Genomic DNA, 57,357 nt, shown 5'->3' with positions numbered 1-57,357 from the left:
TAGGGCCAAACCCCGCTCCTCTTGCCCGTCGTGCTGGACGTTATCGTTGGCAATTAATTTTACAAACCCCTAATCGCAAAACCTTGCAACAGATACTCAGTATTGCCAAGCCTGCAATTCAATTACTGCCGTTAGCAAAAAAAGTACGTTGGTCGATTGATGTAGAGCCACAAGATTTAACTTAAGACCAACAATGCGACAAAACTCACATAGTGAATGTAATTTATGCTATTTGAGGCATGTTTAATCCCGTGTATACGCTCTACAATATCAATAGTATTGACTAATATCAGTCATTTACTGCTTCGCTGGTTTCCGTCTCAGTCCTTTTGACCTCGAGCTACCAGCCGCACAATAAGAGAGATTTAGATAAAAGAGGAAAGCAATATGGCGACAATGAAGGATGTTGCCCAGCTAGCCGGAGTTTCGACTGCAACGGTTTCCCGTGCGCTAATGAACCCGGAAAAAGTATCGGCTTCAACTCGTAAAAAAGTTGAGCAGGCTGTCATGGAAGCTGGCTACTCACCTAACTCACTTGCCCGTAATTTACGTCGCAATGAGTCAAAAACGATCGTAACTATCGTCCCTGATATTTGTGATCCTTACTTCACAGAGATTATTCGTGGTATCGAAGAAGCTGCAATGGAGTACGGTTACCTTGTATTGCTGGGCGACAGTGGTCAACAGAAAAAGCGTGAAAACTCATTTGTTAATTTAGTCTTTACTAAACAAGCTGATGGTATGTTATTACTGGGTACAGACTTACCTTTTGATGTCAGTAAACCAGAACAGAAGAACCTACCCCCCTTAGTGATGGCTTGTGAGTACGCACCCGAGTTAGAGTTGCCGACCATCCATATTGATAATCTCACCGCGGCATTTGAAGCAGTTAATTATCTAACACAAATGGGTCATAAGCGTATTGCGCAAATTACCGGCCCCGACCAAGCGCCATTATCCCAGTTCCGAAATCAGGGCTATCAACAAGCACTGCGTCGTGGTGGGATTACATTAAACCCAGCCTATACGGTGAAGGGTGATTTTAGCTTTGCTGCTGGCGCACGCGCAGTTACCGCATTGTTGTCGTTACCTGAGCCACCAACCGCACTGTTCTGTCATTCTGATGTGATGGCGATTGGCGCAATGCAGCAGGCAAAACGTCTTGGTCTTCGTGTTCCTCAAGATATTTCGATTGTTGGCTTTGATGATATTCAATTTGCTGAATATTGTGATCCACCATTAACCACCGTTTCTCAACCACGCTATGAGATTGGTCGTCAAGCAATGCTGATGTTACTTGAACTACTTAAAGGCAAGGAAGTACAAGCAGGATCTCGCTTACTTGATGCGAAACTGGTGATCCGTGAAAGTGCAGCCCCACCATCTCGATAGTCATAAAAAGACTGTGAGCTTATGAAATAATCATAAGTTCACAGTTTTTACATACTATTGACCTTAACCCACACATTAATAGTGATAAAAACTAGTCAGTATCATTCCAACTTTGTAACATAGAGTTCTTTCCTTCTCTCAACATATTTGTCTATCATCGTGGCTACTAAAGATTATGTAAAACGCGGACGCTCGCCGAAACCGGCAAATAAAAAAAGCAGTCCGAGTCGAAAAAAAGCCCCCGCCTCTAGTGGATTTCCAATCAAGTGGGCGGTCACCGCTATTGTTTTAGTATTTGGACTTATTACTGGTTTATTCTTCTTATCTGGTACTGATGTTCCTGAAAAACCAGCACATAAAGATGAACCTTTAATTAGTGCAAAACCTCAATCCACTAATGAGGTTAAAAAAATCGCTAATAAAGAAGTTCTACCGCCAAAACCTGAAGAAAAATGGCGTTACATTCAAGAATTAGAAAATAAAAAAGTCATCGTGCCAGACGACTTGAAAAACCAACGTATGCAGCCAGTGGAAACAGAAACTGCAGCTAAAAAAACAGACACACCTAAACCGAAAGAGAACGCTCAAACTGCTAAGCCTGTGGTTACTGTAGACACAAAACCAAGTCCAGCCAAAAATCAGTCCGAGGCGACATCAAGTGTGCGCTTTGTATTGCAGTGTGGGGCTTACCGTAATAAATCACAAGCCGATGAACGTAAAGCAAAAATTGCATTCCAAGGCATGAATAGCCAACTTAAAATTAGCAGTGATGCAAAAGGAACCTGGTACCGTGTCGTATTAGGCCCTTACTCACAAAAAAGCAGTGCTGAAAAAGATAAAGCTAAACTACAAAATGGCGGTGTTTCACCGTGTGGTATTTGGCATTGGCAATAACTCTCCAAGGTTAGCCAAATAATCAGAAGGACGTACCTATTTACGTCCTTTTTTTATGTTAGATAAACGTAATAATAGCGACCAATTGACAGTTCATACTTGAAAAGCCTTTCTTTCATCCCCAGATCTTTTCACATTAACGTTACCGGCTATGCCGGAGCAGAACCAGAGAGGTTAACCCCGTGACAACTATTGTATCTGTACGTCGAAACGGTAAAGTCGTCATTGCTGGTGACGGCCAAGTATCACTTGGTAACACAGTAATGAAAGGCAACGCACGTAAAGTTCGCCGTCTATATAACAATAAAGTACTGGCAGGTTTTGCTGGCGGTACCGCTGATGCATTCACTCTATTTGAACGTTTTGAGCGTAAGCTTGAGATGCACCAAGGCCACCTTCTAAAATCGGCCGTAGAACTTGCCAAAGATTGGCGTACTGATCGCGCTCTGCGTAAGCTTGAAGCCTTGTTGGCCGTTGCCGATGAAACTGGCTCACTCATCATCACTGGTAATGGTGACGTTGTGCAACCAGAGCACGACTTAATTGCGATTGGCTCTGGCGGTAATTTCGCCCAAGCCGCAGCCACAGCATTGCTAGAAAATACCGATTTAGGTGCGCGAGAAATTGCAGAGAAAGCCCTGAATATTGCTGGTGATATTTGTGTGTTCACTAACCACAATCACACCATTGAAGAATTAGAAACTAAGTAAGGAAGTTGTAATGTCTGAAATGACTCCTCGCGAAATCGTTCATGAACTTAATCGCCATATTATCGGTCAAGACAAAGCGAAACGAGCAGTTGCGATTGCACTACGTAACCGCTGGCGTCGTATGCAACTTCCTGAAGAGTTGCGTGTTGAAGTAACGCCAAAAAATATTTTAATGATCGGCCCAACTGGGGTGGGTAAAACCGAGATTGCACGCCGCTTAGCGAAACTAGCTAACGCGCCTTTCATTAAAGTAGAAGCAACAAAATTCACCGAAGTGGGTTATGTTGGTAAAGAAGTCGAAACAATCATTCGCGATCTAACTGATGTAGCAGTAAAAATGACACATCAACAGGCGACTGAGAAAGTCCGTTTCCGTGCTGAAGAATTAGCAGAAGAGCGTATTTTAGATGCCCTTCTACCACCAGCGCGTGATGCTTGGGGTCAAAATGAAGAAGCCCCTGCAGAGTCGTCGACTCGTCAATCTTTCCGTAAAAAATTACGTGAAGGCAAGCTTGACGATAAAGAAATTGAAATGGACATTGCAGCACCTCAGATGGGTGTAGAGATCATGGCGCCTCCTGGTATGGAAGAAATGACCAACCAGCTACAGGGCATGTTCCAAAACCTTGCTGGCAATACCACTAAAAAGCGCAAGATGAAAATCAAAGACGCGCTAAAAGCTGCAACCGAAGAAGAAGCGGCGAAGTTAGTCAACCAAGAAGAGCTTAAAGAACAAGCCATTCATTCGGTTGAAAACAATGGTATCGTGTTCATCGATGAAATCGATAAAATTTGTAAGCGTGGCGAGTCTTCCGGTCCTGATGTTTCTCGTGAAGGTGTGCAGCGCGACTTACTCCCATTAGTCGAAGGCAGCACAGTATCAACCAAACACGGTATGGTTAAAACAGACCACATCCTGTTTGTTGCATCAGGCGCTTTCCAAGTGGCTAAGCCATCAGATTTGATCCCTGAATTGCAAGGTCGTTTACCTATTCGCGTTGAGCTTGAAGCGCTAACAAGTCACGACTTTAAACGAATTCTGACGGAGCCAAATGCATCGCTAACAGAGCAATACAAAGCATTAATGGCAACAGAATCAGTTGAAATCGAATTCACGGCTGACGGTATCGACAGCCTAGCGGATGCGGCATGGCAAGTGAATGAGCGTACTGAGAATATCGGTGCTCGTCGTCTGCATACCGTTATGGAGCGTCTAATGGAAGAAATTTCCTATGATGCAAGCGAAAAGTCTGGTGAGAAATTCACGATTGATGCCGCATATGTTAGCGAGCGTCTTGGTGAATTCGTACAAGATGAAGATTTAAGCCGCTTTATCCTGTAATAACATTGCCTTTCAGAAATAACGGTGCCTTGCGCACCGTTTTTTTTATTTTAGCAACTATTAATGGGATAAATTTGCGCCAATCCAAATTTTCGCCATAATAGCTATTCCCTCATTATTTAAGTACCTAGATTATGAAATCATCTTCATCACTTGCTATTTGGTTAGATGCAGCAAGACCGAAAACCTTGCCACTAGCCATCGCATCAATTGTATGCGGTAGTGCAGTGGCAGGATGGCATGGAAGTTTTTCTGCTTTAATTGCAGCGCTCGCTTTATTAACCGCCCTTTTGCTGCAAATTCTTTCTAACCTTGCTAATGATTACGGTGACGCTGTCAAAGGCACCGATAATGATGATCGTTTAGGACCTCAACGTGCGATTCAATCAGGATTAGTAACCCCGAAAGCCATGCGTACTGCCATGTTTGTCAACATTATTCTGACAGCAATCAGTGGCTTATCATTGATATTTTTTGCCTGTCATAATCCCCATGACATCATTGGCTTTATACTACTCGGCGCGCTAGCTATTGTTGCATCTATTGCCTATACCGTGGGTAATAAGCCCTACGGTTACCGTGGCTTAGGTGATTTATCAGTATTAATCTTTTTTGGCTGGTTGGGTGTTGCAGGCACTTACTACCTACAAGCTGGCAACATTGATTCAGTGATAATGTTACCGGCAACGGCCTGTGGTTTGCTCGCAGTGGGCGTTCTTAATATTAATAACCTACGTGATATTGATAACGACCGAGCTTATGGTAAGCAAACTTTGGTCGTACGAATGGGACCTGAATGGGGTCGTAAATACCACCTCTTCTTATTAGCAGCCAGTGTTGTATGTTTAACGCTTTTTTCTCTATTTGAAACAAAATCGCTATTCGGATGGCTATTTTTATTGAGTGTGCCACTACTATTTAAACATGGTCGTGCTGTTTATCATTCTAAAAATGGTGAAGAACTCCGCCCAATGATGGCAACCATGGTCAAATGTGCTTTACTGACGAATTTATTGTTTGCTCTTGGGATCATCTTGTCATAATTGCGAATTGCAATGACAGATCAACTGGTTATAATTTCAACAAGGCTTACGATGAGTATCTCCTCGTTATAAGCCTTATTGATTTCCTTTCTTTTCTTTCGCTAAATAAGAAGTCCACTTATGGAATACAATACCTCTGAACTGTGTGATATCTATCTCGAACACGTTGATGTTGTTGAGCCTATGTTCAGCTCTTACGGTGGACGCAGCTCTTTTGGCGGTCAAATAACCACCATAAAATGTTTTGAAGATAACGGTGTTATTCGCCAAGTCTTAGAACAATCAGGCGTAGGGCGAGTGTTATTAATTGACGGTGGTGGTTCACTACGACGTGCATTAATTGATATCGATTTAGCTCATTTAGCGCAAGAAAATCAATGGGAAGGGCTGATTATTTATGGCTGTGTTCGCCATGTTGATGAGCTAGATGAATTAGATCTTGGTATTCAGGCGCTTGCCTCAATCCCAGTGGGCGCTGATCAACGTGATATCGGTGAGGTTGACGTTGCAGTCAATTTTGGTGGGGTGACCTTCTTACCAGAAGATCATATCTATGCTGATAATACAGGGGTTATTTTATCACCTGAGCCTCTTGATATCGATTAGACATACTGCGAGCAATCAATAAAATTACGGCCCGGTATGCTGTCGTTCCTGAAAACAACATACCAAGCCGAAAACCGAAACAGATAAACTGAAATCAGTATTATTCTACGTGTTCCATTTTGCCTAGTAGGTTGCGTACGCGCTCCTGCCATGCATTATGATCTTGACGTAGTTTTTCATTTTCTTCATTTAGACTTTCACGACCAGAGCGTAGTTCTTGCGCTTCCATCGAAAGTTGAGAGTTTTGCTCTTTTAATTCATCAATTTCCATTTGTAGAATAGAAATTGTATCAATTGCCATCTGAACTTTGGCTTCTAGTTGTTCTAACATTTCTAGAGACATATTGTTTACCTGATCTTAGCCCGTATGTTGGCTTAGTCATTAAGCCAATCACCTACGCGCGAGTTAAATTCACATTCACCTCTATTCTAACGAGGCAGCGACTATCTGACATCCACAATTCTAATGCTTTTGGGCAAACGGATGAAAATCACACAAGTCTGATATAATTTTTGCAAAGTGGATCAAATATTCGCCCACTGAGACAACCAAATACAGTGCGAAGTTCATTTTTAATCGAATCTCAGCTTTATTTGCTCTCTTCCCTGTCAAAAAAACATCAACGAATAAGCTTAACTGTCACCTAACTTACGCTTTCTTATTTATATCCTAATTTGTACACAGTGTTTAGACCCAATACCACCAATATTGCTTTTTTGTCACGATTCATTCATTGATATTCTGTCACCAAAAATAACGCTAATCATTAGCATGACCACATGCAGGATATAATAGTGGCTTGTCATCAAAACCAGAATTTATACACAGCGATTAATACGGGTTATGAACATTGCAATACTGCCCTTTATTTTGCGCAATCGTTTCACCATCCCTTATGTTAAAATCGACTCAGTTTATTTCTCTAATCGACTTTATATATCTGGAGTTATCATGAAACGCGATTTAGCAATGGCATTCTCACGGGTTACAGAAGGGGCGGCACTAGCAGGCCATAAATGGCTTGGTCGTGGCGATAAAAATGCTGCTGATAATGCTGCGGTAGAAGTGATGCGTATTCTACTTAATCAAACTGAAATCAATGGCGAAATCGTAATAGGTGAAGGCGAAATTGATGAAGCGCCAATGCTCTACATCGGTGAAAAGGTGGGTTGCGGTGGCGATGCTGTTGATATTGCAGTCGATCCCATTGAAGGAACACGCATGACAGCGATGGGACAAAATAATGCCCTCGCTGTATTAGCCGCGGGTGAAAAAGGAAGCTTTCTAAAGGCGCCTGATATGTACATGGAAAAACTGGTGGTTGGCCCTGCAGCAAAAGGCGTGATTGATCTTGAGAAGCCACTTGTTGATAACTTGACGGCTATTGCTAATGCTCTGGGTAAATCATTGCAAGATTTAGTGGTGATCACCCTTGCCAAGCCTCGCCACGATGAAACGATTAAGCAAATGCAAGCAATCGGTATTCGTGTCTTTGCCGTGCCTGATGGCGATGTGGCGGCGTCTATTCTAACTTGCATGCCAGATAGTGAAGTCGACGTGATGTACTGTATCGGTGGTGCGCCAGAAGGTGTTGTTTCCGCCGCCGCGATCCGTGCATTAGGCGGTGACATGCAGGCGCGTTTACTTCCTCGTCATGAGGTCAAAGGGGATACCGCAGAAAACCGCGAACTCGGTGAAATTGAAATTCGTCGTTGCCACGAAATGGGTATTAAAACCAACACATTATTGCGTATTGAAGATATGGCAAAAAGCGATAACGTGATTTTTGCAGGGACAGGTATAACCAAAGGTGACTTACTAGAAGGCATTCATCGTCAAGGTAATATCGCGACAACGGAAACCTTATTGATCCGTGGTCAATGCCGTACTATTCGTCGTATTAAGTCGACCCATTACCTTGATCGTAAAGATGACATTGTAAAATCGCACATCATCTAATTACGATATTCACATGTAATAAAGCGTACTTCGGTACGCTTTTTTCCCCACCTCTCACTCCTAAGAAGCAAAATCAACGCAACCCGTTAGAATGGTAAAGAGATTGCTTTATTTAATGAGCTGATCCCATAATACCTAGAGAAATGAATATATAGGTAGCTATGAAAACCATCGAGAAAATCCTCTATCACTTAAAAAATGAAGGTCCTGTCACGGCAAAAGTATTGGCTGAAAAGTTCTCCGTTACTACCATGGGAATTCGTCAACACTTACAAAGCTTAGAAGATGAAGGGCTGGTTGATTTTAACGATGTCAAAGTCAAAGTCGGACGTCCTACCCGTCATTGGCAATTAACAGAGCAAGGACATCGTCGTTTTACTGATCGTCATCATGATTTAGCCGTACACATGTTAGAGTCAGTTGAAGATCTGTTCGGAACATCAGGGCTTGAGCAAGTCATCGCAAAACGCGAACAGCAGACTTACGAACAGTATCAACAAACATTACAAACGTGCGAAACACTCAAAGAAAAGCTCGAACACCTCGCTCAATTACGTACACAAGATGGGTATATGGCAGAGCTTATAACAACGCACGATGGTTATACCTTAGTTGAAAATCACTGCCCTATTTGTCGAGCAGCACAACATTGTCCTGCACTATGTCTCTCGGAACTTACGGTATTTAAACGCCTTCTTGGAGAAAACATCCGTATTGAACGTGAAGAACATATCATTTCAGGTCAAAGGCGCTGCACTTATCGAATAACATCATAGAATTAGGAGGCCATAATGGCTGATTGGATTCCTGCTCAAGTTATTGCAAACCGCCACTGGAATAATAATTTATTCAGTTTGTCATTAGCGGCAAACATCGAGCCTTTTAAAGCAGGGCAATTTACCAAGCTCGGCTTAGAGATTGATGGCCAAATGGTCCAACGCGCCTATTCTTTTGTTAACCCTCCCCAGCAGCCAACCATCGATATTTACGCCACAAGGGTTCAAGACGGGTTATTGTCACCACGACTCCACCAACTAGAAGAAGGCGATACAGTCTTGATCTCTGCACGCGCCAATGGCTTTTTTACTCTTGATGAGGTTCCACAAGGCGATCACCTTTGGCTACTTGCAACAGGGACGGCTATCGGTCCTTACCTGTCTATTTTGCAGCAAGGCGATGTCTGGCATCGGTTTAGAAAAATCATCTTAGTTCATGCGGTTCGTTTTGCCGCAGATTTAAGTTATCAAGCAGAAATCACACAATTAAAGCAGCAATATGGCGATCAACTTATCGTCCAGCCTTTTGTCAGCCGAGAACCGTCTCCTCTTTGCCTGACAGGAAGGATCACTCAAGCCCTTGCAGATGGACAACTAGAGCGCCATGTCGGGCTAACATTACATCCAGAGCAAAGCCAAATTATGTTGTGTGGTAACCCTGAAATGGTAAAAGAGACTAAAAGTGTGCTAGAAGCGCGAGGATTTGCTAAAAATTTACGTCGAAAACCGGGACAGATAACTATGGAGCATTACTGGTAGTTATTAACACCCGCTTAGTTGTATCAAATAGGAGATATATGCATAAAGTTGTCACTTTATCTCCTACTAATCTCACCTCTAAGACGCCATACCCGTTATCTTTTCATATACTAAAGGTAGTTGTACGGATGGAGTTGACGATGGATACGCTACCCAATTTTGATGATATGGCAAAAATGGCAAAAGAAGATCCAGAACAATTCGAACAACTACGTCAACAATTAATAGAAGACGCAATAAACCAAGCACATGACAGCATGCAACCACGCCTAAAAGCACAACAAAGTCATATCGATCTGATTATTAGTCGTGGAAAAAACCCACTTCACACCACCATGTTGTTACGAAATGAGTTACAGCGCCAATTAGTTCGCTTTGCCGAAACCCTCCAACACCCCTATAACCAAGAAAATGCTGAGATCACGCCGATTTCATCTCATCCCAAACAATCCGAAAACACAGAGAAAAACTCTTTCTAACGCAGTTTCCTGCAAGAAATTAACTATATTTTGAAATATTTTGAAATTATGAGTTCACTTTTTACCTTGAAAAAGGTACAACCGAGCTCATTAATGATTTTGGACAGTAAAAATGAACCATTCTTGGTATATTTTTACTACATCAAGTTAAGTTAATTACATCATTTAAATTTGGAGAAAAGCTATGCGCCATCCTGTGGTTATGGGTAACTGGAAGCTAAACGGTAGCAAGGAAATGGTCTCTGGCCTTATCAAAGGTCTTGATGCAGCACTTAACGGTGTTGAAGGTGTTGATGTAGCCATCGCTCCACCAGTAATGTACTTGGATCTAGCTGAGCAGCTACTAAGCAAAGCAAACAGCAAAATCATCCTTGGTTCTCAAAACGTTGATCTACACAACAACGGCGCATTCACAGGCGATATCTCTCCTGCAATGCTTAAAGAATTCGGTGCTAGCCATATCATCATCGGTCACTCTGAGCGTCGTGAATACCACAACGAATCAGATGAGTTTGTTGCTCAAAAATTCGCATTCCTAAAAGAAAATGGCCTAACGCCAGTTCTTTGTATTGGTGAGTCAGAAGCACAAAACGAAGCTGGCGAAACAGTAGCTGTATGTGCGCGTCAACTTGACGCAGTTATCAACACTCAAGGTGTTGAAGCACTGAACGGCGCAATCATCGCTTACGAACCAATCTGGGCTATCGGTACAGGTAAAGCAGCAACTGCTGACGATGCACAACGCATCCACGCTGCTATCCGTGCTCACATCGCTGAGAAAAGTGAAGAAGTCGCTAAGAACGTTGTTATCCAATACGGCGGTTCTGTTAAGCCAGAAAACGCAGCTGCATACTTCGCACAACCAGACATCGACGGTGCTCTAGTTGGTGGCGCAGCACTTGATGCTGAAAGCTTTGCAGCTATTGCTAAAGCAGCAGCTGAAGCGAAAAACTAATCATTCTTGTTGATTAGCCTAAGAGGTCACCTACGGGTGGCCTTTTTGTTTTTATCGCAAAAAACCGTCCTTTACCGATTTCAAGGTAATAAAAAAGGCCGATAATAATCGACCTTTTTTCTCTCTTACTGCTCGATAAATCTCTTAAAATAACTTCTCAGCTAACTCATAAAGATCGTTACGAACAGGGCGACGCATATTTTCAATTGCATCGATGATATCGTGGTGAACAAGTTGCTCACACTGAATACCTACACAACGACCACCTTCTCCTTTTTGAAGAAGATCAACTGCATATGCACCCATACGAGAAGCAAGTACACGGTCAAACGCTGTTGGTTGACCGCCACGCTGAATGTGGCCCAATACTGTTGCACGAGTTTCACGACCTGTTTCAGTTTCAATGAACTTAGCCAGTTCATTCACATCAGTCATTAGCTCTGTGATAGCAATAATTGCGTGCTTTTTACCTTTAGCAATACCTTCACGGATATGCGTTAGTAATTTTTCTTTATCTAGACCAGTTTCAGGTGTGATGATGTACTCACAACCACCAGCAATCGCAGACATTAGGGTTAAGTCACCACAATGACGACCCATCACTTCTACAATAGAGATACGTTGGTGTGAAGATGATGTATCACGTAAACGGTCAATTGCATCGATAACCGTATTCATTGCTGTCATGTAACCGATAGTGTAATCAGTACCTGCAACGTCATTATCGATAGTGCCAGGAAGACCGATACATGGGTAACCCATCTCAGTTAACTTCTTCGCGCCCATGTATGAACCGTCACCACCAATAACTACTAATGCATCAATGCCATGCAGTTTTAGGTTCTCAATCGCTTTTTCACGCACTTCCACTTCTCGGAATTCAGGAAAACGCGCAGAGCCTAGGAATGTACCGCCTTTGTTGATCACATCAGATACACTTTTACGATCTAGCTTTTCGATACAGTTGTTATAAAGACCTTGGTAGCCATCATAAATACCGTACACTTCTAGACCTTCAGTTAACGCTGCTCGAACTACGCCGCGAACCGCTGCATTCATACCAGGTGCGTCACCACCACTGGTCAAAACACCAATCTTCTTAATCATGGTTACCCTCTGACTTTGGGAATTGAAAATCAAATCCGACACGATTATACCGAGGTTCCCCTGCTCGATATCACAGCAACAGCCGTGCTGTGCGTGTAAAAACTGAAACTTTTCTACTTACGTGGGAGTATTACAAGTTTGCAAAAATATTTAGTTGATTCATATCACGCAAGGTCGGGATTCAATCAAGCTTCTTTTTACACGAAAATTAGCCTTATCTCTTTCGTTTTAAGCTGACGTTGCTACATAATCAGCCCGATTTTTCGTGTACTTGATGATCCATATGCCTATGGTGTGTTCAATATCACGCAGTATAGCCGTTTTATGATGACAATTAATAACAAAACCTACGAGAAAATACGATCATCGAGGTGATTTTTTTATGAGGGCTCTAACTCCTGAGTAAAAAATCAAAAAAAAGCCACAACAGAAGTTATGGCTTTCTTTTTTTGTCTTTATTACTCAAACACTCAGTGTGTTTTTTTCTCAAGTTTCATAAATCGCTTTTCGGCATGCTGTTGCTTTAATTCCACATATTTTGCTTTTTGCTCTGGGGTCAAAATATTCAACATTTGATGGCGCTGTTTTAATCGCTCAACACGGTGCTCGGCTTGTTTCTCTGACATACGATCGACCAATTGACGTACCGCTTGCTCATCAAAATTATCTGCCAGTACTAATTTATCGAGTGCTTTGTGATCTGTTTGCATTTCAGTGCGATTAGCCTGTCGCTCCGCTTTCATCGCTTCACGATCTTTCTCTCGTAAGGTTTTCATTTCGGCTTTTTGTGTATCAGTCAACTCTAGCTGTTTAAACAGGCCACGCTCACCATGATGCCCTTTCATACCATGTGAGTTCGGAGCAGCCATTACTGACATCGAACCTAATACCATTGGTACTGCAATCGCCATCATCATTGTTTTTTTGAACATTTTCATGCTTGTATCTCCAACTATTTGGGTGCGGCAACCTGTGCCATTGTGCTTGGTAATCATAATAACGGATCACAAGTAAAGCGTTGTCGAGTAAACGTAAAGCTACGTAAATCAATGATAACGAAACTTGGCGTTCACGCTGACATTAGCGATACTAGGCTCAAGACTTCATCACTCTCTTTATCTTTGCATAGGTTTGACCATGGCGAAAATTTTACTTGTCGATGACGACATTGAGCTCACAGCATTATTAAAAGATATTCTAGAGCTAGAAGGCTTTGATGTGATTGAAGCCAATAATGGCCAGCAAGGATTAGAAAAGGTAGATAGCAGTATCGATCTGATTTTACTTGATGTCATGATGCCAGTAATGAACGGCACTGAAATGCTACGTCGCTTACGAGAGTCCCATTCAACACCTGTGATGATGTTAACCGCTAAAGGTGATGAAATTGATCGTGTGCTTGGTCTTGAACTCGGCGCTGATGATTACCTGCCTAAACCTTTTAGCGACCGAGAGTTGTTAGCGCGTATACGCGCAGTATTGCGCCGTACTCAAGCCACGAATGAAAAAACCACTGAAAAATCAGACCTACTCACCTATCAAGACATTACGATTTATCCCGGACGACAAGAGGTGCTTTGTCAGGAAATTCCAATCGAAATGACGGGCACAGAGCTCGCTTTATTAAGCTATTTTATTCAACGTCCAGGTCAGATTATTGCCAAAGAATCCTTAAGCCTAGATGTACTCGGTAAACGTTTAGCTCGTTTTGATCGCGCCATTGATATGCATGTATCCAATATTCGTAAAAAGTTGCCAGAGCGCTTAGATGGTAAGCCAAGGATTAAAACCTTACGCGGTAAAGGTTACTTATTAGTTGAGGAAGCATAATGAAATTTCCGGGGCTCACTAGCCTTTATGGCCGTATTTTTGCCATTTTCTGGTTTACCCTTTTTGTTGTCGTCGTGACAATCGTTTTGTTATTTCAACTCGATCCTCGAACAGGGCAAGCGATCCCAGAGCCTCACCTTAAACGCCTAGAATATACCGCAGAAAATATTAACCAAAAGCTCAACACCCCACGAAACGAAAACGTTAAAAGATTGCAGCTAGAACAAAAACTCAAACGCTTAACAAAACGTAAAAATAATCATGATATCCAGATTTATTTTACGACTCTTGATGGCGACATTATCTCACCACAAAAACACACTAAAGCATTGCGTAACTTTATTACTATTGCTGATAACCCAAGTGCCCCTAAGCAACGTTTATATGGTCGCTGGATGATGGCTGGCCCCTTTACGATCAATACGCCGAAGGGTGATATTTATATGTATAGCGGTCAAATATGGCGTGGCCCTTCCCCGTTTATCATTCAAATTTTGGATAAGCCATTTAAGCTCCTACTCGTGACAATGCTTGTCAGCACCCCCTTTTTGCTCTGGCTCGCTTGGGCAGTCACACGCCCAGCAAGACGTTTACAACAAGCCGCAGAGCGTGTCGCACAAGGTGAGTTTACCGCCGATCCAAATTTAGAAACCGGACCACGAGAATTTAAACAAGCTGGCGCAAGCTTTAACCAAATGGTAGGGGCATTAAATACCATGATCAGTGGACAGCAACGTTTACTGTCAGATATTTCGCATGAGTTACGCTCACCACTCACTCGTTTACGGATGGCTACCGCATTAGCTCAACGCAAACAAGGGGAAAGCCGTGAGCTAACCCGCGTTGATACTGAGGCTGAACGATTAGAAACCATGATTGGCGAATTACTTGAATTATCTAGAATGCAAGTCAATAGTCATCAACAAAATGAAAGGCTTGATAGCCAAACACTATGGTATGAGATGCTTGAAGATGCTCGCTTTGAAGCTGAACAATGCCATAAAACTTTACGTTATAACGCGCTGCAAGATTGGCCGATTAATGGCAATCCTAACCTATTGATCAGCGCACTAGAGAACGTAATACGTAACGCGATTAAATACGGCAATGACGTCATTGAAATACAGTTTACGGTTCAACAGCACCTGCTCACCATCACGATTGATGACAATGGTGACGGTGTGCCTGAGGCGGAATTAGATGATATCTTCCGGCCCTTTTACCGCGTCTCCACCGCACGAGATCGTGACAGCGGAGGCACTGGGCTTGGTTTAGCTATTACAGAAAGTGCGATTCGACAACATAGAGGAACAATTAAAGCGAATAATAGCTCCCTTGGCGGATTGAATATTACTATTACTCTGCCTCTGGCCTGTTAACACCATTAAAGAGATACTCTTGATAAACCAGCGACACTTTTGAGCCGAAAACGTTGCATGTCATTAAAGTAACGAGGCTTTCATACTCTATCTCCATTGGCATGACCATATTGATCATTTATTGACTTAAAATCGTCCAGAACAATATACAAAGCTAAAAACAGACACACTCTTAGTGGAAATAATCTTTATGCTCAGGCCATTTGCTTGTTTATACTGAGCTTGTCACAATGTGTTATCTTTAGCTGCTAATAAAGCGATAAATTATGTTTGATATTGCGTTATATGAACCTGAAATTGCCCCCAATACGGGTAACATTATTCGCCTCAGTGCGAACTGTGGTGCTAACTTGCATTTGATTGAACCATTAGGATTTGATTTAGACGAGAAAAAAGTACGCCGTGCTGGTTTGGATTATCATGATTTAGCGCATGTCCATCGCCATAAAGATTTTGCTGCTTTCATACAAGCAATGGAAGGGCGTCGTATTTTTGCCTGCACCACCAAAACCACTAATTTCCATACTAATGCGAAATTTAAGCAAGGTGATGTGTTACTTTTTGGCCCAGAAACTCGTGGCCTACCGGCTGAATTTATTGCCAGCCAGCCCCTTGAGCAACGCTTACGTATTCCAATGCAACCCGATAGCCGCAGCTTAAACCTTTCCAATGCAGTTGCGATTATTGCGTTTGAAGCATGGCGACAAATGGATTTTAACGGCGCGGTATAAAACAGAAAAAGGCGATCAATGATCGCCTTTTTTTCACATTCAATATGTCTTTTATTGAACATAACGATGGCTAAATACCATCACCTTCAATAAACGTTTGCGAGTTACCATTAAATTGCTGATCCATATCCATCGATGGTTTATCAGAATTTGGTCGCCCAACCACTTTGGCAGGAATACCAGCGACAGTGGTATGGGGAGGTACAGAATTTAACACTACCGAACAAGAGCCTATTTTCGCCCCTTCACCGACTTCGATATTGCCTAACACTTTAGCGCCAGCACCTATCATCACCCCTTCACGGATCTTCGGGTGACGATCGCCACTCTCTTTCCCCGTACCACCTAATGTGACGTCCTGAAGAATTGAAACATCATTTTCAATGACCGCGGTTTCACCAATCACAATACCGGTCGCGTGATCAAACATGATCCCTTGACCGATTTTTGCCGCAGGATGCACATCGACTTGGCAAGCTACCGAGATTTGGTTTTGTAGATAAACCGCTAAGGCTTTTCGATCTTGTTTCCACAACCAGTTAGCCACACGATATCCTTGAAGAGCGTGACAACCTTTAAGATAAAGTAATGGAATAGAATACATCTCAATAGCAGGATCACGTTCAACAACAGCACAAATATCACGTGCTGCCGATTCAACTATCGAACAATCGCTAGCATACGCTTCTTCGATGACCTCACGAACAGCCATCGCTGGCATCGATGGTGTCGCCAATTTATTGGCAAGTATATAACTCAATGCAGCAGCAAGATCATCATGCTTAATAATCGTGGCATGATAAAAACTCGCGAGCATTGGCTCATGCTCTGACTGCTCTCGTGCTTCCTGCTTGATCGCTGGCCAAAGCTGGTGTTGTTGACATTGCTTCACGTCATCCTCTGCTTACTTATCTATTCTTCTTATAACTATACTTAATTAGTCAGGTATTACTTTAACCTGATTGCAAAAAAAAACAACGCGAGCCAAGGCTCGCGTTGTTGAAACAGAAGATAATAAGGTTGATACCCTTATATCTTACTGTTATTCATATTTTTTCTCGCGTGCGAGTAATTCTTTAGCAGCCTCACGAGCATCTTTACCTTGATAAAGTACTTGATAAATTTGCTCAGAGATCGGCATCTCAACACCATAACGTTTAGCTAATTGCCAAACCTCTTTGGTATTACGATAACCTTCAACAACTTGACCAATTTCCTGCTGTGCTTGCTCTACACTTTTACCTGCGCCTAGCGCTAAACCAAAACGACGGTTACGGGATTGGTTATCGGTACATGTGAGTACTAAGTCACCCAATCCAGCCATGCCCATAAAGGTTTCAGGCTGTGCACCTAATGCCGCGCCAAGACGACACATTTCCGCAAGACCGCGGGTGATCAACGCTGTACGTGCATTGGCACCAAAGCCAATACCGTCAGACATACCTGCACCAATCGCAATCACATTTTTTACAGCGCCGCCTAGTTGCATCCCCGTAAAATCATTATTGCTATAAACTCTAAAGGTTTTATCACAATGAATCTTTTCTTGAAGATCAGCAACAAACTCCGCATCCGGTGATGCAACAGAAATAGCCGTCGGTAAACCCGCAGCTAGTTCTTGGGCAAAGGTAGGGCCTGATAATACTGCAAGTGGAATATCACTACCTAAAGCATCGACTGCGACATCTTTTAACAGACGTCCAGTTTCTGGTTCTAACCCTTTGGTCGCCCAACAGACACGTGAATCTGAGCGTAAGAAAGGTTTTACTTGTGATAATACTTGACCAAATACATGACTTGGTACAACAACAAGTAAATCGCGGCTACCTTCAACAGCATCTTGTAAGCTTGAGGTTACAATTAACGATTCTGGAAAGTGCACACCAGGAAGAAACGCTTCATTGGCACGATCAATTTCCAATTGTGCAATATGTTCTGGGTCATGGCCCCATAAAATAACATTGGCACCATTTCTGGATAACGCAATAGCAAGTGCTGTGCCGTAAGAGCCAGCACCTAATACTGCCATTGAAATCGTATTATTTGCGTTCTTAGTCATAATTGTTACTTTGCTTATTAAGCTTCAGCGTTTGCTTCTGCTTGGTTTTGTAAGTAGTTCATGAACAATGCATCAAAGTTTACTGGTGCTAGGTTCAATTGTGGGAATGTACCCTTAACTACTAAGCTTGAAATTGTTTCACGCGCGTACGGGAATAGGATGTTCGGGCAGAATGCACCTAGGCAATGTGCTAGTTGTGGTGCTTCCATACCTGCAACAGAGAAGATACCGCCCTGCTGAACTTCACAAAGGAATGCATTCTCTTCTTCATTCTTAACTGTAACAGTCAGACGAAGTACAACTTCATACACACCTTCAGCTAGTTCACGGCTTTGAGTATCAAGATCCAATTTCACATCTGGGTTCCATTCTTTTTGGAACATATCAGGTGAATTAGGCGCTTCAAAAGAAACGTCTTTTAGGAAGATACGTTGAATTTGAAAGTTTTGTTGTGCTTCTGTATTTGCTGCTTCAGCCATTTCCTGAGTCCTTTTTGATGCTCGCTATTACGAGACTTAATACGCCAGCACAGTGCTAACCACAGGCTGTATTGAATAAATAGACAGCGGTATGACTACGCGTACCGCACATCAAACAATGCGTTATTTTTTACCTTTGCTTTTTACTAGCGGCAGGTTTGCTTCGTTCCAAGCAATCAGACCGTCTTTTAGTACGTTAACATTGGTAAAACCCGCTTTACTCAAATCATTTGCGGTTGTTTGAGCGGTTTGACCTGTCTTACATACCACAATGATTGGGGCTGTTTTATGTTTTTCAAGCTCTGTAATGTTTTGTTCTTTAATTTGGCTTGGCAAAGCGTGAAGTGAGCCCGCAATATGACCTTTACGGTATTCATCACGAGAGCGAATATCAACAAACACTCCTTCTTCACGATTGACTAATGCTGTCGCGTCGTTAATACCAATTGTTTTATACGTTGCAGTTTTCTCTTTGACCATAGAACCGATGATAGCCACAACTAAACCGATCCAAACTAGAGATAAAATAGGGTTACTGGTTAAAAATTCAATATATTGTTGCATTTGCTTCGCTCTGTTTCATGGCTAAATGGCAGCCAAGATTAACGGGATTTTTAAAGGTTTTGAGTATACCGTTGTTACCTATCATGTACAGCAACGGGTATTCATTCCGCGCTTTAACTCACTTGTTGCTATTAATAAGTTATGCGCACCACCCAGTATAAAAGCGAATCTCGCACTTACCTATTAATGAAATAGAGAAAAACTGTGATCTAGGGCTTACACTCAAGACAATAAATGCATATATTTTGTCGAATAGGTCACAATACGCTCGACAGTAAGTTTGAACTTCTCCTACTGCTTTCAATACTTTCTGTAGTAAAATTACATTAATGGATATTACAATTACCTTAAAAATGCTTTTACATTAAGCAGTTAAGGCAATTGATATAGATTTTCATTTATTCGAAGAGGGACAGAACATGTCTGCGAAGAAACCACTTGCACTTGTTATTTTAGATGGTTGGGGCTACCGCGAAGACAATGCGGATAACGCAATTGCTAACGCTCAAACACCAGTAATGGATGGGCTGCTTGCTCAAAACCCTAACACACTAATTTCAGCTTCTGGTATTGATGTTGGTCTACCTGACGGTCAAATGGGTAACTCTGAAGTGGGTCATACTAATATCGGTGCAGGCCGTGTGGTATACCAAGATCTTACTCGTATTACTAAAGCGATCAGCGATGGTGAGTTTTTCGAAAATGAAGCACTTGTAACGGCTATCGACAAAGCAGTAAACGCAGGTAAAGCGGTTCATATTATGGGTCTTCTATCTCCAGGTGGCGTACACAGCCACGAAGATCACATTGCTGCAGCAATTGAGATGGCAGCAAAACGTGGCGCAGAGAAGATCTTCCTGCACGCATTCCTAGATGGTCGTGATACACCACCTCGTAGCGCGAAGAATTCACTGGTTCGTTTTAATGAACTATTTGCCAAGCTAGGTAAAGGACGTACCGCATCACTGATTGGTCGTTACTACGCAATGGATCGCGATAATAACTGGGATCGCGTTGAAAAAGCTTACGATCTTATCACTGCCGCTAAAGCTGAGTTCACAGTCGCTAATGCTGTTGACGGTCTAGCTGCGGCTTACGAGCGTGATGAAAATGACGAATTTGTACAAGCGACTGAAGTACGTGCAGAAGGTCAAGAAGCAGCAATCGTGGCAGATGGCGATAGCGTTATTTTCATGAACTACCGCGCTGACCGTGCGCGTGAAATCACACGTGCATTTGAGCCAGGTTTCACCGATTTTGCGCGTGCACAATTCCCACAATTATCTGACTTTGTAATGCTAACGCAATATGCCGCAGATATTGAACTAACAACAGCATTCAAACCAGCAAGCCTAGACAATACATTAGGCGAATGGCTATCGAAGAAAGGCAAAAAACAGCTACGTATTTCTGAAACAGAAAAATACGCGCACGTAACCTTCTTCTTCAATGGCGGTAAAGAAGATGAGTTTGATGGTGAATCACGTCAACTTGTTGCTTCACCAAAAGTAGCCACTTACGATCTTCAACCTGAAATGAGTGCACCAGAGCTAACTGATAAGCTTGTTGCCGCAATCAAAGGTGGTGAGTTCGATATGATCATCTGTAACTACCCTAACGGTGATATGGTTGGCCATACTGGTGTTTACGACGCTGCAGTGAAAGCGTGTGAAGCACTAGATACTTGCCTAGGTAAAGTCGTTGCAGCGATTAAAGAAATGGACGGTCAGTTACTGATCACTGCCGACCACGGTAATGCCGAGATGATGGTTGACCCATCAACCGGTGGTATCCACACAGCACACACTAATCTACCAGTGCCACTTATCTACGTAGGTAGCAAAGACTTAGAACTTAAGTCAGGTGGTAAGCTGTCAGATCTTGCGCCAACGATGCTTTCACTAACAGATATGGAAATCCCTGCAGAGATGTCTGGTCAGGTGCTATACAATCTGAAATAATTATCTCCATGCGAGATATGATTAGAAAACATCTAAACAAAAAAATCCGCGCCAGTGCATTATGCACTGGCGTTCTTTTATGCATGACATTTGCCGTTCCATGTGCAGCGTCCAGTCAAAACCAGCTCGATGGCGTAAAACAGGAAATCTCACGTCAAAAAAATCAACTGGCAAGCAAGCAAAAGAAATACAACAGCTTGCAACAAGATCTAAAACAACACGAACTGAACATTGCCAAAGCTGCGAATGATATTCATGCGACAAACAATCAATTAGCAACCATTAAACGCGCTATTGATAAGTTAAATACGGAACAAACAGCACTAGAACAAAAACAGAAACAACAGAAAGCCGTTGTTGCTTCACTCTTAAATGCCCAATTTCGCCAAGGCCAAGACAGTGATATCGCCAGTTTATTAAGCGGTGAGGATTCAACACGCCTTGATCGAATGACAACCTATGCTGAGTACATCAGTAAAGCCCGTGTTAATGCCATCGATGCCCTTGATGCCACGCAAACTGAAATTCAAATGAAAGTGCACCAGCTCAACGAGCAAAAAACAGAGCAGCAACAAGCACTCAACACTCTTAAACAGCAAAAACAAACACTCGATCAACAGCAGCAATCACGTCAAAAAACGCTATCTAGCATTAAAAGTCAAATCGATAGCAGCAGTGAAGATTTAGCTGAACTACAAGCCAACGAAAGACAAATGCTCGCTGCCATTGCCAAAGCGAAAGCGGAAGCGGAAAGAAGAGCCCGTGAAGAAGCGGCAAGAATTGCCCGTGAAAAAGCGGCTGCTCAAGCACGCATAAAAGCGGCAAAAGAAGCCAAAGCGCGTGCTGCAGCTGAAGCTGAAGCACGTGAGATTGACAGACAATATGCAAACCAACAGGCACGTGTGCCGATGGACGGCCTTGCTCGCCATAAAGGCAAACTATACTGGCCAGTAAAAGGGACTATTTTGCATAATTACGGCTCGCACCAGCAAGGGCAATTACGCTGGAAAGGCATGGTATTTAGCACGCCAATGGGGAGCCAAGTAAAAGCTATTTATTCTGGTCGCATTATTTTTGCAGACTGGCTACGTGGCTATGGTTTGATGATTGGTATTGATCACGGTAAAGGTGACATGAGTTTCTATGGCTATAACCAAACACTACTGAAGAAAGTCGGTGATACGGTCCAAGCAGGAGAGCCAATAGCCTTAGTCGGTGACAGTGGTGGCCAAACCCAACCCGGACTCTACTTTGAGATCCGCCGTAAAGGCCAGCCAATAGATCCTAAACCTTGGCTTGATTAAGCTCAACTCTAATACTAAAAATAAAAAGGTTGGTGATAGTTATTATCCCAACCTTTTTTAATATCGCTTCTTTCGCAACGGATTTTTAACGCTTTGCTTGCTGTTCCTGTTGCTCGTAATACTGTTTCAATGCTTCTACACGTTCGCAGCCTAACGGTGTTGCCAGCGGCCTTACAATATTAAGTATCTGAATAACACCTTTATAGATAACCGTTGGGGTTATTTTAGCACCAGCGACTTGGGTCGTTTGATAGCTAATCCAACTTGATGCTACCATCAACAACGTCTCAGCCAAGGTTTTCAAATCTTCATCATCGATATCAACCAATCCACCTTCTTTTAAGCTTTGCATCAATATCGCGATATTACTGCGAAGTTGCGCCTGTGCTTCGAGATATTTAAGCTGTAATTCAGGATCACGACGTAAAATATCAGGCAAATTTGCGTAGAAAAAACGATAGCGCCACATCAGCAAAAATACGGCATCGAGGTAACTCAACAGACTTTCTGTCGTTTCCGCTTCACTACGCGGTTGAAAGCTCACTTGTAAGTCAGTGGCATATAAATCAAAAATACTGTGGATGATCTGTTCTTTATTTCTAAAATGATAATAAAGATTACCCGGACTGATCGCGAGATCGGCGGCGATATGGTTCGTCGTTACGTTTGGCTCTCCACGCTCATTAAATAACGCTAAAGCAGCATGAATAATTCTGTCTCGGGTTTTCATTTGATTGACTTCCTTCGCCCTTCTTCTACATATAATGTATCATAAGTTAACGTTTTTTTTGCTCTGTAGCGCCATAGCTACAAGTTGTTATTTCATCAATGAAGGATTTTCTCCCATGATAATTGTTACTGGCGGCGCCGGCATGATCGGCAGCAACATCGTAAAAGCCCTTAACGAGCAAGGTTGTAACGATATTTTAGTGGTGGATAACCTCAAAGACGGGACTAAATTTGCCAACCTTGTCGATTTAGACATTGCCGATTACATGGACAAAGAAGACTTCATCACCCAGATTATGGCGGGAGATGAGTTCGGAAATATTGAAGCCATTTTCCATGAAGGTGCTTGCTCAGCAACCACTGAGTGGGACGGTAAATACATGATGCTCAATAACTATGAGTACTCAAAAGAGCTATTACATTACTGTTTAGAGCGCCAAATCCCGTTCCTTTATGCTTCATCTGCAGCAACCTATGGTGGTCGCGATCATGATTTCATCGAAGAAAAGCCATACGAAGGTGCACTGAACGTTTATGGTTATTCGAAACAACAATTTGATAACTATGTTCGCCGTATTTGGCAAGATGCCGAAGCACATGGTGAGAAACTATCGCAAATCACTGGCTTCCGTTATTTCAATGTGTACGGCCCGCGTGAGCAACATAAAGGCAGTATGGCTTCTGTCGCCTTTCACCTAAACACTCAAATTACTGCAGGTGGCAACCCAAAACTGTTTGAAGGCTCTGAAACCTTTAAGCGTGATTTTGTTTATGTTGGCGATGTATGCAAAATGAACCTATGGTTCTTAGCAAATAGTGTATCCGGTATTTTTAACTGTGGTACAGGCAATGCTGAATCTTTCCAAGCAGTAGCTGATGCTGTCGTTAAATATCATGGCAAAGGTGAAGTTGAGTCAGTTCCCTTCCCTGAGCACCTAAAAGGTCGTTACCAAACTTACACCCAAGCAGATCTGACTAAAGTGCGCGCTGCAGGCTATACAGAAACGTTTAAATCTGTTGCAGAAGGCGTTGCAGAATACATGACAATCCTAAACAAATAATAACGATATGATTGATAACCATTACGATAAACAAGCTTATAACCCACAATTTGAATGGTCTTTTCTAGCACCTAAATATTGGGGGACATGGCTTGCCGTTATCCTCGCTTCTCTATTTTGCTTGCTGCCCCATAAAGCACGCCGAGCAATTGCGAGTACCTTTGCTAAACAAGCTATCAAGTTAAATAGCAAATCAAACCGTCGTGCGCGCGTAAACTTACAGATGTGCTTTCCTGACAAAACCGATGCTGAACGTGAAGATATTCTACTGCAAAGTATCACCACCGCAGGTACATTCTTGCTGGGGTTTGCATCGTTAAGTGTACGTAGCAAATTTTGGTTAGAAGATAATACCGTGATCCGCGGGATGGAGAATCTCACCACTCTCACCGATCAGCAGCAAAGCGTGATTTTGTTAGTCCCTCACACTTGGGCGATTGATATTCCTGCGGTACTGCTTGCATCACGCGGTTTACCTGTTTCTGCAATGGCGAAAAAGCAGAAAAACCCAGTCTCAGACTGGTTGATGCATCGTCAACGTGTGCAATACGGCGGCCGTGTTTATGAACGCAGTGGTGGTATTAAACCGTTTATTAAATCGATTCGCGAAGGGTACTTAGGTTACTACTTACCCGATGAAGATCTTGGCCCTGAGCACAGCGTATTTGTCGATTTCTTTGCTACCACCAAAGCAACAATGTCAGGTCTTGGCCGACTGTCTAAATTAAGTCGAGCAAAGATCGTACCGCTTTTTGCGATGTACAACAGTGAATCAGGTAAATATGAATTAGATTTCTACCCTGCTCTGCCTTTCCCTAGTGAAACTGAAGAGCAAGATGCCCGCATGATGAACGAATGTATCGAGCAATACGTGAGTGAGCGTCCAGAACAATACATGTGGATTCTGCGTTTATTAAAGACACGTCCAAATAATGATGAGAATCCGTATGAATAGTAATAAACTCTTTAATAAATTAGCCGACTTTCTAATTTTACTTCCGATTTTTTGGAGCTTTACCGGTTTATTTCATTTATATAATGGCGATAAGATTCTGGTTGTGTTAACGCTTATTTCAGCATTAGTCTCAGTTATTAAGTATAAAAAATCCGCCATTGTTATCAACATAAAAAGTAAATATGTCTGGTTAATGTACAGCCTTTTATTTATATCAATAACCGCAGATATTCTAAATTTATATAACCCAATAAATATAAGAGCTATCGCAATTCTCTGTGTATTTTTATCCTTTTTACCTTGCCAATTAATCACTAGAAAAGTTTTAATATTCTCATGCTGTATTGGTTGTATTAATGCGTTGCTTTTTGTTTATCACTTTACATATATAGATCCAGTAAGTAGACGTTTCTGGCCTATTAATGCAATCCCATTTGCTACTTATATTTGTTTTATCTCGGCTATTACTTTCATATTATTTCTTACTGGTAGTACACTTAAAGAAAAAGTCGTTCTTAGTTTAACTTTAGTAATTTCTATCATGAGTCTAGCTATAACAGAAACTCGTGGAGCTCTTGTTGCATTATTACCAACACTAATAAGCATTTATTTCTATTATTCATATCAACGAAAAACGTTAAAGAAAAGTTTTGTTATTAGCATAATAAGTATCACTCTAATCTTTTCTGCAATCTATCCAATTATTAAAGAGAGAATAATTCAAACCCAACAAGAGATCACACAAATAGACGATGGTAACACTGATACATCTATAGGATTAAGATTAAACTTTTGGAAAGCAGGATTTAACTTAATTGAACAGTCACCGTTTGTTGGTTATGGTCACAATTACTATTCTCAATTAAACCAGTTAGCAAAAGAAAAAGTTATTACTCAGGATGCAGCTAATTATAAACCAATACACTTTCATAACCAGTTTATAGATATTGCTGTAAAATGTGGTCTTTTCGGCTTAGCTTTTTTATTAGTCATATTATTTATTCCTATTTTCTTTGTTAGAAATAAATCTTCATTAAATGCTATTAGTATCTACTCTTTTATATCTATTTTGATATTAGCGGGATTAACTGATGTACCTTTCTTTCATAAACAGGTATTTATAATCTATTTTTTATGCATTGGAATATTTCTTAACAGAGATCATTTTCATTAAAAAAACAGAGGGGCCTTATAGCCCCTCTTTTTTTACTTTATATATAAAATCAATATATTCTTGAGCAATATTTTCAGCAGAAAATTTATCATAGCTCGATAATAGTATTTCATTATCTACATCTATTAATATTTCATCTATTTTTTTAGCAATAACATCTGGTTCGAATGAATCAACCAAATACTTCAATAAATCCCCTGAAAGGATTTCAGAAGGCCCACTTGGACAATTGACACTGATCGCTGGAGTACCACAAATTAATGATTCAACAAGTACGTTACCGAACCCTTCATGACTTGACGTCAATATTAACATTTTAGCTTGGCGCATAATTGAATAAGGGTTTAAACAGAAAGGATAAATAAAGACTTGATCTTCTACTCCTAATATCTTTGCCTTATTTCTTATATCCTGTTCTAAACTGCCTTCACCTATGATGACAAGGTTGATCTTACTTTTCATCTTAACAAGAGTTTCAAGCAATAAATTTAGATTTTTCTGCTTCTCTAATCGCCCAACAAAAACAATAAAATTTTCTGGCAATTCATAAATAGTATTTTGTAAAGATAGTTTTTTTATTTCTTCTAATGAAAATGGATTATAAATCCTAGATATTGACTTATAACTATTTTTTGACTTTTCTATTAAAAACTCTTTTATTCCATCAGATACACAAACAACATGCTTACCTGAAATCTTTTTAGTTATTTTCTTTTTATATTTCCAACGTTCATATATATTTTTATTATTATAAGTATATTCATCTGAGTTATGAACACAATAAATTAGTCGAGGGTCATTAATATAAGAGATAATATCATTTGTCTCACCATGTTCAGAAAAAATAACATCAAAACTTTTTTCTTTTTCTTCTTTTTTTAACCATTGTAAAAATTTTTCAGCTTGAATATTCGCTTTTTTATATTTAACTTTTTCGGTAATGGATAAAACATGATGTTTTATATTTTCTGATACAGCTAAATCTGTTTCAGAAGTCAGAGTAATAAACTCACATTGATGTCCAAGTTTTGTTAATGTTTCTGCTAAACGAACAGTAACAACCTGAACCCCTTCAACCTTCAGATCTCGTAAAAAAAATCCAATTCTCATTGTATTGCCTTCAATGTATTTGCTCTGGCTTCTTCTAGTTGTTCATATCCGAACTCATATACATATACACTATCATTATCGCAAATAGGCTCTCGATTAAAGATGGTCTGAGAATGTCTACCTAATGGTTTCCACTCTTCGTAATTCATTCTATTTTCACGATATATACCAATTACAGGTTTATCTAATGCCGAAGCCATGTGTACTACTGCGGTATCAGGAGTAAATGTAAAATCAGCCTTATCGATAATAGCTAAAGACATTTCAAGGCTCGCTTTATCTGTCGGTAAGAGCAAATTAGACGAAGAAAATTGGCTGTTCAGCTTCGTTAAAAACTTCTCTTCACCTGGCGTTGGTAATAAAACCAACAAGTCTTCAGGATGCTTCTCCAACCAATATTTCATCAAAGATGCTGCTTTTTCAAAGCTAAATCGTCTATATTTTCCTGAACCAAAAAAGTTAATACCAACTATATTTTTATAATCTTTATCTATTATTAATGAGTCGAGAAATTCAAGCTCTTTATTATAGTTTGGTACAGGAGGTTTTTCAGAAGTCAAACAATCTTTATTCGTTAAAACTTTTGTCGCATTAATATATCGTTGATAAAAATGCGTTTGATTACTGTCAATAGAAACATCAATGATATTAAATCTATCCGCACTGAATCCTAAATAATGTTTAGCATTTATGTATTTCGCAATAAATATCTCTTTGTAAGAAAAACCATTTGAAACATCAACAAATACGTCATATTTATTTTTATAAGGCTGTAATGTTTTACGTAAATTATGCTTGCCTAATAAAATATATTCATCGATAAAAGAAACTTTATTTAACCATAACTTAGTTGTTTGACGACATATAACGGTAATTTTTATGTCTGGGCGATGTAAACGCAGGTTATTGATAAGAATGCCTGCCATAATACAATCACCAAGCTTATCATCCCAACGAAATATAACTATATGCTTCACATCTTCTGCGCAAAAAACATCGGAACAGTCCCGATGATCATAAAGCGCACAAGCCGCTTTAAGTTTTATCGCTTTTTGTGTGTTTCGAACGGTGCGCCACTTTGCTTTTAGTCGCTTAATCAAATTCATCTGATAACCTTTACTAAACATTTTTCATAAATACAATGATGATATTCGATATCTTCATTCTATTAATGCGACAATATTATCAACACCAAACACATCAGTTAATTCAACCGAACACTTACTTTAACTTATTATTTTTTAAAAAAAATTTAGTACGCCTACATAAATTAATCTTCGTTTCAAAATACACAGGAAAGACGTATAAACAACGTTCAAAAAATAGACCAAGCTTTTCTTTTAAAGGGTAGTTTACGTCAAATCTAGCATCACAATATTTTTTATAGAGCTCCTGCCACTCTCTATATTGATAATGAGCACACTTCCCTTTCGGCTTAGAAACTCTCACCTTTTCTTTAAATTTCTTACATAGTCCTAAACCAATATCTTCTGCAGAAGCAACAACTAAATTATTCGCCATGCATAACTCTGATTGATAAATGGTATGTTTGTTATTATCTAGCAGTCCATTTAAATGAATAGTTGGATCAAACTGTTTTAAAGCATTAAGAAAAAGTAATTGTGTGCAATCAACAGGGTAGTCTGGATAGCCATCATTTAACATCCCCGGCTTGGTTAAGGTAAATTCAGGAATTAATTCAAACTGCCACAGCGCCAAAACATCTTCGGTTAAACCAAAATAAAAGAAATCACTAACATGAAAAGCGACTCGATGCCCCTTCGCATATTTGCGTGTAAAAATATTTGGCACAACAACCCGCTCTTTTAAAAACTTAAACGCATCGCAACGACTTTTATATTGCTGTTGAATATTTATAAAATCATTCGATTCGAGGTAATTATCACTTCTCAGCTTTACCACATATTTGGTTTGTACTTTCTTTAATCCAGCTAGCGTCGATACTATTTGACGGTTATTGTTATAATACTGTGGAGTTCCATTTTTCTTGTAATATCGAGTATTGGGGCCAGGATCTTCACTTATGACTAATTGATCATAATCTAAGCCCGCTAAATCTTGATCTTTCCATGTCGACAGTATGATATGAGCGCCAGGTAGCATCTGTCGCACTGACCTTAAACAACGCTGGGTTATGCCATCTTCTTGTTGTCTATCCGCAAATGTCTGAACCGGTCCTTGAACAACGACAGTAATTTCTTCAAACGGTATAGAATTGTTATTAATTTTTAAACCCAAGTCCAAAATAGGGATACCTCGTCATCATTTATGACAAAAAAAGACTTCATTATATTAATCAGATAAACTATTGGGCAAACATTCTACATGAAGATTGACCTAAAATGAAAAGACTGGTTGTTGATTTAGATGGCACCTTAACGCAAGCTGATACATCTGATTATAGAAATGTAAAACCTCGACAAGAAATTATCGACAATTTATATACTTACAAAGAAAAAGGCTTTGAAATCGTTATTTTCACTGCCCGCAATATGCGTACGCATAATGGGAATATCGGTAAAATTAATATCCATACTTTACCACTTATCATCGAATGGCTAGATAGATACAATGTTCCTTACGATGAAATAATTGTTGGTAAGCCTTGGTGTGGTCATGACGGCTTTTATATTGATGATCGCGCAATTCGCCCGTCTGAATTTGCAGCCCTCTCTCACGACGAAATCAATGCATTAATTGCAAAGGAGAAAGTATGTTCTTAATCATGTCAGCGGCCTATGTTGATATGGAATTACAATCTGAGTTTGGTGCTCTTCCCCCAAGTTTTCTTCCGCTTGGTAACCGTCGTTTATTTCAACATCAAAACACTGTTATTCCCCAAGGTATAAAGAAATATATTTCACTTCCTGAATCATATTCAATATCTCCAACGGATGCGACTTGGCTAGAAGAAAATAACTTCACGATATTATCAACGCCTGACGGTTTATCGCTCGGTGCATCGCTCGTTGCTGCCATAAGTCTTATCGAAGATAATTTCGACAGTCCTCTACATGTATTATTTGGCGATACGCTAATTACTCAATTACCACTTGGTAATAATCTCGTTGCAATCACAGAGGTAGAAGACGGTTATAATTGGGCCACAATTAACAATGGCCCGAACTCTCCATGGTTATCAGCAAAAAACACCTTTACATCGAGTAATCAAATGGTCTGTGGCTATTTTAAATTTAATCAGCCTCGACAATTAATTCGACTTATCACCCAAAGTCATTGGGACTTTCTTGAGGCTCTCAATCGTTACCACAACCAAATTGGCTTACAAACAATCAGTACTGATCATTGGCTTGATTTCGGACACGTTAATACGTATTACCGCTCAAAAGCAAAGTTCACGACGCAAAGAGCTTTTAACGAATTGCTCATCACTCCAGACTGGATTGAAAAATCAAGCTCAAAAAATATAAAGATTAAAGCCGAAGCAAAGTGGTTTGAACTATTACCTTTCGAGATGCGCCACTTTATCCCTCAGTTTATGGGATCCCAAGAAAGCCAAGGACGCTATAAATATCGTTTAGAATATTTACACCACACGGCATTAAATGAGCTGTATGTTTTTTCTGAATTACCGACAATTGTTTGGAACAACATCTTTAACAGTTGTATTAACTTTATATCTCAGTGCCAAGAATTTCCCGCTCCGCATGACGTCACTTGTTCTTCGCTAGATGATCTCTTTGGCGAGAAAACAGCAAGTAGACTAATTGAGTTCTGTGCCAGCCGACACATATCACTCGAAGATGCTTGGTTGTTTGATGGAGAAGAAATCACATTAAATGATATTCTCAGCACCTCATCACAATGGCTACCAACAGATAAATCGCAACCATCAGTCATGCATGGCGACTTTTGTTTTAGCAATATTTTATATGATTTTAGAACCAATCGAATAAAGACCATCGATCCACGAGGATTGACACCGAATAATGAGCTCACCATTTATGGGGATACTCGTTACGATATTGCAAAGTTAAGCCACTCGGTACTAGGACTCTATGATTGGATCATCGCTGACTACTATCACGTTGATATAACGAATAAAGATATTACTCTGCACATCCCAAGCACTCAGAGACAACAAGATTTACAACAACTATTCATTGAGATTGTAGGAAAGAAATTTAATCTTACCCCTATGAATTTGTATGCGATGCAAATCCAATTATTTTTATCAATGTTGCCGCTACATAGTGATGATCAGCAGCGCCAAGATGCACTTTTTGCTAACGCATTTAGACTTTACCAAATATTGAAAAGGTATGCCCAATGATAATCATTCCGATGGCAGGCTTAAGCTCTCGCTTTTTTAAGGCTGGATACATGCAGCCTAAATACATGCTAGATGCGCATGGTATGTCTCTTTTTGACCATGCTGTAACCAGCTTCAAAGCCTATTTTTCAACAGAGACTTTTTTATTTATTGTGCGTGATGTTTACCAAACACCCATTTTTGTGGAACAACGTGCGAAAGCTCTAGGGATACAATCTTTCTCCATCGTGACTTTGACACAAGAAACCCGAGGGCAAGCGGAGACCGTCTACCTTGGCTTACAACAAATTGAGCAAGATAAAAGCCAGCCAATCACTATATTTAATATCGATACCTTCAGACCTGATTTCATTTACCCCGATTTATCTTTATTAGGTCAAGGCTATCTCGAAGTATTTAAAGGTAGCGGCGATAACTGGTCTTTTGCCAAGCCTCGTTCAACACACTCAACTGAAGTTGTCGAAACAGCAGAGAAACGAGCAATCTCTGATTTATGCTGTACTGGTCTTTATCATTTTGCCCACCAGCAAGATTTTGAAACGGCCTATCAGCACTATCTTGCTTTGCCACAAGAGGAATGGGAAAAGGGAGAGCTTTATATTGCCCCGATGTACAATTTTCTCATCAAGAACAATCAATCAATTCACTACCACCTAATCGATCGCGAAGATGTTATCTTTTGTGGCATTCCTAGTGAGTATGATGACTTTAAAGCTTGTAGAATATAAACCTACTCGTTTATTTTGATAAACATTTAAATCGACTGAGCAAAATAATGAGAATAATGATAATAAGCTCCTATATGGATGCTTGGAACAGCGTTAGACCAGAAGCCGAAATGTGTATCGAGATGGTCAAACAAGGTCACGAAGTCACGATTATCACCCAAGGTGATGCGCCTTATGTCGAGCGTTTTCGTGAAGCTGGAATAACGGTTATCGATTGCTACCCAAGTCGTAAAATTTGCTTCAACACAATAAAAACAATTCGTCATGAACTACGCCAACACCATTATGATGTGGTGTATGCGCTTAACTCTAAAACTATCCCTAACGCTGCGTTTGCTTGTATTGGTTTTCCGGATACAAAACTTATTAGCTACCGTGGCACTGTTGGTGGTATTTACCGTCATGACCCATCATCATATTTAACCCATCTTCATCCTCGCGTGAATGGTATTTCTTGCGTCGCAGAAGCGGTTACAGAGTCTGTACGAAGCGTTGTTAAGCTAGCACCTGAAAAAGTTCAAACCATTTATAAAGGTCATGACTTAGCTTGGTATCAAGCAGATGCTCTGCCACGTGAGCAACTCGGCTTAACCGATAATGATATTATTGTCACCTGTGTCGCCAATGCACGTAAATCCAAAGGCGTGCATGTTCTGCTTGATGCCGCTAAGCAATTAGCCGATATCGACAATCTACATCTGGTACTCGTTGGTCGTGATATGGATACGGAAGAAAATGATCAACTAGCAGCAAGCAGTGGCATGCAGGATCGTATTCACTTTTTAGGTTATCGCTCTGATGTACCTGAAATCATGGCGACATCCGATATCCAAGTGCAGCCATCTATTAGCGGTGAAGGTCTACCCAAAACAATTATCGAAGCGATGGCAATGGCAAAACCTTCCGTTGTCACAACGACTGGCGGCAGTAAAGAGTTAGTAGAAGAAGATAAAACCGGATTTGTGGTTGAAACCAATAATCCTCAAGCATTAGCTGATAAAATTAAACAATTAGCAGAATCTAAAACAGTACGCGTTGAAATGGGACAGAATGCACAACAACGATTAAAAGCCCATTTTTCAATCCAAGAAACAACAAAGCAGCAGCTGAACTTCTTTCAAAGCGTATAAACCAACGGTTGTAATGTGAAAATATTAATTATTGGCCCATCATGGGTTGGCGATATGGTAATGTCGCAATGTCTTTATACCGAGCTTAAAAAGCTTCACCCTGACGCTATCATTAATGTGATGGCGCCCGGCTGGTGTAAGCCCGTGCTTGAACGCATGCCTGAGGTCAATCAAGCGATTGAAATGCCGCTTGGCCATGGCGATCTCAATCTGTTTGCTCGCTATCAATTAGGTAAAATTCTTCGCGATGACAACTATGATCATGCGTATGTTTTACCTAATTCAGCCAAATCAGCATTAATCCCCTTATTTGCCAAGATCCCAGTTCGTACCGGCTGGAAAGGTGAGATGCGTTACGGTTTACTTAATGATCTGCGCAATAACAAAAAATCATTCAATTTGATGATTGAACGCTATATTGCACTCGCGCATCCGGCAACGGAAATGACAGGCTCGGGCTGTTTAACTGATATGCCACATCCAAAGCTTACCATCGACGCCACAACTCAAAATGAAGCGATAACTAAATTCGGCTTAAACAAAGAAAGAACCGTGATTGGCTTATGTCCAGGTGCTGAATTTGGTCCAGCAAAACGTTGGCCGGAGCAACATTTTGCAAAAGCTGCCGCAACGCTGATAGAGCAAGGTAACCAAGTATGGTTATTCGGCTCAGCAAAAGATCGTGAAGTGACCGATAAAATAAAAGCCAGCCTGCCGCAGGAAATGCAAACGCATTGCCAAAATCTTGCTGGTAATACGTCTTTAATCGAGGCAATTGATTTACTTGCCGCCTGTAAGACCGTCGTTAGCAATGACTCTGGCCTAATGCATATTTCAGCCGCTGTTGGCTGTAATATCGTGGCGTTATACGGCTCAACATCACCGGGTTATACCCCACCGCTAGCTAAGCATGTTGAAGTATTAAATACCGATATCAGTTGTCGCCCATGCTTTAAGCGCGAGTGTCCATTAGGTCATTTGAAGTGTTTAACAGAGCTGACACCTGATTTAGTGGTTGATGCGATCAATAAGTTGCAATAAGCGTAAGTGAATATGTTACTGAGAATCGTTTATACCTTACTGCTTGCTCTGGCTTCCCCGTTACTTCTGTTTGGACTATACAAACAAAAGCCGGGGAAACCTCGTTTTGGCGAGCGTTGGAAAGAGCACTTTGGTTTTACGCCTGTCGTTAATGGTAAGAAACCTATTTGGATCCATGCCGCATCGGTTGGAGAATCTATTGCCATCACGCCGCTAATCAAAGCGCTAAAAGAGCAATACCCAGCACAAGCTATCGTGGTTACGACAACAACGAGTACTGGCGCCGAGCAAATAGCCAAGCTAGGTGATTTGGTTGAACACCGCTACATGCCGATTGATTTTGCTTGGTGTGTCAGAGGCTTTCTCAAAGCGGTGCAACCTAAACTAATGTTGATTGTTGAAAAAGAACTCTGGCTCAATACGCTAGCAACTGTTAAAAAACAGCAGATTCCAATTGTAATAGCTAATGCTCGCTTATCAGAACGCTCTGCTCAACGTTATCAATCGGCAGCGTTTTTTACCCAACCACTACTCAATAATGTCGATAGCATTCTTTGTCTTCATCAAGACGATGCAAAACGCTTTATCGATATTGGAGCGGCCAAAGAGAAGGTTACGGTAACAGGCTCGATTAAATACGATCTTACTATTACGCCAACGGTCTTTGAGCACGCAGCACAATTACGTTCACAACTGGGTCAAGATCGCCCTGTGTTCATTGCTGCGAGTACTCACAAAGGTGAAGATGAGCAGGTATTTACGGCTTTTAAGACGATATTGCAGCACAACGAAAATGCATTACTCATCATTGTTCCTCGTCACCCTGAACGCTTCAATGATGTTGAAGTGTTGGCAAAAGAGCAATTTCAATTATCTGTTCATCGCCGTACCAATAACACAGAATTTACGCCACAAACCCAAGTATATTTAGCCGATACCATGGGTGAGATGTTATTACTTCTTGCTAGTAGTGATGTTGCGTTTGTCGGGGGAAGTTTGATCGGTGATAAAGTCGGTGGACATAATCTACTCGAACCTGCAGCTGTAGGAAAACCAGCTATAACAGGCCCCAGCTACTACAACTTTATCGATATTACAGAGCAACTACTGCAAGCTGACGCGATAGAGATCTGCCAAGATAGCACAGAGCTAGCAAGGCAAGTGGTTGAGTTATTTGATAACCCAGAACGTCAGCATGTGATGGGAGAAAACGCTAAAAAAGTGGTAGAGCAAAATCAGGGCGCAGTGCAACGCACCATTGATAATATAACTAACTACCTGCATTAAATTCGTAGCGATGAGAGCCCACACTCATCGCTACTTCATCCCTAACCTTGTTGATAGCCATCGCATAACGCTTGCCAATCTTGAGCTTGCCATTGAATATTACGCTTCTTCACTTCTTTGATAAATGAGCGCTCTAAACGGGCTAAGTTATCTTTTTTCCAACTTTCACCCTGTTGCTGATAGCATTTATCAAAGTCAATCAACCAAACTTGCTGCTTCATATCAAGCAAGATGTTGTGGGCATTTAAGTCGGAGTGGCAAACCTGCAGATCATGCATCTTACGGATCATAATACCAATTTGACGCCAAACCGAACTTGGCAAAGATGACTTGATAAGTAGCGCAACGAGATCACGGCTATGAGGAATTTTCTCAACCAAAATATCTGCGCGATAAACACAGCCCTTCTTTTCCGCTTTTGCGGCCACAGGACGAGGAACATTTACCCCACCTTCTCGTAAGACTTTTAGCAGCATCAATTCAGCATAACTCCGGGTCTTATCCCAACCAGTAAACCAATAACTGTCACTCACCAACTTACCAAATAAGCCACCACGACGATAATGACGCAATGCCATTTCCATTTTATCGCCAGCAACGAACCAAGTCGTGCCCCGTCCTTGCGCCGAGCCGACAATTGCATTTTGTTGACGCCAAAAATCAATCTCAAAGCAACAATGCGGATCGACAGTTAAATAATTGTCATCAAACCATATCATTTGCTGTTCATGGCTAATTTTCTGCACTGTTGTCTTTCTCCTATTTATTTTGGTTTATTTTACAATTACCAGCGCTAACTGCATAATTCGCTAACCACTTTTTATTAGGTATCACTATGGCTTTGTTTACCACTGCGCCTCAATCTATCTGTATTTTACGGCTATCCGCTATTGGTGATGTGTGTCATGCGATCGCTGTAGTACAAGCTATCCAAAAACATTGGCCAGAAACCAGTATTACATGGGTAGTGGGCAAAACAGAAGCTCAGCTTGTGGGTACACTGCCTAATGTTAAGGTGGTTAGTTTTGATAAAAAAGCAGGCTGGCAAGGGATCAAGGAAGTTTGGAGTACCTTGAAAGATCAAAAGTTTGATGCCTTACTCGACATGCAAGTAGCGCTACGCGCAAGCCTATTATCTTTAGGAATTAAAGCACGTTATAAAGTTGGCTTTTCACGCCAAAGAGCCAAAGAGGGACAATGGCTCTTTACGAATAGAAAGCTGCCACAAACAAATGCTTCTCATGTACTTGATAACTTTGCTGAGTTTTCTCGCTACATAGGCGTACCTTTTACAACTCCAGATTGGCAGATCCCATTATCAAGTGAAGATATGGCCTTTGCTCAGCAATATACTAACAGACCAACATTGATCATCTCACCGGCTGCTAGTAAAGATGAGCGTAACTGGCTTATAGAGCGCTATGCTGCCGTTGCAGATCATGCCGTTAGCAAAGGATTAAATGTCATCCTATGTGGTTCACCGACACAACGTGAGCAAACGTTAGGTGAGAAGATCATACAACATTGCCATCACCCTATTACTAACCTTATTGGTAAAACAAGCCTGATCCAGTTAACCGCATTACTAAAATACGCAACGGTTGTTATCGCTCCCGACTCAGGTCCAGCCCATTTAGCAACCACACAGGGCACTCCAGTGATCGGTTTGTACGGGCATAGTAATCCAACACGCACAGGCCCTTATCTTAGCCAACAATATGTCGTCAGTGTGTATCAACAATTTGCAGAAAAGCATTATGGCAAACCTGTCTCAGAACTTCCTTGGGGAGCACGAGTGAAAGGCAGTGATATTATGGCTGCAATTTCTGTTGAGGATGTTATCACCCAACTTGATACCATCATCGACCCCTTAACTTTGACCCAATCACAGTGAGAAAACAATGAACCAGCAAAACACCAAACCAAGCCTTGCTGTTGCACTGATTGTCAAAAATGAAGCCAAGCATCTGGCGGCATGTTTAAACTCAGTAAAAGATTGGGTTGATGAGATCGTGATCCTTGATTCTGGCAGTAGCGATACAACAGAAGCCATTGCACGCCAATATACTGATAAATTTTTTGTCAGTCATGATTGGCCTGGTTTTGGTATGCAACGTCAACGTGCTCAACAATATGTTGAGAGCGATTATATTTTATGGCTTGATGCTGACGAACGAGTAACGCCAGAGCTACGTCTATCGATTCAACAAGCTGTCGCAAGCAATCACATCAATACGGTTTATCAAGTTAATAGACTCAGCACAGCATTTGGTAAATTTATTCATCATTCTGGTTGGCATCCAGATTGGATCTCGCGTTTACATCGTCGCAATGAAACCCAATATAATGACGTCAAAGTACATGAGTCTATTGTGATCCCTGCTAATGGCAAAGTCGAAAAACTAACGGGTAATTTAGAACATTACACTTTTGAAGATTTCTTTGAGTTTCAGCGCAAACAACAAAAGTATGCAGAGCTTTGGGCTGAAGAAAAGTTTTTAAAAGGCAAAAAATCATCTATTGCCTCTGCTGTTATCCACTCTATGTTTAGCTTTATTCGAACTTACATTCTTAAAGCTGGGTTTCTAGACGGTAAGCATGGGTTTATTATTGCTTGTATAAACGCCCAATACGTCCTAAATAAATACTTAGGTCTTCACCTAAAGCACAAGAAGTAACGACAATTATGACAACTCGAGTAATTTATCCTGGCACTTTCGATCCTATTACCAACGGTCATTTAGACTTAATTGAGCGTGCAGCTGCAATGTTTGATCATGTGATTGTTGGCGTTGCTTTTAACCCAAGTAAAAAGCCACTGTTTGATCTTAATGAACGCGTAGAACTAGCAGGTAAAATTACCAAACACCTAGATAATGTAGAGATTGTTGGTTTTTCAGGGCTGTTGGTTGATTTTGCTAAAGAGCGCAACGCCAACATTCTAGTCCGTGGTCTGCGTGCAGTATCCGATTTCGAGTATGAATTTCAGCTCGCCAATATGAATCGTCGTTTGATGCCAGAACTAGAAACTGTCTTCTTAACCCCAGCAGAAGAAAATTCCTTCATTTCTTCAACCATTGTTAAAGAAGTCGCATTACACAAAGGGGATGTCAGTCAGTTTGTTGATCCACTCATTACTGAAGCATTATTAGAAAAGTTTGTAAAATAGACATTTAAAAAAAGGCGCTTTATGCGCCTTTCCTTATTTTTTGTAAAACTCGCGATACCAATCAACAAAGGCTTTTACACCTTCTTTGACTTTCACTTCAGGCTTATAGCCCGTCGCTTTAAATAAATCGTCTGTATCTGCGTACGTCATGTAAACATCACCCGGTTGCATGTCCATGAAGTTTTTCTTCGCTTCAATGCCCAATGCCTCTTCCAACGCTTCAATATAATCCATCAGTTTTACAGGGCTGCCGTGACCGATGTTATACACGCAGTATGGGGCAGAGCTGGTTGCTGGTGAGCCAGTTTCTACTGTCCAATCAGCATTGGGCTGTGGGATCACATCCTGAATACGCATCACACCTTCAACTATATCATCGATATAAGTGAAATCGCGGCGCATATCGCCATGGTTATACACATCGATCTCTTTACCTTCCATGATCGCATTGGTGAATTTAAACAATGCCATATCTGGACGCCCCCATGGGCCATAAACAGTAAAGAAGCGTAAGCCCGTCGTTGGAACACCGTAAAGATGCGAATAGGTATGTGCCATCAACTCATTAGATTTTTTAGTTGCAGCATAAAGTGAAATGGGATGGTCAACGCTATCTGCCGTATTAAACGGTGTCTTATGATTTAAGCCATATACTGAGCTTGAAGACGCATAAACCAGATGCTCAACCTTATTATGACGACAACCTTCTAAAATCGTGAGATGTCCCACCAAGTTACTATCAGCATAGGCCAATGGGTTATCAATCGAGTAACGTACGCCTGCTTGTGCCGCTAAGTGGATAACGCGGTTAAATTGCTGCTCTGCAAATAAGTTAGCAATACCCTCACGATCCGCTAAATCTAATTCGATAAAAGTAAAACTTGGATGAGCAATACGAGCTAAACGCGCTTGTTTAAGTGATACATCGTAGTAATCATTAAGATTATCGATACCAATGACTTGATGGCCTTGAGCACATAAACGTTCGGTGATTGCACTACCAATAAAACCAGCAACACCAGTGATGAGATATTTCATTTTTCTATCCTCAATAACGCTTCATTATGCGCTACTCAACCTAAATACTGTGGGCATAATACCATTTTAGATCAATCAACAAAGGTTAATCCCAAACCAACTGACTCAATAATGATGATACCTAGGTTAATTATTATCGAACCTACTTCTGGCAATCACTGCAGAACACTGTCGCGCGTTGACCTATTTTGGCTTCACTTAAGGCCTTACCGCATTTAGGGCAAGGTTTACCTGCCTTGCCATATACCTGCAACTCTTGCGCAAAATATCCTGGTTTTCCGTCTGCGTTTTTAAAATCTTTTAATGTCGTACCGCCCTGTTGAATGGCAAAGGCTAATACCGATTTGATCTCTGCCACCAGCTTCGTCATAAGAGCAAGTGAGATTTTGCCAGCGGCACGTTTAGGGTGAATACCAGCCGCAAACAGAGATTCATTGGCATAAATATTACCCACACCAACAACCACATGATTATCCATAATAAATTGTTTTATTGCTGTCCGTTTTCCCTGTGCTTTTTCATGTAGATATTCTACGTTAAAATCGTCGCTCAGCGGCTCTGGGCCCATTTTCTCAAGCACAGGGTGTGTTACCCCTTTCTCTTCCCATAACCACGCGCCAAAGCGCCTAGGATCGTTATAGCGTAGCACTTCACCACTAGTCAGAACCAAATCAACGTGATCGTGTTTTTCAACCGGGGTTCCGACGGGTAAAACGCGTAAGCTGCCTGACATCCCTAGATGCACAATCGCATAACCGACATCCGTTTCTAGTAACAAGTATTTAGCGCGACGTGTCACCCCACGAATCACTTGCCCTTCTATCGCTTTAATCGCTTCAGGAATAGGCCAGCGCAATCGAGGATTACGGATAATAATTTGTTTTACCGTTTGATCGATGACATGAGGAGATATCCCCATTCGACTCACTTCTACTTCTGGTAATTCAGGCATGACTCAATCTCGTTTTTATTGGTTATTTGATACAGACGTCGGAAACAGATAATCCGCAGCAACAGACACAGCAACCCATTGTTGACCATTATTGAACAACCAAAATTTAGGTAAGGCATAAACTGTTAATCGAATCGGTTCTATTTGTTGCTCCCCCAAAACTTCTATCGTCTGTGGAGGCGGTAACTGTAAACTTAACTTTGATATTGTTGCTTCATCCACCACAGTGCCTTGTAGATGTTGCCAACGTTGTATTAACTCACTGGCTGAAATCGATAACTTAGACGAGCTTTGCCACTGCCCGTTACTTTGCTTAAGCGTAAAACGTGGAAAAACAACCCGCTGAATCAAAAGATCAGGCGAGAGGACAAAAACAGTATTGGGAATATTATTTACTTGCTCGGTTACAGTTTTTGTCACCGCTTCTTTGGGGGTAAATCGTTCGCGAAGTAAATCGGGCAATTTAATTATCGCGATAAAGCACAATACACCAATGATGATAATGTTATTCCAGCCACGTCGAGTTAAGCGCATTCATCCATTCCTGTCTTATCTTAATGAGAATAAAGATAACACTGGTAAGGTCATTGCACCATTGGCAGATAAATAAGTAACAGAAAGGAAGTCAGCGGTGTTAAATAGAAAAGTAATAGATATAAAAAAACCCAGCTAGGCTGGGTTTTTATCAAAGATTGATAAAACCAATTACTTGATTTTAGCTTCTTTGTAAAGCACGTGCTGGCGAACTACTGGATCAAATTTCTTGATCTCAAATTTGCCTGGCATGTTGCGCTTGTTCTTGTCGGTAGTGTAGAAGTGGCCTGTACCAGCAGATGATACTAGACGGATCTTCTCACGAATGCCTTTAGCCATTCTTTAAATCCTCTTAAACGTTCTCGCCGCGAGCACGCATTTCACCAAGAACGACATCAATGCCTTTCTTATCGATGATACGCATGCCTTTCGCAGAAAGGCGTAGTTTAACGAAGCGTTTTTCGCTTTCTACCCAGAAACGATGAGTTTGCAGGTTCGGCAGAAAACGACGCTTGGTGGCATTACGTGCGTGTGAACGGTTGTTACCCGTTACAGGACGCTTACCAGTTACTTGGCATACTCGGGACATTACTGTCTTCTCCAAATCGTTTCAGCTCGATATCTACTGTAGAAATTCACTGTAAAAATAATTTTCACAGATAACCACAGCTATCAAAGGTCGCGCATTATACTAAGTCAAAACCAGTTGCTCAAGTCCCGAGCAGATCCTTTCTCACTTTTTTATCGAAAAATCGGCTATTTTATAGCCAACCACGCTCGGTGAAAGAAACAATCTCTCCATCACCAACAACAAAATGATCCAGAACACGAATATCGACCAAAGCCAGCGAATCACTGATTTTGCGCGTTATTCGACGGTCAGCCTGACTAGGTTCAGCGACGCCTGATGGGTGATTATGCGCTAAAATGAGCGCTGCTGCATTAAGTTCTAGTGATCTTTTTACAACTTCACGTGGATAAACGCTCGCACAATCGATCGTTCCTTCAAATAAAACCTCTCCTGTGATCACTCGGTGCTGGTTATCTAAAAACAGGATATAAAAGGCTTCACGCTGTTTATCACGTAATTTTCTCGCTAAATATCGACGGGTATTTTGCGGGCTTGTGAGGACATCATCTTTTTTTAAAGTTTCTTCTAGATACCGCTCATTCAGTGCTAAAACTGCCTGCAATTGTGCAAATTTTGCCGGTCCCAAACCTTTAACCTGACAAAATATCTGTTTTTCAGCACCAAGCAGTGCTCGAAGAGATCCAAACTCATCCAGTAAATGGGTCGCTAATTCCAGTGCATTCATTCCTTGAGTACCGGTGCGTAAAAAAATGGCTAATAATTCAGCATCGGTTAATGCATCAGAGCCATGAGATAATAATTTTTCTCGCGGTCGCGATGCGGCTGGTAATTGCTTTAATGACATAATCCCTCCCATTGATATGCCACTAGCAAAACAGCCGACACCATTATCACAACCTAACAAGACGCTTTTTTAGAAAACAGTCACAGCGAAAAAGTAATCAATAAAATATTCAGTACTCAAAATGCGAGGCATACAACTTCCCATTCAATTCAGAGTTGATCCGAATCGATGATCAAAAATTACTTTGGTGGTATCTTGTTGCCAATTTATAAGCCCAAGGCACAGGCAGACGAATGCAAACACTGGCAGGAAAAAAAATTCTTCTCGGCATTAGCGGCGGTATCGCTGCTTACAAATGTGCAGAGCTCACCCGACGACTTATTGAACGTGGGGCGCAAGTGCGCATTGTCATGACCACAGCTGCAAAAGAGTTTATAACCCCACTCACCATGCAAGCCGTGTCAGGCCACCCCATTTCAGATAGCTTGCTAGATCCTTCCGCAGAAGCGTCCATGGGTCATATTGAATTAGCTAAATGGGCAGATTTAGTCCTCTTAGCACCTGCGACCGCGGATCTGATTGCTCGAATGAGTGCGGGGATGGGCAATGACTTACTGACAACGCTGTGTCTCGCAACCGATGCACCAATCGCTGTTAGCCCTGCGATGAATCAGCAAATGTACCGCAATATCGCAACACAAGAGAATATTGCCACCTTACAACGTCGCGGCTGCCGTATTTGGGGACCTGCAAGTGGTGAGCAAGCCTGTGGTGATGTAGGCCCTGGTCGTATGCTAGAACCCATGCAACTGGTACATTGCTGCGAAGACTTTTTTCAGCCGCAAGACCTTAGTGGTCTAAATATTGTGGTAACGGCAGGTCCTACACGAGAAGCTATTGATCCTGTACGTTATCTAAGTAACTACAGCTCAGGAAAAATGGGCTACGCCATTGCTCAAGCAGCAGCAAAGCGTGGTGCAAACGTCACCCTAATCAGTGGCCCAGTAAATTTAACCACACCTGATGGTGTAACGCGTATTAATGTCAGTAGTGCCCAAGAGATGCACCAAGCGGCACTTGAACATGCCGTTAATCACCACATTTTTATTGCTTGTGCTGCCGTTGCAGATTTCCGTCCAGCTCATCTCGCAACTCAAAAGATGAAAAAACAAGACGGTAATGATGAGATGGTGATTCAGTTAGTGAAAAACCCTGATATTGTTGCCAGCGTAGCGGCCTTAACAGAAAACCGCCCATTTACGGTCGGGTTTGCAGCAGAGACACAAGATGTTGAGCAATATGCACGTGGTAAACTGGCAAAGAAAAACCTTGATATGATTTGCGCCAACGATGTGTCGGTACAAGACCAAGGCTTTAATAGTGATAACAACGCGCTACACCTTTACTGGTCTAACGGTGATAAAGCACTACCTCTTGCTGCCAAATCAGAGCTTGGGCTGCAATTAGTCAATGAAATTATTAACCTTTACCAACAAGCGAAACAATAGAGCAAAATATGAATAGTATTGATCTGAAGATTCTTGACCCACGAGTTGGCAATGAATTCCCACTCCCAGCGTATGCAACCGAAGGTTCTGCTGGTTTAGATTTACGCGCTTGTTTAGATGAAGCATTAACCGTCGCACCGGGTGAGACCCATCTTGTACCAACAGGTCTTGCGATCCATATTGGCGATTCAAATCTTGCGGCAACTATCCTGCCTCGCTCAGGCCTTGGCCATAAGCACGGCATTGTTTTGGGAAATCTTGTTGGCCTTATCGACTCTGACTACCAAGGTCAATTAATGGTGTCGGTGTGGAACCGAGGTGAAACCACATTTACTATTGAACCAGGTGATCGTATTGCTCAATTGGTTTTCTTACCTGTGGTACAAGCGCAGTTTAATATCGTTGAAAATTTTAATAGCACAGATCGTGGCGAAGGTGGTTTTGGTCATTCAGGCCGTAGCTAATCGCTATTGATGTTAAAAAAGCGTGATCTAATTAGCCATGTATTATCAATTTTGATGATAAAATAAAGGCAACATATTAAAGCAAAGCGCAACCTCTTCAGCTTGCGCTTTTTTTGCGAATAAAAATACGTACATTTCGATTGCGCTACTTTTCACAACGCCAAGGCATCGCTAAGATAGGCGGGTTTCATACTGTCCATGGACAGTCTCATTTTGTAAAGGAACGATAATTCATGGCAGGCACCAAAAAGAACAATCGCCGCGAGGAAATACTTCAGTGCTTAGCGCATATGCTGGAGTCCAACCAAGGCAGTCAACGCATCACGACCAAAATGCTAGCCGCGAATGTTGGAGTTTCAGAAGCTGCACTCTACCGCCACTTCCCAAGCAAAGCGCGTATGTTTGAAGGGTTAATTGAATTTATTGAAGATTCAATTACCACGCGTATTAACCGCATTTTAGATGATGAAAAAGATACACTGAACCGTTTACGTATGGTGATGCAGTTCATCCTCATGTTTGCTGAGCGTAACCCAGGTTTAACTCGTATCATGACTGGCCATGCTCTGATGTTTGAACAAGATCGTCTTCAATCTCGTATTAATCAACTGTTCGAACGTGTTGAATCGCAACTTCGCCAGATCTTAAAAGAGCGTAAAATTCGTGAGGGTAAAGGCTTTCCTGTTGATGAGTCAGTTTTAGCAGCACAACTTCTAGGTCAAGTAGAAGGCAGTTTAAACCGCTATGTTCGCTCTAACTTCAAATACAAGCCAACGGCAAACTTTGATGAATACTGGGAGCTATTAAGTGCGCAATTAGGCTAATACTTAGTTGACGGACACAAAAAAGCGAGAGCCTCAGCCCTCGCTTTTTTATTATCTCTTTTTTCTTAAGCCGTACTTATACACCATACTCGGCACGGTACGCTTTTACCGCTTCAAGATGTTGTTCCATGCCTGCTTGCTCAGAAAGGTAGGTCACCACATCGCCTAGCGAGACAATTGAAATAACCGCACAACCAAAGTCACGTTCAACTTCTTGAATCGCAGATAATTCACCTTGGCCTTTTTCTTGACGATCAATCGCCACTAAAACGCCAGCTAAATCTGCGCCATTCGCTTTAATGATTTCCATTGACTCACGAATCGCCGTACCTGCCGTGATCACATCATCAACTAACATAATACGACCGTCTAGTGCGCTGCCGACTAAATTGCCACCTTCACCATGATTTTTTGCTTCTTTACGGTTAAAGCAATATGGCGTATCAACATCATGGTGATCAGCAAGGGCAACTGCCGTTGTGGTTGCAATCGGGATCCCTTTATACGCTGGGCCAAACAACACATCAAATTCAATCTTGGCATCAACCAAAGCTTCAGCATAAAAACGACCAAGACGTGCTAAATCACGACCGGTATTAAATAAGCCAGCATTAAAGAAGTACGGACTCTTACGACCTGACTTCAATGTGAACTCACCAAATTTTAATACACCTTTCTCTAGGGCAAATTCAATAAACTGACGCTGATATGCTTTCATTGTGTCTCCTTAAACTACTTCTCTGTGTTTTAACAATGTACCTGTTACCTAACACTCATCAGGTAACAACTAAAACCAACAAGTACTCCACTTGATATTCAGTTTTAGCTAAAAAAAAGCGGCTCCCAATAGGAACCGCTTAATATCAATTTGCTAACGCTTGCTTCTGCATCGAAATAATATCGGTTATACCGTCTTTCGCCAGAGCCAGCATTGCCAGTAATTCTTCATGGCTAAAGGCTTCACCCTCGGCAGTACCTTGGATTTCAATCATCTTGCCTTCTTCTGTCATCACCACATTCATGTCGGTTTCAGCCGCTGAATCTTCAAGATATTCCAAATCGCAAATAGGTTCGCCTTTATAGATACCCACAGATACCGCAGCGACCATACCTTTCAGTGGGCTTTTCTTAATCATGCCTTTTTCTAGCATGTAATTAATTGCATCAACCAGTGCCACCATCGCACCGGTAATAGATGCGGTACGTGTGCCACCATCAGCCTGAATAACATCACAGTCAACGGTGATCATCTGCTCGCCTAATACTTTTAAATCAACCGCAGCACGCAAGCTACGTGCAATAAGACGTTGGATTTCCATCGTACGTCCACCTTGCTTGCCACTCGCAGCTTCTCGACGGTTACGCGTATGCGTAGCACGAGGTAACATGCCATATTCAGCCGTCACCCAACCTTGGCCTTTGCCTTTTAACCAGCGCGGAACATTTTCTTCTACACTCGCGGTACAAATAACCTTGGTATTACCAAACTCAACCAGTACTGAACCTTCAGCATGGGCTGTATATTGGCGAGTAATAGTGATTGGACGAACTTGAGTCGCACTTCTTCCGCTTGGACGCATCGGGATTTCCCTTTGGCTGGATGATATTAACCGGCGATTATAGCGATAACTCAATCTCAGTGCACGAGAAAACGATAACGTAAGCTGACAAACAGTAGCCCCTTGAGGCCAATATCGCATATAATCTCAACACCCGGTAACGACGCACCTGTTATGAATAATTAAGACTTATCGTGGGTAACGGTAAGTTAGTCGTCGCACCATTCTCAACTAAAAGGCCAAAAGCCATGATCCATAGTATGACTGCTTATGCCCGTCGCGAAATTAAAGGCGATTGGGGCACTGCTGTGTGGGAGATCCGCTCAGTAAATCAACGTTATCTTGAAACCTACATTCGTATGCCTGAGCAATTCCGTAGCTTAGAGCCAGTATTACGTGAGCGTTTCCGTAAACGTCTTGCTCGCGGTAAAGTGGAATGTAATCTACGTTTTGAAGCCAATATTGCCGCAAACACAGCACTAACCATCAATGAAGCGTTAGCAAAACAAGTTATTACTGCTGCTAAATGGGTAAAAGAAACCGCGGGTGAAGGTAATATCGGCCCATTCCAAGTCCTTAATTGGCCGGGTGTGATGGAAGCGCCAGAGCAAGACTTAGATGCGATTAACAAAGATCTACTGACGGGTTTTGAACTCGCTATGGATGACTTCATTGCCGCACGTGCAAGCGAAGGCGATAACATGAAGCAGCTTATCGACCAACGTCTGGATGCTATTTCGGTTGAAGCAACCAAGGTACGCACTATGATGCCAGAAATCATCAACTGGCAGCGTGAGCGCATTATGTCTCGCCTTGAAGAGGCAAAAGTTGATCTTGATGCGAACCGCATTGAACAAGAGCTGATCATGCTCGCGCAAAAGAGTGATGTCGCAGAAGAGCTTGATCGCCTTGATTCTCACGTGAAAGAAACCCAAAAAATCATCGCAAAAGGTGGCGCATGTGGCCGTCGTTTAGACTTCATGATGCAAGAGTTCAATCGTGAATCTAACACCCTCGCATCAAAATCAATCAACACTGAAGTCACAGCTTCTGCAGTTGAACTTAAAGTCTTGATTGAACAAATGCGCGAACAAATCCAGAATATCGAATAACTCGATAATCGCTCAATCAAGGAAGCCATTGCTTCCTTGGTTGTGGTTGATTAGCTGCTGCAATTATGAAAAACGCATTAAAGCCAACTAGGCTTAAGCTATATCGCACAAAAAGATGAATTTTCCAGCAACTAGCTAATTTCAATTATGCGCAGATCATGATAATCTTCGCGCCCTTCTATCACTGAGTGAAAATAGGCAATGAGCAAAGGTACTCTATACATCGTGTCGGCCCCAAGCGGTGCTGGTAAATCAAGTCTGATTAATGCCCTTCTTGAAACAAACCCGACCTATGACATGAAAGTATCCGTGTCCCACACAACTCGTGGTATGCGCCCGGGTGAAGAACACGGTGTTCATTACAATTTCGTTAGCGTAGAAGAATTTACTGACTTGGTAGAACAAGGTGCATTCCTTGAACATGCAGAAGTATTCGGCAACTACTATGGCACTTCACGCCCATGGATCGAAGAGCAATTAAATAAAGGAATTGATGTATTCCTTGATATCGACTGGCAAGGTGCGCGTCAAATTCGCACACAAATGCCAGCGGCTAAGAGCTTATTCATCCTTCCTCCTTCAAAAGAGGAATTAGAGCGTCGTCTAAATGCGCGCGGTCAAGATAGCGAAGCTGTTATTGAACGTCGTATGCAAGAAGCTCGTTCAGAAATCTCACACTACGATGAGTATGATTATGTTATCGTAAATGATGATTTTGATGTTGCTTTAATCGACTTTAAAGCAATTATTCGTGCTGAACGATTGAAGCAAGACAAACAAGCTGCTAAATATAAGAGCATGTTGTCTGCACTACTAGCAGATCAGTAAGTTATTTTGTACAATTTTCTATTCCTAATTTAATAACCACTGGAGTCCTCCATGGCACGCGTAACCGTTCAAGACGCTGTTGATAAAATTGGCAACCGTTTCGATCTGATCCAAATTGCTGCTCGCCGCGCACGTCAAATGCAAACCGGCGGTAAGGATCCATTGGTTCCTGAAGAAAACGACAAGTACACAGTAATTGCACTTCGTGAAATCGAAGAAGGCCTAATTACTAAAGATATCCTTGATGCTCGTGAGCGTCAGGAACTGCAAGAGCAAGAAGCTGCTGAATTAGCAGCAGTTAGTGCTATTGCTGGCGACCACCGTTAATCAGGGAACCGGGCGAATTGTATCTTTTTGATAGCCTGAAAGAAGTCGCAATCGAGTACCTGCCAGAGCCTCAGCTAGAGGCTCTTAGGCAGGCTTTTCTCGTTGCTCGCGACGCACACGAAGGGCAAACTCGCTCCACTGGCGAGCCTTATATTATCCACCCCGTTGCGGTTGCTCGCATCTTGGCGGAAATGCGTCTCGATATTGAAACGCTCATGGCGGCATTGCTTCATGACGTTATCGAAGATACCGAGGTCACTAAAGAAGATCTCGCCAGCCGTTTTGGCGACACTGTCGCAGAATTGGTCGATGGCGTATCGAAACTCGATAAATTAAAGTTTCGAGATCGAAAAGAAGCACAAGCTGAAAACTTCCGCAAAATGATCATGGCAATGGCGCATGATATTCGCGTAATTTTGATTAAGCTGGCTGACCGTACCCACAATATGCGAACACTCGGTGCCCTTCGCCCCGATAAACGTCGTCGTATTGCCCGCGAAACTCTTGAAATATTCTCTCCTCTAGCCCACCGTCTGGGTATCCATAACATCAAATCTGAACTTGAAGAGCTTGGCTTTGAAGCGTTATACCCAAATCGCTACCGTGTATTAAAGCAAGTGGTAGCTGCGGCGCGTGGTAACCGTAAAGAGATGATCAATAAAATTCACGCTGAAATTGAGGGTCGCCTCAGTGATGCGGGAATTCACGCTACCGTATTAGGCCGTGAGAAAAACTTGTTCTCTATCTATAACAAGATGAAGAACAAAGAGCAGCGTTTCCACTCCATCATGGATATCTATGCTTTCCGTGTACTTGTGAGTGATTTAGATACCTGCTACCGCGTATTAGGACAAGTACATAACCTGTACAAACCCCGTCCTAGCCGCATGAAAGACTACATTGCGATCCCGAAAGCCAATGGCTATCAATCGCTGCATACCTCGCTTGTTGGCCCTCATGGTGTTCCCGTTGAAGTACAGATTCGTACCGAAGACATGGATCAAATGGCAGACAAAGGCGTTGCTGCGCACTGGACCTACAAAGATGGCGAAAGCTCAGGTACTACAGCGCAAGTTAAAGCCCAGCGTTGGATGCAAAGCTTACTTGAACTTCAACAAAGTGCAGGTAGCTCATTTGAATTTATTGAGAACGTAAAATCCGATCTTTTCCCTGATGAGATTTACGTTTTTACCCCGAAAGGCCGTATTGTTGAATTACCTGTTGGCGCAACCGCGGTAGATTTTGCTTACGCCGTGCATACTGATGTCGGTAATGCTTGTGTTGGCTCTCGCGTTGATCGCCAACCTTATCCACTAAGCAAACCACTTAAAAACGGTCAAACCGTTGATATCATTAGTGCTCCTGGCGCTAGACCTAACGCTGCATGGCTTAACTACGTGGTGACATCCCGTGCCCGCACGAAGATCCGCCAAGTGCTGAAAACCATGCGTCGTGACGAGTCGATTACTTTAGGTCGTCGCTTGCTAAACCATGCTCTTGGTGGCACTAATATTGATAATATTGCTAACGAAAATATTACCAAGGTATTGTCTGATCTCAAACTCAGCTCAATGGATGATCTTCTCGCTGAAATCGGCTTAGGTGAAGTGATGAGTGTGGTCATTGCTCGTCGTTTGTTAGGCAATGTCGATGAGCTCACGCCAAAAGAAAATGATCGTCGCTTACCAATTCAAGGCGCTGATGGCATTTTATTAACCTTTGCTAACTGCTGTCATCCGATCCATGGCGATCCAATCATTGCCCATGTTAGTCCAGGGAAAGGTTTAGTAATCCACCGTGAAGAATGTGCCAATGTCCGTGGTTATCGTAAAGAGCCGGATAAGTACATGGCGGTAGAATGGAGTGAAGACTTCGATCAGGAATTTGTTACCAGCTTGAAAGTTGATATGCAAAACCACCAAGGTGCATTAGCCGATCTCACTAACACTATTGCTGCGACAGGCTCGAATATTCAAGGCTTAGCGACGGAAGAAAAAGATGGCCGTTTATACACCATCACCGTTAAGTTAACCACACGTAGCCGCATTCATTTAGCCAACATTATGCGTCGAATTCGTATTATGCCAAATGTCGTACGTGTCGCGCGCCAGAAAAACTAAGCGTTAAGATACGCACAGTTTTCATCATAAAAACGCCCTTTATTGGGCGTTTTGTGTATTTGGCAATAAAGCCTTATTATCATTAACCTATCTCATTTGTTTTCATTAGGTAACCTCCATGACCCCAGATCGTTTTCAACGTATCCACCAAGTATTGGCAACGCGTCAGCCCGATCTGACGGTATGTATGGAAGAAGTCCACAAACCAAATAATGTCTCAGCGATAATCCGCACAGCTGATGCTGTCGGTGTACATAAAGTGCATGCCGTTTGGCCCAAAGAAGGGATGAAAGTATTAAGCCATACTTCGGCTGGTGCGCGTAACTGGGTTGAATTAGATACCCATGATTCTATGGTTGAAGCCGTACAAGCATTAAAAGATCAAGGCATGCAGGTACTGGCTACCAACCTATCTGATACTGCGATTGATTTTCGTGATGTTGATTACACCAAACCAACAGCGATTATTTTAGGCGGAGAGAAAAACGGCATCACAGCTGAAGCGCTAGCGATGGCCGATCAAGATATCATCATTCCAATGGTCGGCATGGTGCAGTCATTAAATGTGTCAGTCGCAAGCGCGTTGATTTTGTACGAAGCACAACGCCAACGTCAAAATGCTGGTATGTATGAGCGTGAAAAAACCTTACTGCCAGATGATGTCGTTAACCGAATCCTATTTGAACGCGGGCATCCTGTTCTTGCTAAAGTCGCACAACAAAAGGGCTTACCTTACCCACAACTCGATGATCAAGGTCAGATTGTTGCTGATGAAGCATGGTGGGCAGCCATGCAAGCGAAGAAAATGAAAAAACGCCAACCCGCAATGGAGAATAACGAGTAATGAGCGGACAACTCCTCAATGCTATTTCGCTAGCTGAACTCTCTGGCGTTGGAGCAAAAATGGCAGAGAAACTGGAAAAGATTGGGCTCCATAATGTCCAAGATTTACTGTTTCACTTACCATTGCGCTATGAGGATCGCACTCGTATTTGGCCTATCAATCGAGCCATGCCAGGGCAACACTTGACCGTTCAAGGTGAAGTCCACCATACCAGTATTACTTTTGGTAAACGTAAAATGCTGGCAGTAAAAATTGGTGACGGCACAGGCTCTGTTACGCTGCGCTTTTTTAATTTCAATGCAGCAATGAAAAATAGCTTTGCTGAAGGTAAACAAGTTAAGGCTTACGGCGAAATCAAAGGCAGTAAATTCGGTCTTGAGATCATTCATCCGGATTACCGTATTTTCTCAGAGCCAACCGAGCTTAGTGTTGAAGAAACCTTAACACCAGTATATCCAACCACTGATGGCTTACGTCAACAGACCCTGCGTAACCTAACCGACCAAGCGCTCAACTTGCTCGATAAGGCAGCGGTGACAGAACTACTGCCTGAAGGTTTATACGACCGTCAAATGACGCTTGCGCAGGCATTACGTGCGATGCATCGTCCAACACCTGATATCTCACTAGATCAATTAGAAGCAGGTAAGCATCCTGCTCAACACCGGTTAATTTTAGAAGAATTGTTGGCGCAAAATTTATCGATGTTGGCATTGCGCAGCAAAGGACAACAACATAGTGCTTGGCCACTTGCCGCGAAAGATTCATTAAAGCAGCAACTGCTCGATAGTCTGCCGTTCACTCCAACAGGTGCGCAGCAACGTGTTGTCGCTGACATTGAAGCCGATCTTATTAAGCCGCAACCAATGATGCGTTTAGTTCAAGGGGATGTTGGCTCAGGTAAAACCTTAGTTGCCGCTCTTGCCGCCCTACGCGCCATCGAACATGGCTTTCAAGTCGCCTTAATGGCACCAACGGAATTACTGGCAGAGCAACATGCCATCAACTTTGCCAACTGGCTTAATCCTATGGGTATTCAGGTTGGTTGGATGGCAGGTAAGTTGAAAGGCAAAGCACGCGAAACGGAACTTGTCCGTATTGCGAGTGGTGAAGTGAAGATGGTGGTCGGCACGCATGCCTTATTCCAAGACCACGTTAAATTTGAAAATTTAGCACTCGTTATCATCGATGAACAACACCGATTTGGTGTCCATCAGCGTTTAGAGCTACGAGAAAAAGGGGCCAATGAGGGTCGCTACCCACATCAGTTAGTCATGACGGCAACCCCGATTCCACGTACTCTTGCCATGACAGCTTATGCCGATATGGATACCTCGGTCATTGATGAACTGCCCCCCGGCCGAACACCGATCCAAACTGTTGCCTTACCCGATGCCCGTCGCCCTGAAATTATCGAGCGTATTCGATCAGCTTGCGTTAATGAAGGACGCCAAGCCTATTGGGTATGTACCTTGATTGATGAATCAGAAGTGTTGGAAGCCCAAGCCGCCTCAGATACTGCCGATGAACTGACGGGTTTACTGCCTGATTTAAAAATTGGTTTAGTACACGGACGAATGAAAGCCGCAGAAAAACAAGCGGTGATGGCAAGTTTCAAAGCTGGTGAGCTGAATTTGTTAGTTGCCACAACCGTGATTGAAGTCGGAGTGGATGTACCCAATGCCAGTTTAATGGTGATTGAAAACCCTGAACGATTAGGCTTAGCGCAGCTCCACCAGCTACGTGGACGTGTCGGTCGAGGAAAAGTAGCGAGTCACTGTGTATTGCTTTATCACGCCCCCCTGTCTAAAACCGCACAAAAGCGTTTAGGGGTATTACGTCAAAGTAGTGATGGTTTCGTGATCGCCCAGCGAGATTTAGAAATTCGTGGCCCAGGTGAACTACTTGGTACTAAACAAACCGGTATTGCTGAATTTAAAGTCGCCGATCTGATCCGTGACCAATACCTGATCCCACAAGTGCAAAAGCTGGCTCGCTATATTCATGACAGTTACCCCGATAGCGCCAAAGCCATCATTGATCGCTGGCTAGGACAACGAGAAAACTACTCAAACGCTTAGTTATTGGTAAAGTACAAATACAACAAAGCCCACATTACCGCGCGGTAATGTGGGCTTTTCATTTGCTGACTTACTTCATTTTATGTAGTGGTAACGTCACTTCAACGCGTAAACCACCTTCGCTGCGGTTACGCACTAAAATAACACCATCATGCTGATCAACAATACGCTTTACAATCGCAAGTCCTAATCCTGTCCCTTCCGCTTCACTACCGCGAGCGGAATCACCACGCGTAAGGGGTTGGAACATCTTAGTGACCTGATCAGGCGCAATACCCGGACCATCATCTTCAACGCAAAACCATACAGATTTACGATCAGCAGAAGCACCACTCGATATCTTCACCCAACCTTTACCGTAGCGTTGTGCGTTCACCACAAGGTTTGCGACAGCACGTTTAAGCGCAACCGCATTAGCGGAAATCATACCGGGGATTTCACCGAGTTGCTGCTCAATAGTTTTACCGTAACTGCCTTCAGTATGCGCAACATCAATCAGCAAGGTATTCAGATCAAGATCTTCTTCTTCCTGCTTTTTAGTCGATTTTAGATAATCCATAAACTGACTAATGATCGCGTTACACTCTTCGGTATCAGTGATCATCGATTCCGCTAAATAACTATCTTCAGGTGACATCATTTCTGTAGCCAGACGAATACGGGTTAATGGTGTACGTAAGTCGTGGCTGACGCCTGCCATTAACAATGCGCGATCGTCTTCTAGCTGTTTAATGCCCTGTGACATCTGATTGAAGGCTTTGGTGACTGAGCGAATTTCAGAGGCACCTTGCTCAGGAAGTTGTGGCGGCGTTTCACCACGTCCCACCATAAGTGCAGCCTGTTCCAATTCCATTAATGGACGGTTTTGGATCCGAATGAATAACCAGCCGCCAGCAATCACAAGAAAGGCAATGATCAGGCTATAGCGAAATAGCGGCGCAAAGTCTTCTTCTTGCAGCTCGGATAACGGGACCCGCATTAAGAAATTCGGCATCGCATCGGTTTTTAGCCACAGCACATAACTGTCAGCACCGAGCAATAAACGCACATCGGTTGGCGAACCAAGATCTTTGGTCATCTGCTCACTGAGATAACCGATATGCATCGCATCATGGAAAGGTTTGGCCGCTTCACTACCAGGCGCGACTAAGGTGAGACCTAACTCTTCTAATAGTTTACGACGAAGAGGACGGTCAAGGTGTACACATTGATCATCCGGCATCACCAATTCATCGTTAAGCATCAATTTTACTTCATAAGATAAAATGCGGTTGAATTGCTGAATACTGGGTAATAAGGCGTAATTAACTATGGTCAGATACGAAAAAATCTGGCTTGCGATAAGCAAGCCAGCTAATAGGATTAACGTTCGACCAAATGTGCTTTTTGGCGATAAACGCATGGCTTACGCCTCGCGACCATCAGGAACGAAGACGTAACCTAAACCCCACACTGTTTGGATATAACGTGGACGGCTTGGATCTTCTTCAACCATACGACGTAAACGTGAGATTTGTACGTCGATAGAACGCTCCATTGCAGAATACTCACGACCACGCGCCATATTCATCAACTTATCACGTGACATCGGCTCACGGGCATTAGTAACCAATGCTTTTAATACCGCAAACTCACCAGACGTTAATGGCATAGGAACATCGCCACGGAACATTTCACGGGTACCTAAGTTTAAACGGAATTCGCCAAATTCAATCATCTTACTATCAACACTCGGTGCGCCCGGTGCTTCAATTGTTTGACGACGTAGTACCGCACGAATACGCGCTAACAGCTCTCGTGGGTTAAACGGTTTAGGCAGATAATCATCAGCGCCCACTTCAAGACCAACAATGCGATCAACCTCATCACCTTTTGCTGTTAGCATCAAAATAGGTAACATGTTATTGGCATTACGTAAGCGACGACAAATTGATAAGCCATCTTCACCTGGTAGCATTAAATCTAACACCATTAGATGAAACGTTTCGCGGGCTAATAGACGATCCATTTGCTCGCCATTTGCCACACTTCGAACCTGAAATCCTTGCTCAGATAAATAACGTTCTAATAGCGCGCGTAAGCGCATGTCATCATCAACAACCAGAATTTTGTAATTTTCTTGCATAATCCACCTTCAGCGGTCGAGGTCTTGAGCTTTTGCCGTAGTGTACGTCAGCTCACTAAACAGACTCAGAATTTCCTGCGTTTTTTTCAGGCAAATATGTAACAGAGTATGTATATTCGTTTTATGCGCCAGATAAGCGCCTGAGTCAATTAAGTAATTATAAAAAAGCTAAAATGAAGTGAAAACTAGGGTTGCACTCTGTTTTATCTTAGTGAAAAGACACCTGCTCTCTGTTATATCTCATCTTTAATTTCTACATAATTTGAAACTTACCGCGACAATTTATTATTGCGCTTATTGACCCATCCGCCTAAGCGTTAGATCATCGCCCCATTCCTCGTTCACGTCATGTTATAAGGATAGCTATGAGAACCAACCTGGTGACGCGTGAAGGTTACAATAAATTAAAAAAAGAACTTGATTTCCTATGGCGTGAAGATCGCCCTGAAGTGACCAAGAAAGTCACTTGGGCTGCCAGTCTGGGTGATAGATCTGAAAATGCCGACTGGCAATTGTAACCACTAAAAATGTACTAATGGCACAATACTACTTGTATATTGGTAACTCATAAATAGTTACCATACTATCAAGGCATACTATTTTAAGGGTTAACTTTCAAAAGTATCGTCCACTCTC

At 42.1% G+C, this 57,357-nt stretch carries 61 protein-coding genes and 1 pseudogene (1 of these 62 only partly in view); 39 read left to right on the top strand and 23 right to left on the bottom strand.

Translation table 11 applies throughout. The features are described 5' to 3' along the window. The 7 genes from priA to rraA all read left to right on the top strand — a co-directional run. Positions 1–185: the 3' portion of a primosomal protein N' gene (gene priA, locus C9J38_RS13075; protein ID WP_107207481.1), read on the top strand. It extends 2,017 nt beyond the left edge of the window; only the last 185 of its 2,202 coding nucleotides appear in the window; its start codon lies off the left edge, out of view; the stop codon is at positions 183–185. 184 nt (positions 186–369) lie between these two features. Continuing rightward, positions 370–1,392 (top strand): DNA-binding transcriptional regulator CytR, encoded by a 1,023-nt coding sequence (cytR, locus tag C9J38_RS13070; protein WP_289844205.1) that lies wholly within the window; start codon positions 370–372, stop codon positions 1,390–1,392. A 159-nt stretch (positions 1,393–1,551) separates the two neighbouring features. Beyond that, positions 1,552–2,286 carry an SPOR domain-containing protein gene (locus tag C9J38_RS13065; RefSeq protein WP_107207480.1) on the top strand — a complete coding sequence of 245 codons (735 nt, stop codon included), beginning with the start codon at positions 1,552–1,554 and terminating at the stop codon, positions 2,284–2,286. Positions 2,287–2,468: 182 nt separating this feature from the next. Continuing rightward, a complete protein-coding gene (gene hslV / locus C9J38_RS13060; RefSeq protein WP_005371875.1) occupies positions 2,469–2,996 on the top strand; it encodes an ATP-dependent protease subunit HslV in 528 nt (175 codons plus the stop codon). Positions 2,997–3,006: 10 nt separating this feature from the next. Continuing rightward, a complete protein-coding gene (hslU, locus tag C9J38_RS13055; protein WP_107207479.1) occupies positions 3,007–4,338 on the top strand; it encodes an HslU--HslV peptidase ATPase subunit in 1,332 nt (443 codons plus the stop codon). Between the two features lie 134 nt (positions 4,339–4,472). Then, positions 4,473–5,381: a 1,4-dihydroxy-2-naphthoate polyprenyltransferase gene (locus C9J38_RS13050; protein WP_107207478.1), complete on the top strand. Its 909-nt coding sequence runs from the start codon at positions 4,473–4,475 to the stop codon at positions 5,379–5,381. A 120-nt stretch (positions 5,382–5,501) separates the two neighbouring features. Continuing rightward, on the top strand, positions 5,502–5,987 hold the full coding sequence (gene rraA, locus C9J38_RS13045) for a ribonuclease E activity regulator RraA (protein ID WP_107207477.1): 486 nt from the start codon (positions 5,502–5,504) through the stop codon (positions 5,985–5,987). Positions 5,988–6,087: 100 nt separating this feature from the next. Here the strand turns inward: rraA and zapB are convergent, their stop codons facing one another. Beyond that, positions 6,088–6,330 carry a cell division protein ZapB gene (zapB, locus tag C9J38_RS13040; protein ID WP_107207476.1) on the bottom strand — a complete coding sequence of 81 codons (243 nt, stop codon included), beginning with the start codon at positions 6,328–6,330 and terminating at the stop codon, positions 6,088–6,090. 609 nt (positions 6,331–6,939) lie between these two features. Between zapB and glpX the strand changes: the two genes are divergently transcribed. From glpX to tpiA, 5 genes are all read left to right on the top strand, one after another. After that, the gene (gene glpX, locus C9J38_RS13035; RefSeq protein WP_107207475.1) at positions 6,940–7,947 is read left to right on the top strand and encodes a class II fructose-bisphosphatase; all 1,008 of its coding nucleotides are present in this window, start codon (positions 6,940–6,942) and stop codon (positions 7,945–7,947) included. A gap of 161 nt (positions 7,948–8,108) precedes the next feature. Further along, positions 8,109–8,723, top strand: coding sequence for a metalloregulator ArsR/SmtB family transcription factor (locus tag C9J38_RS13030; RefSeq protein ID WP_107207474.1), 615 nt, complete (start codon positions 8,109–8,111; stop codon positions 8,721–8,723). Positions 8,724–8,738: 15 nt separating this feature from the next. Continuing rightward, positions 8,739–9,482, top strand: a complete 744-nt coding sequence (locus C9J38_RS13025; RefSeq protein ID WP_107207473.1) for a ferredoxin--NADP reductase — start codon at positions 8,739–8,741, stop codon at positions 9,480–9,482. 38 nt (positions 9,483–9,520) lie between these two features. Continuing rightward, a complete protein-coding gene (locus C9J38_RS13020; RefSeq protein ID WP_233217672.1) occupies positions 9,521–9,961 on the top strand; it encodes a DUF3135 domain-containing protein in 441 nt (146 codons plus the stop codon). A 184-nt stretch (positions 9,962–10,145) separates the two neighbouring features. Continuing rightward, positions 10,146–10,916, top strand: a complete 771-nt coding sequence (gene tpiA / locus C9J38_RS13015; protein WP_105061127.1) for a triose-phosphate isomerase — start codon at positions 10,146–10,148, stop codon at positions 10,914–10,916. Between the two features lie 144 nt (positions 10,917–11,060). Here the strand turns inward: tpiA and pfkA are convergent, their stop codons facing one another. Both pfkA and C9J38_RS13005 read right to left on the bottom strand, forming a co-directional pair. Beyond that, entirely contained in the window at positions 11,061–12,023 is a 963-nt protein-coding gene (gene pfkA / locus C9J38_RS13010) for a 6-phosphofructokinase (protein WP_107207471.1), read from the bottom strand. A 470-nt stretch (positions 12,024–12,493) separates the two neighbouring features. Next, a complete protein-coding gene (locus C9J38_RS13005) occupies positions 12,494–12,961 on the bottom strand; it encodes a Spy/CpxP family protein refolding chaperone (RefSeq protein WP_105061129.1) in 468 nt (155 codons plus the stop codon). 199 nt (positions 12,962–13,160) lie between these two features. Between C9J38_RS13005 and C9J38_RS13000 the strand changes: the two genes are divergently transcribed. Together C9J38_RS13000 and cpxA are read left to right on the top strand one after the other, a co-directional pair. Further along, the gene (locus C9J38_RS13000) at positions 13,161–13,853 is read left to right on the top strand and encodes a response regulator (RefSeq protein WP_107207470.1); all 693 of its coding nucleotides are present in this window, start codon (positions 13,161–13,163) and stop codon (positions 13,851–13,853) included. Next, positions 13,853–15,232: an envelope stress sensor histidine kinase CpxA gene (gene cpxA, locus C9J38_RS12995; RefSeq protein WP_107207469.1), complete on the top strand. Its 1,380-nt coding sequence runs from the start codon at positions 13,853–13,855 to the stop codon at positions 15,230–15,232. The genes C9J38_RS13000 and cpxA overlap by 1 nt, the downstream gene beginning before the upstream one ends. An 80-nt stretch (positions 15,233–15,312) precedes the next feature. Here cpxA and C9J38_RS22155 read toward each other — a convergent pair whose 3' ends face one another. Further along, a complete protein-coding gene (locus C9J38_RS22155) occupies positions 15,313–15,402 on the bottom strand; it encodes a diguanylate cyclase domain-containing protein (RefSeq protein ID WP_107207468.1) in 90 nt (29 codons plus the stop codon). Between the two features lie 96 nt (positions 15,403–15,498). Here C9J38_RS22155 and C9J38_RS12985 point away from each other — a divergent pair, with 96 nt between their 5' ends. Next, positions 15,499–15,963, top strand: coding sequence for a tRNA (cytidine(34)-2'-O)-methyltransferase (locus tag C9J38_RS12985; RefSeq protein ID WP_107207467.1), 465 nt, complete (start codon positions 15,499–15,501; stop codon positions 15,961–15,963). A 70-nt stretch (positions 15,964–16,033) separates the two neighbouring features. On the opposite strand, the gene cysE is transcribed toward C9J38_RS12985, so the two are convergent. The 4 genes from cysE to C9J38_RS12965 form a co-directional block, all read right to left on the bottom strand. Continuing rightward, the gene (cysE, locus tag C9J38_RS12980) at positions 16,034–16,855 is read right to left on the bottom strand and encodes a serine O-acetyltransferase (RefSeq protein ID WP_107207466.1); all 822 of its coding nucleotides are present in this window, start codon (positions 16,853–16,855) and stop codon (positions 16,034–16,036) included. Positions 16,856–17,005: 150 nt separating this feature from the next. After that, on the bottom strand, positions 17,006–18,022 hold the full coding sequence (gpsA, locus tag C9J38_RS12975; RefSeq protein WP_107207465.1) for an NAD(P)H-dependent glycerol-3-phosphate dehydrogenase: 1,017 nt from the start codon (positions 18,020–18,022) through the stop codon (positions 17,006–17,008). 17 nt (positions 18,023–18,039) lie between these two features. Beyond that, positions 18,040–18,501, bottom strand: a complete 462-nt coding sequence (gene secB, locus C9J38_RS12970; protein ID WP_045083845.1) for a protein-export chaperone SecB — start codon at positions 18,499–18,501, stop codon at positions 18,040–18,042. Between the two features lie 123 nt (positions 18,502–18,624). Continuing rightward, entirely contained in the window at positions 18,625–19,065 is a 441-nt protein-coding gene (locus tag C9J38_RS12965) for a rhodanese-like domain-containing protein (protein WP_105061135.1), read from the bottom strand. Positions 19,066–19,484: 419 nt separating this feature from the next. On the opposite strand from C9J38_RS12965, the gene gpmM reads away from it, so the two are divergent. Then, entirely contained in the window at positions 19,485–21,026 is a 1,542-nt protein-coding gene (gpmM, locus tag C9J38_RS12960; protein WP_107207464.1) for a 2,3-bisphosphoglycerate-independent phosphoglycerate mutase, read from the top strand. An 8-nt stretch (positions 21,027–21,034) separates the two neighbouring features. Beyond that, a complete protein-coding gene (envC, locus tag C9J38_RS12955) occupies positions 21,035–22,330 on the top strand; it encodes a murein hydrolase activator EnvC (RefSeq protein WP_107207463.1) in 1,296 nt (431 codons plus the stop codon). An 85-nt stretch (positions 22,331–22,415) separates the two neighbouring features. On the opposite strand, the gene C9J38_RS12950 is transcribed toward envC, so the two are convergent. Continuing rightward, on the bottom strand, positions 22,416–23,060 hold the full coding sequence (locus tag C9J38_RS12950; RefSeq protein WP_107207462.1) for a TetR/AcrR family transcriptional regulator: 645 nt from the start codon (positions 23,058–23,060) through the stop codon (positions 22,416–22,418). A 115-nt stretch (positions 23,061–23,175) separates the two neighbouring features. Here C9J38_RS12950 and rfaD point away from each other — a divergent pair, with 115 nt between their 5' ends. The 3 genes from rfaD to C9J38_RS12935 are packed head-to-tail and all read left to right on the top strand — an operon-like array spanning position 23,176 to position 26,249. Next, a complete protein-coding gene (gene rfaD / locus C9J38_RS12945; RefSeq protein WP_107207461.1) occupies positions 23,176–24,120 on the top strand; it encodes an ADP-glyceromanno-heptose 6-epimerase in 945 nt (314 codons plus the stop codon). A gap of 7 nt (positions 24,121–24,127) precedes the next feature. Continuing rightward, positions 24,128–25,075, top strand: coding sequence for a lauroyl-Kdo(2)-lipid IV(A) myristoyltransferase (gene lpxM / locus C9J38_RS12940; protein ID WP_107207460.1), 948 nt, complete (start codon positions 24,128–24,130; stop codon positions 25,073–25,075). Beyond that, positions 25,068–26,249, top strand: coding sequence for an O-antigen ligase (locus C9J38_RS12935; RefSeq protein ID WP_158259509.1), 1,182 nt, complete (start codon positions 25,068–25,070; stop codon positions 26,247–26,249). The genes lpxM and C9J38_RS12935 overlap by 8 nt, the downstream gene beginning before the upstream one ends. 15 nt (positions 26,250–26,264) lie before the next feature. Here the strand turns inward: C9J38_RS12935 and C9J38_RS12930 are convergent, their stop codons facing one another. The 3 genes from C9J38_RS12930 to C9J38_RS12920 all read right to left on the bottom strand — a co-directional run bounded on the left by C9J38_RS12930 (position 26,265) and on the right by C9J38_RS12920 (position 29,624). After that, positions 26,265–27,359 (bottom strand): glycosyltransferase, encoded by a 1,095-nt coding sequence (locus C9J38_RS12930; RefSeq protein WP_107207458.1) that lies wholly within the window; start codon positions 27,357–27,359, stop codon positions 26,265–26,267. Beyond that, a complete protein-coding gene (locus tag C9J38_RS12925) occupies positions 27,356–28,465 on the bottom strand; it encodes a glycosyltransferase family 9 protein (RefSeq protein ID WP_158259508.1) in 1,110 nt (369 codons plus the stop codon). The genes C9J38_RS12930 and C9J38_RS12925 overlap by 4 nt, the downstream gene beginning before the upstream one ends. 115 nt (positions 28,466–28,580) lie before the next feature. Continuing rightward, entirely contained in the window at positions 28,581–29,624 is a 1,044-nt protein-coding gene (locus C9J38_RS12920; protein WP_233218505.1) for a WavE lipopolysaccharide synthesis family protein, read from the bottom strand. A gap of 98 nt (positions 29,625–29,722) precedes the next feature. Between C9J38_RS12920 and C9J38_RS12915 the strand changes: the two genes are divergently transcribed. The 6 genes from C9J38_RS12915 to waaA are packed head-to-tail and all read left to right on the top strand — an operon-like array spanning position 29,723 to position 35,860. After that, the gene (locus C9J38_RS12915) at positions 29,723–30,103 is read left to right on the top strand and encodes an HAD-IIIC family phosphatase (protein WP_107207456.1); all 381 of its coding nucleotides are present in this window, start codon (positions 29,723–29,725) and stop codon (positions 30,101–30,103) included. Beyond that, entirely contained in the window at positions 30,094–31,674 is a 1,581-nt protein-coding gene (locus C9J38_RS12910) for a capsular biosynthesis protein (RefSeq protein WP_107207455.1), read from the top strand. Before C9J38_RS12915 ends, C9J38_RS12910 begins: the two co-directional genes overlap by 10 nt. Further along, positions 31,671–32,402 carry a glycosyltransferase family 2 protein gene (locus tag C9J38_RS12905; protein ID WP_107207454.1) on the top strand — a complete coding sequence of 244 codons (732 nt, stop codon included), beginning with the start codon at positions 31,671–31,673 and terminating at the stop codon, positions 32,400–32,402. Before C9J38_RS12910 ends, C9J38_RS12905 begins: the two co-directional genes overlap by 4 nt. Positions 32,403–32,449: 47 nt before the next feature. After that, a complete protein-coding gene (locus tag C9J38_RS12900; RefSeq protein ID WP_107207453.1) occupies positions 32,450–33,532 on the top strand; it encodes a glycosyltransferase family 4 protein in 1,083 nt (360 codons plus the stop codon). Positions 33,533–33,547: 15 nt separating this feature from the next. After that, the gene (waaF, locus tag C9J38_RS12895; protein ID WP_107207452.1) at positions 33,548–34,573 is read left to right on the top strand and encodes a lipopolysaccharide heptosyltransferase II; all 1,026 of its coding nucleotides are present in this window, start codon (positions 33,548–33,550) and stop codon (positions 34,571–34,573) included. A 12-nt stretch (positions 34,574–34,585) separates the two neighbouring features. Beyond that, positions 34,586–35,860, top strand: coding sequence for a lipid IV(A) 3-deoxy-D-manno-octulosonic acid transferase (waaA, locus tag C9J38_RS12890; protein WP_107207451.1), 1,275 nt, complete (start codon positions 34,586–34,588; stop codon positions 35,858–35,860). A 41-nt stretch (positions 35,861–35,901) separates the two neighbouring features. On the opposite strand, the gene C9J38_RS12885 is transcribed toward waaA, so the two are convergent. Further along, positions 35,902–36,606 (bottom strand): 3-deoxy-D-manno-octulosonic acid kinase, encoded by a 705-nt coding sequence (locus tag C9J38_RS12885; RefSeq protein WP_107207450.1) that lies wholly within the window; start codon positions 36,604–36,606, stop codon positions 35,902–35,904. A gap of 89 nt (positions 36,607–36,695) precedes the next feature. On the opposite strand from C9J38_RS12885, the gene C9J38_RS12880 reads away from it, so the two are divergent. The 3 genes from C9J38_RS12880 to coaD are packed head-to-tail and all read left to right on the top strand — an operon-like array spanning position 36,696 to position 39,029. Continuing rightward, positions 36,696–37,754 (top strand): glycosyltransferase family 9 protein, encoded by a 1,059-nt coding sequence (locus C9J38_RS12880; protein WP_107207449.1) that lies wholly within the window; start codon positions 36,696–36,698, stop codon positions 37,752–37,754. A 7-nt stretch (positions 37,755–37,761) separates the two neighbouring features. Continuing rightward, positions 37,762–38,538: a glycosyltransferase family 2 protein gene (locus C9J38_RS12875; RefSeq protein WP_107207448.1), complete on the top strand. Its 777-nt coding sequence runs from the start codon at positions 37,762–37,764 to the stop codon at positions 38,536–38,538. 8 nt (positions 38,539–38,546) lie between these two features. Next, positions 38,547–39,029 carry a pantetheine-phosphate adenylyltransferase gene (coaD, locus tag C9J38_RS12870; protein ID WP_107207447.1) on the top strand — a complete coding sequence of 161 codons (483 nt, stop codon included), beginning with the start codon at positions 38,547–38,549 and terminating at the stop codon, positions 39,027–39,029. Between the two features lie 33 nt (positions 39,030–39,062). Here coaD and C9J38_RS12865 read toward each other — a convergent pair whose 3' ends face one another. The 6 genes from C9J38_RS12865 to radC all read right to left on the bottom strand — a co-directional run bounded on the left by C9J38_RS12865 (position 39,063) and on the right by radC (position 42,989). Next, positions 39,063–40,067 carry an NAD-dependent epimerase gene (locus tag C9J38_RS12865; protein ID WP_107207446.1) on the bottom strand — a complete coding sequence of 335 codons (1,005 nt, stop codon included), beginning with the start codon at positions 40,065–40,067 and terminating at the stop codon, positions 39,063–39,065. A 142-nt stretch (positions 40,068–40,209) separates the two neighbouring features. Next, positions 40,210–41,019 carry a bifunctional DNA-formamidopyrimidine glycosylase/DNA-(apurinic or apyrimidinic site) lyase gene (mutM, locus tag C9J38_RS12860; RefSeq protein WP_107207445.1) on the bottom strand — a complete coding sequence of 270 codons (810 nt, stop codon included), beginning with the start codon at positions 41,017–41,019 and terminating at the stop codon, positions 40,210–40,212. Positions 41,020–41,034: 15 nt separating this feature from the next. Next, on the bottom strand, positions 41,035–41,553 hold the full coding sequence (locus C9J38_RS12855) for a hypothetical protein (protein ID WP_107207444.1): 519 nt from the start codon (positions 41,551–41,553) through the stop codon (positions 41,035–41,037). A 171-nt stretch (positions 41,554–41,724) separates the two neighbouring features. After that, entirely contained in the window at positions 41,725–41,892 is a 168-nt protein-coding gene (rpmG, locus tag C9J38_RS12850) for a 50S ribosomal protein L33 (RefSeq protein WP_005371942.1), read from the bottom strand. Between the two features lie 13 nt (positions 41,893–41,905). Continuing rightward, entirely contained in the window at positions 41,906–42,142 is a 237-nt protein-coding gene (rpmB, locus tag C9J38_RS12845) for a 50S ribosomal protein L28 (protein ID WP_005371944.1), read from the bottom strand. Between the two features lie 172 nt (positions 42,143–42,314). Beyond that, positions 42,315–42,989, bottom strand: coding sequence for a DNA repair protein RadC (radC, locus tag C9J38_RS12840; protein WP_107207443.1), 675 nt, complete (start codon positions 42,987–42,989; stop codon positions 42,315–42,317). Between the two features lie 233 nt (positions 42,990–43,222). On the opposite strand from radC, the gene coaBC reads away from it, so the two are divergent. The 3 genes from coaBC to slmA all read left to right on the top strand — a co-directional run bounded on the left by coaBC (position 43,223) and on the right by slmA (position 45,725). Beyond that, on the top strand, positions 43,223–44,437 hold the full coding sequence (coaBC, locus tag C9J38_RS12835) for a bifunctional phosphopantothenoylcysteine decarboxylase/phosphopantothenate--cysteine ligase CoaBC (RefSeq protein ID WP_107207442.1): 1,215 nt from the start codon (positions 43,223–43,225) through the stop codon (positions 44,435–44,437). A gap of 8 nt (positions 44,438–44,445) precedes the next feature. Then, complete coding sequence (gene dut / locus C9J38_RS12830; RefSeq protein ID WP_107207441.1) at positions 44,446–44,901, top strand: dUTP diphosphatase; 456 nt, start codon at positions 44,446–44,448, stop codon at positions 44,899–44,901. Between the two features lie 233 nt (positions 44,902–45,134). After that, positions 45,135–45,725, top strand: a complete 591-nt coding sequence (gene slmA, locus C9J38_RS12825) for a nucleoid occlusion factor SlmA (RefSeq protein ID WP_005371955.1) — start codon at positions 45,135–45,137, stop codon at positions 45,723–45,725. 76 nt (positions 45,726–45,801) lie between these two features. On the opposite strand, the gene pyrE is transcribed toward slmA, so the two are convergent. Both pyrE and rph read right to left on the bottom strand, forming a co-directional pair. Next, on the bottom strand, positions 45,802–46,443 hold the full coding sequence (pyrE, locus tag C9J38_RS12820; RefSeq protein WP_045083819.1) for an orotate phosphoribosyltransferase: 642 nt from the start codon (positions 46,441–46,443) through the stop codon (positions 45,802–45,804). Between the two features lie 145 nt (positions 46,444–46,588). Further along, a complete protein-coding gene (rph, locus tag C9J38_RS12815) occupies positions 46,589–47,305 on the bottom strand; it encodes a ribonuclease PH (RefSeq protein ID WP_105061152.1) in 717 nt (238 codons plus the stop codon). Between the two features lie 227 nt (positions 47,306–47,532). Here rph and C9J38_RS12810 point away from each other — a divergent pair, with 227 nt between their 5' ends. From C9J38_RS12810 to recG, 6 genes are all read left to right on the top strand, one after another. Continuing rightward, entirely contained in the window at positions 47,533–48,396 is an 864-nt protein-coding gene (locus C9J38_RS12810) for a YicC/YloC family endoribonuclease (protein ID WP_107207520.1), read from the top strand. Between the two features lie 201 nt (positions 48,397–48,597). Then, a complete protein-coding gene (gmk, locus tag C9J38_RS12805) occupies positions 48,598–49,224 on the top strand; it encodes a guanylate kinase (RefSeq protein ID WP_107207440.1) in 627 nt (208 codons plus the stop codon). A gap of 51 nt (positions 49,225–49,275) precedes the next feature. Next, on the top strand, positions 49,276–49,551 hold the full coding sequence (gene rpoZ, locus C9J38_RS12800) for a DNA-directed RNA polymerase subunit omega (RefSeq protein ID WP_005371960.1): 276 nt from the start codon (positions 49,276–49,278) through the stop codon (positions 49,549–49,551). 17 nt (positions 49,552–49,568) lie between these two features. Continuing rightward, entirely contained in the window at positions 49,569–51,671 is a 2,103-nt protein-coding gene (spoT, locus tag C9J38_RS12795; protein ID WP_107207439.1) for a bifunctional GTP diphosphokinase/guanosine-3',5'-bis pyrophosphate 3'-pyrophosphohydrolase, read from the top strand. A gap of 118 nt (positions 51,672–51,789) precedes the next feature. Then, a complete protein-coding gene (gene trmH, locus C9J38_RS12790) occupies positions 51,790–52,515 on the top strand; it encodes a tRNA (guanosine(18)-2'-O)-methyltransferase TrmH (RefSeq protein WP_107207438.1) in 726 nt (241 codons plus the stop codon). Continuing rightward, positions 52,515–54,596, top strand: coding sequence for an ATP-dependent DNA helicase RecG (gene recG, locus C9J38_RS12785; protein WP_107207437.1), 2,082 nt, complete (start codon positions 52,515–52,517; stop codon positions 54,594–54,596). The genes trmH and recG overlap by 1 nt, the downstream gene beginning before the upstream one ends. A 70-nt stretch (positions 54,597–54,666) precedes the next feature. Here recG and envZ read toward each other — a convergent pair whose 3' ends face one another. Continuing rightward, positions 54,667–55,998, bottom strand: coding sequence for a two-component system sensor histidine kinase EnvZ (gene envZ, locus C9J38_RS12780; protein ID WP_107207436.1), 1,332 nt, complete (start codon positions 55,996–55,998; stop codon positions 54,667–54,669). A gap of 3 nt (positions 55,999–56,001) precedes the next feature. After that, on the bottom strand, positions 56,002–56,721 hold the full coding sequence (gene ompR, locus C9J38_RS12775; protein ID WP_005371969.1) for a two-component system response regulator OmpR: 720 nt from the start codon (positions 56,719–56,721) through the stop codon (positions 56,002–56,004). 365 nt (positions 56,722–57,086) lie between these two features. Between ompR and C9J38_RS12770 the strand changes: the two are divergent. After that, positions 57,087–57,233 (top strand): annotated as a pseudogene (locus C9J38_RS12770) (transcription elongation factor GreB); the annotation flags it as partial. Between the last annotated feature and the right edge of the window lie 124 nt (positions 57,234–57,357).

It is taken from the genome of Photobacterium sp. GB-210 (genome assembly GCF_003026075.1).
In the GTDB taxonomy this organism is placed as follows: Bacteria; Pseudomonadota; Gammaproteobacteria; order Enterobacterales; family Vibrionaceae; genus Photobacterium.
Note: the sequence above shows the minus strand (reverse complement) of the source record. Positions and strands in the feature narration are given on the sequence as shown.

Bases quoted from the DNA above. Each gene is read 5' to 3' on its own strand.
- gpmM (WP_107207464.1), top strand. From the start codon at position 19,485: ATGTCTGCGAAGAAACCACTTGCACTTGTTATTTTAGATGGTTGGGGC.
- C9J38_RS13025 (WP_107207473.1), top strand. From the start codon at position 8,739: ATGGCTGATTGGATTCCTGCTCAAGTTATTGCAAACCGCCACTGGAAT.
- gmk (WP_107207440.1), top strand. From the start codon at position 48,598: ATGAGCAAAGGTACTCTATACATCGTGTCGGCCCCAAGCGGTGCTGGT.
- C9J38_RS12985 (WP_107207467.1), top strand. From the start codon at position 15,499: ATGTTTGATATTGCGTTATATGAACCTGAAATTGCCCCCAATACGGGT.
- rph (WP_105061152.1), bottom strand. From the start codon at position 47,305: ATGCGTCCAAGCGGAAGAAGTGCGACTCAAGTTCGTCCAATCACTATT.
- C9J38_RS12905 (WP_107207454.1), top strand. From the start codon at position 31,671: ATGATAATCATTCCGATGGCAGGCTTAAGCTCTCGCTTTTTTAAGGCT.
- C9J38_RS12930 (WP_107207458.1), bottom strand. From the start codon at position 27,359: ATGAGAATTGGATTTTTTTTACGAGATCTGAAGGTTGAAGGGGTTCAG.
- recG (WP_107207437.1), top strand. From the start codon at position 52,515: ATGAGCGGACAACTCCTCAATGCTATTTCGCTAGCTGAACTCTCTGGC.
- trmH (WP_107207438.1), top strand. From the start codon at position 51,790: ATGACCCCAGATCGTTTTCAACGTATCCACCAAGTATTGGCAACGCGT.
- pyrE (WP_045083819.1), bottom strand. From the start codon at position 46,443: ATGAAAGCATATCAGCGTCAGTTTATTGAATTTGCCCTAGAGAAAGGT.
- C9J38_RS13020 (WP_233217672.1), top strand. From the start codon at position 9,521: ATGCATAAAGTTGTCACTTTATCTCCTACTAATCTCACCTCTAAGACG.
- coaD (WP_107207447.1), top strand. From the start codon at position 38,547: ATGACAACTCGAGTAATTTATCCTGGCACTTTCGATCCTATTACCAAC.
- lpxM (WP_107207460.1), top strand. From the start codon at position 24,128: ATGATTGATAACCATTACGATAAACAAGCTTATAACCCACAATTTGAA.
- rfaD (WP_107207461.1), top strand. From the start codon at position 23,176: ATGATAATTGTTACTGGCGGCGCCGGCATGATCGGCAGCAACATCGTA.
- radC (WP_107207443.1), bottom strand. From the start codon at position 42,989: ATGTCATTAAAGCAATTACCAGCCGCATCGCGACCGCGAGAAAAATTA.
- C9J38_RS12855 (WP_107207444.1), bottom strand. From the start codon at position 41,553: ATGCGCTTAACTCGACGTGGCTGGAATAACATTATCATCATTGGTGTA.
- C9J38_RS12935 (WP_158259509.1), top strand. From the start codon at position 25,068: ATGAATAGTAATAAACTCTTTAATAAATTAGCCGACTTTCTAATTTTA.
- C9J38_RS13050 (WP_107207478.1), top strand. From the start codon at position 4,473: ATGAAATCATCTTCATCACTTGCTATTTGGTTAGATGCAGCAAGACCG.
- hslU (WP_107207479.1), top strand. From the start codon at position 3,007: ATGTCTGAAATGACTCCTCGCGAAATCGTTCATGAACTTAATCGCCAT.
- C9J38_RS12865 (WP_107207446.1), bottom strand. From the start codon at position 40,067: ATGAAATATCTCATCACTGGTGTTGCTGGTTTTATTGGTAGTGCAATC.
- C9J38_RS12875 (WP_107207448.1), top strand. From the start codon at position 37,762: ATGAACCAGCAAAACACCAAACCAAGCCTTGCTGTTGCACTGATTGTC.
- waaA (WP_107207451.1), top strand. From the start codon at position 34,586: ATGTTACTGAGAATCGTTTATACCTTACTGCTTGCTCTGGCTTCCCCG.
- zapB (WP_107207476.1), bottom strand. From the start codon at position 6,330: ATGTCTCTAGAAATGTTAGAACAACTAGAAGCCAAAGTTCAGATGGCA.
- tpiA (WP_105061127.1), top strand. From the start codon at position 10,146: ATGCGCCATCCTGTGGTTATGGGTAACTGGAAGCTAAACGGTAGCAAG.
- rpmG (WP_005371942.1), bottom strand. From the start codon at position 41,892: ATGGCTAAAGGCATTCGTGAGAAGATCCGTCTAGTATCATCTGCTGGT.
- rpoZ (WP_005371960.1), top strand. From the start codon at position 49,276: ATGGCACGCGTAACCGTTCAAGACGCTGTTGATAAAATTGGCAACCGT.
- C9J38_RS13030 (WP_107207474.1), top strand. From the start codon at position 8,109: ATGAAAACCATCGAGAAAATCCTCTATCACTTAAAAAATGAAGGTCCT.
- C9J38_RS12900 (WP_107207453.1), top strand. From the start codon at position 32,450: ATGAGAATAATGATAATAAGCTCCTATATGGATGCTTGGAACAGCGTT.
- rpmB (WP_005371944.1), bottom strand. From the start codon at position 42,142: ATGTCCCGAGTATGCCAAGTAACTGGTAAGCGTCCTGTAACGGGTAAC.
- C9J38_RS12965 (WP_105061135.1), bottom strand. From the start codon at position 19,065: ATGCAACAATATATTGAATTTTTAACCAGTAACCCTATTTTATCTCTA.
- ompR (WP_005371969.1), bottom strand. From the start codon at position 56,721: ATGCAAGAAAATTACAAAATTCTGGTTGTTGATGATGACATGCGCTTA.
- envC (WP_107207463.1), top strand. From the start codon at position 21,035: ATGCGAGATATGATTAGAAAACATCTAAACAAAAAAATCCGCGCCAGT.
- pfkA (WP_107207471.1), bottom strand. From the start codon at position 12,023: ATGATTAAGAAGATTGGTGTTTTGACCAGTGGTGGTGACGCACCTGGT.
- envZ (WP_107207436.1), bottom strand. From the start codon at position 55,998: ATGCGTTTATCGCCAAAAAGCACATTTGGTCGAACGTTAATCCTATTA.
- C9J38_RS12880 (WP_107207449.1), top strand. From the start codon at position 36,696: ATGGCTTTGTTTACCACTGCGCCTCAATCTATCTGTATTTTACGGCTA.
- gpsA (WP_107207465.1), bottom strand. From the start codon at position 18,022: ATGACTAAGAACGCAAATAATACGATTTCAATGGCAGTATTAGGTGCT.
- C9J38_RS12950 (WP_107207462.1), bottom strand. From the start codon at position 23,060: ATGAAAACCCGAGACAGAATTATTCATGCTGCTTTAGCGTTATTTAAT.
- cpxA (WP_107207469.1), top strand. From the start codon at position 13,853: ATGAAATTTCCGGGGCTCACTAGCCTTTATGGCCGTATTTTTGCCATT.
- C9J38_RS13005 (WP_105061129.1), bottom strand. From the start codon at position 12,961: ATGAAAATGTTCAAAAAAACAATGATGATGGCGATTGCAGTACCAATG.
- coaBC (WP_107207442.1), top strand. From the start codon at position 43,223: ATGCAAACACTGGCAGGAAAAAAAATTCTTCTCGGCATTAGCGGCGGT.
- C9J38_RS13000 (WP_107207470.1), top strand. From the start codon at position 13,161: ATGGCGAAAATTTTACTTGTCGATGACGACATTGAGCTCACAGCATTA.
- mutM (WP_107207445.1), bottom strand. From the start codon at position 41,019: ATGCCTGAATTACCAGAAGTAGAAGTGAGTCGAATGGGGATATCTCCT.
- secB (WP_045083845.1), bottom strand. From the start codon at position 18,501: ATGGCTGAAGCAGCAAATACAGAAGCACAACAAAACTTTCAAATTCAA.
- rraA (WP_107207477.1), top strand. From the start codon at position 5,502: ATGGAATACAATACCTCTGAACTGTGTGATATCTATCTCGAACACGTT.
- C9J38_RS12910 (WP_107207455.1), top strand. From the start codon at position 30,094: ATGTTCTTAATCATGTCAGCGGCCTATGTTGATATGGAATTACAATCT.
- dut (WP_107207441.1), top strand. From the start codon at position 44,446: ATGAATAGTATTGATCTGAAGATTCTTGACCCACGAGTTGGCAATGAA.
- C9J38_RS12810 (WP_107207520.1), top strand. From the start codon at position 47,533: ATGATCCATAGTATGACTGCTTATGCCCGTCGCGAAATTAAAGGCGAT.
- glpX (WP_107207475.1), top strand. From the start codon at position 6,940: ATGAAACGCGATTTAGCAATGGCATTCTCACGGGTTACAGAAGGGGCG.
- C9J38_RS12915 (WP_107207456.1), top strand. From the start codon at position 29,723: ATGAAAAGACTGGTTGTTGATTTAGATGGCACCTTAACGCAAGCTGAT.
- C9J38_RS12925 (WP_158259508.1), bottom strand. From the start codon at position 28,465: ATGAATTTGATTAAGCGACTAAAAGCAAAGTGGCGCACCGTTCGAAAC.
- slmA (WP_005371955.1), top strand. From the start codon at position 45,135: ATGGCAGGCACCAAAAAGAACAATCGCCGCGAGGAAATACTTCAGTGC.